Origin of the sequence: Vibrio sp. S457-15 (assembly GCF_000960545.1) — a bacterium.
GTDB classification, from domain to species: Bacteria; Pseudomonadota; Gammaproteobacteria; order Enterobacterales; family Vibrionaceae; genus Vibrio; species Vibrio parahaemolyticus.
The window spans coordinates 1-57,671 of the sequence record NZ_JYOQ01000045.1; the positions used below are offsets into that span (position 1 = coordinate 1).

The following is a 57,671-nucleotide window of genomic DNA, read 5'->3' on the forward strand; positions in this document are numbered from 1 at the left end:
GTTGCTGTTGCTGTTGCTGTTGCTGTTGCTGTTGCTGTTGCTGTTGCTGTTGCTGTTGCTGTTGCTGTTGCTGTTGCTGTTGCTGTTGCTGTTGCTGTTGCTGTTGCTGTTGCTGTTGCTGTTGCTGCTTCAGTTTCTCCTCCACAACCGACAGGTTTTTCTTAGCGGCTTCAAAATCAGGATTTTCTTTAAGCAGCTTTTTGTATTGCTCAGCAGCGTCTTCTAACTGACCATTTTGCGCTAACGAATTCGCTAGGTTATAGCGGCCGGCTTGTGATGGGTCATTCGAAAACGCTTTAATGGCCGCTTCGTAATCGCCAGTTTGGTAACTTGCCGCGCCTTGCCAACTTGGGTCAGTGAACAGGTTTTTGGCTTGTTCATATTCTCCCTGTTTATAGAGATTAGCCGCTTTCTGATCGGCATTTAAGAATGGGTTGGCTTGTGCACCTGGAGTCCAAGTCATTGGAAGCAGCGCAGCGACAAATACCCAAATTACACCACGGCGGAACAGGAAAACGGTAGGCAGTAGCAGTAGAGGCAATAGCCAAAATCCACCATTCAAACGAGAATCGGTTTTGACCTCTTGATTCTGTTTTGCTGCCAAGTTGCTCCCAGTATTATTCGTGTACGCTGCGATGCTATCCACGTCTCGGTTGTTGTGCTGAATAGGAACAAACATACCGCCCGTCTTGTTAGCTAGCGTTTGTAGGTTTTTCAGGTGTGTTTTGGCAACAACGGTCGAGCCTTGCGTGGTCTTAAGAAGCGAGCCGTCGGGTAGGGCAATCGGTGCGCCGTTTGCCGTGCCGATTGCAAGAACCGAGACTCGTATGTTTTTACCTTTAACCAAATCTAGGGAGCGGGCCAATTCTGAATCATCAAGATCATCGGCAAGAACAACAATGTCTCCTTGGTTTGCACCGGCTTGTGAAAATTGGCTTAACGACAATTCGATCGCAGCAGGGAGGTTCGAGCCTTGGAATGGCATCAGCTCTGGCGACAAGTTCTCGATGATACCTGCTAGCGTACTAGCATCCGTCGTTAGCGGACTCAAGCTGTAGGCATCGCCTGCATAAGCGATCAATCCAGTCGCCCCCTCTTTCCACTTCGGCAACAAGTCCAACGCTTTGTAACGTGTTTGAGTAAGGCGATTGGGTTTGATGTCGCTGGCGTACATCGAGCGAGACATATCTAGCACTAGCATGCGATTTTGGCTTAGCTCGAAGCTTGGACGTGTATTTGATTGCCAGCTCGGCCCAGCGAGCGCTACGCAGGCAATCGCCCAAGCCAAGCCCCAAATCGTAAAATAGGGTTTGGACTGGGTGGTCTGCCCAAGCATTTTGGCGAGGTGTGGGGCAATCAGCGCGGATTTTTTCGCTCTAAATTTTTGATTAATCAGGAGTACGAAGGGGATTGTTATAAGTCCCAGTAACCAATATGGGTTAAGGAAAGTAAACTCAGCCATGTTTTCTCCTTAGCAGGAACAACAACATAGAAAGTACTAAAGCTGCACTCAGTGGGTATGGGAACCATTCGGACTGAGGCCGCCAAGTTTGGGTATCGCTTGATACAGGTTCCAGTTTGTTGATTGTGTCGTAGATCTTTTCAAGTTGTTCGGCATCTCGCGCACGGAAGTACTGCCCGCCAGTCATTTCTGCAATCTTCGTGAGCGTTTGTTCATCAAGGTCGGCTGCGGTGTCGACCTTACGAGTAATAAAAAAGTCTTTCACCATCATTTCGCCAGCACCTACGCCGACGGTATAAATAGTGGCATTGTATTTCTTCGCAATCTCAGCCGCTTCGATTGGATCTAACACACCAGCGGTGTTACTGCCGTCACTGAGCAAAATCATCACGCGCTGGGGCGCATCGCTATCGACAAAGGTTTTTGTTCCTAAGCCGATACCATCGCCAATTGCGGTTCGTTGACCAACTAGGCCAATTACGGTTTGCTTGATTTGTTGGATAACGGTTTGTCGGTCAGCCGTCAGTGGCGTTTGTAAGTACGCGTGGTCACCAAATAGAACTACTCCAAGCCGATCACCTTTTCGCTTCGCGACAAAATCTGATAGCACTTTTTTCACGGCAGAGAGTCGGTCGATGTACTCGCCATCTAAGTTCATGTCCTCTTTTTGCATGGAACCTGAAAGGTCAACCACCAGCATTAAGTCTCGGTACTTAGGTTGAAACTCGACAGGTTCACCAAACCAAACTGGTCTCGCACAAGCGACGACCAATAATGTCCAAACGCCTACAGCTAACGATTTTTGTAGCCATTGTTTAGGTTTATGGCTGTTTTTGCTTTCTGGCAAATACGCCAGTTTGATTTCTGCTTGTCGAGTTTCTTCAGGAAGAAGCTTGTAAATCAGCAGAGGTAAGGGCAACAAAAAAAGTGCCCACCACCAGACAAATTCAATGTTTAACCATTGGGAAAGGTCTGTCATGAGTGTTTGCTCAGTCACGGGTGTTTGCCTTTTTCTTCGGTGGCAAAGCGTGAGTTATCCAAAAGGCACAATCGTCGATCAAATCTTGATGTTGCTCTTGAGGCGACTTTTGATATAACGCGGCTTGCCACTGTTGTTGTTTGTCTACGAATCGAGTCTCTTTGGTATGACTGTCGAGAAATTCATACCATGCCATTCCAGTTAACGGGGCGATGTCTTCACGTGGGAAGTAACTCAATGCGGCTTGACGCAGAATTTCCAGAGCAGAGGAAGGCGTATGAGGTGTGACGGATTGAGTCAAAAGCTTTAATGCCGTTTTTTTGGCAAGTAAGCGCTTTTTACGCCATTTTGCATACAAATATACACCTAAAACAAAAAGAACGATCGCCGCAAGCATTGCCCACCATCCCCACGCAAGTGGGAACCAATCCGGAGCGTTCGGCAAAATCAAAGGTTCAAGGTTTAGGCTTTGGTTGTTTGTTGTCATTATTATTACTGCTTTATTGAAAACTGCTTTGTAAGGCCTGTTAGCTTAATTGCTGAATCAAAGGCCAACCACTTGATAGTGTGTTAAATGGAATAGCCATCGAATGACACTGTTGTTTGATGGATTCTTGGTGTTGAGTAAAGTGTGTTTCGAGCGCTTTTCTTTGTCCTGTTGAGCCGAAGTTGAACCATTGGCTACGACGGCCATCAGAGGCTTTTGCTTGGCCACGAAAGTCGGTTTCTCCTCTTTCCAATGGGTCGTAAAACTGAATGGCTCTCACGCTGTTGTGTTGTTTAAGGCGACGCAGTTGCGTTAGCTCTCTTTCTTCTACATGTGCAAAGTCACTGAGTAGAATCAGTTCACTGCCTTTTGGCGTGAGTGTGTGGAGTGTTTCTAACACTTGCGAATATGGCATTGTGCGAGTCTCATGATTTGGATCTTGAGTCAACTGCGCGTTATGGGTATCAACGATAGCATTGAGAATCCGTAGCCCCTGTTTTTGCAAAGAGGAAGGGCGAAATTCTAAGCATTGGTGTCCATCATCAATCACTGCGCCAATACGATCTTTTTTGGCTAATGTGAGCCAAATAAGAACACTGGCGAAATGAGCGAGTTGTACTGACTTCAATACGTACTTTGAGCCAAAGTGAAGGCTTGAGCTGAGGTCGAGATACAAAATCACCGCTTGTTCTTTGTCTTCCGCAAACAATTTAGTGTGTGCTTTTCCGGTGCGCGCTGTGACTCGCCAGTCGATGCTGCGAATGTCATCTCCGGCTTGATACTGGCGCACTTCCATAAAGTCCATACCACGACCTTTTTGTCGGCTCGTATGGTTGCCGCTCATCTGCGACCAAATGCTTTGTGCCGGTGGCAACCAACGTACCGACTGCGTGCGATATTGAAGCAGTTCTTCCAGTGTTAATGTCACCCCATTCGCATGAGGCGGTAATGGATGGTTTGCAGACATGTCACTCACCCGCTTTATGCGCTGCCAACCAAGCTTAGCAACTTATCGATGACTTGATTTGCCGTTACGCCTTCTGCTTGAGCGTGGTAGCTGAGCAATAATCGGTGACGTAACACTGGGTACGCCATTGCTTGGACATCTTCAGGAGAGACAAAATCACGACCTGCTAACCAAGCATGAGCACGAGCGCATCGGTCAAGGGCGATGGTTGCACGCGGACTGACACCCATTGCTAGCCATTTATCCAACTCACTGTCGTATTCGCTTGCTCGGCGTGTTGCCATCACCAAACGCACAATGTATTGCTCAATGGCTTCTGCCATGTGGATGTCGAGCACTTCTTGGCGTGCGGTGAAGATGTCTTGCTGACTCAAGCTAGGGCGCTCAATAGAGCATTCACCTTTTGCTTCACCACGATTGATCCGCAAGATCGCTAATTCATGTTCTGCATCTGGGTAATCCACTTCTAAGTGAAGCAAAAAGCGATCGAGCTGAGCTTCTGGAAGAGGGTAAGTACCTTCTTGTTCTATCGGGTTTTGCGTCGCCATGACCAAGAACAGCTCAGGCAGCGCGTAGGTGTGGCGACCTGCGGTGACTTGCTTTTCTGCCATCGCTTCAAGCATTGCGGCTTGCACTTTGGCTGGCGCACGGTTGATTTCATCCGCAAGAATGAGTGAATTGAAAATCGGCCCAGATTGGAATGTGAACTCGCCCGTTTCTGGGCGGAAAATATCCGTACCGGTTAAATCGGCAGGCAGCAAATCTGGGGTGAACTGAATGCGATGGAAGTCGCCTTCTACGCAATCAGACAGTGATTTTACGGCGCGAGTTTTAGCAAGTCCCGGAGGACCCTCAACCAAAATATGCCCGTCAGCAAGAAGGGCGATCAACAGTTGTTTAACCAGATCATGCTGGCCAATGATCTGAGACTCTAAATAGTGCTGAAGAGTTTCGAAGTTTGATTTATGCATGCTTTGGACTCTCGATATCCATTTGATTTTCGTTTTGAGTATTGGTCATTGCCAATCAGGAAAAAGTTCCTGTTCGCTCGCGAAATTTATCTTTTCAATATTGGGGCAAAGAAAAGGATTGCAAGCGAAGAAAAACGCTGAAAGTGCTTGAATGACAGGGTGTTACATTTATTTTGCATAAGATAGTGAGAAATACCTCTAGTTTTTTTCGCTCAGGTCGATATAGGTTCCATGCTGTGTATGTCACAGAGATATGCACCTGATAGCCACTATCTAGGATGCCAATAACAAGTGATTCTTTTAAAAGGTCCGAATATGTTGAAACTTCATTCTCTGAGTATCAAACAAAAGGTTGTACTTGGTATTACTTTTGCTGTTCTTGCATCAACCATTATCGTTGGTGTGATGGCTCAACGCCATGCGAGAGACGTGTTAAGTCACCGCCTGATTGATATTGAGTTGCCAGCCATGCTGCAACAAATTAATACTGAAATTGACCGCGAAGTTGTGCAAATGCAGCAAGCGGCGAAGCAACTAGCAACAAACGAATTTGTTGTCGAAGCGCTAAAAAATACTGATCACCCACAGTTTTCTGAAACGCAGCTTGTTCAGCAGCTAAACAACATCAAATCTCAGTATGGATTGAATGACGCATCGGTCGCAAACCGTAAAACAGCGTACTACTGGAACCAAAATGGTTTCTTGCGTCAGCTAAACCATTCGCAAGACGCGTGGTTCTTTGGTTTCACCTCTTCGGGTCGCGAAACATCAGTGAGTGTTTTCCAAGAAGCTAATGGTGAAGTGAAAATGTTCACTAACTACCAAGACTTAAACGGTATCTCGATGTCGGGTCTATCTAAGTCGATGGATGACATGGTGTCACTTCTAAACAGCTTCCAAATTGAGGACACAGGTTACGTGTTCTTAACGAATGAAAAAGGTGACATTCAAATTCATCGTCAACAAGGCAAAAACAAAACGTCGATTGCGCAGCTTTTTGGCAGCAACGCGGATCAACTGCTGAGCAAAAACAGCTTCAACCTAATTAATGTCGAGTTTGAAGGTAAGGACAATTTCATCGCGAGTTTGTATGTGCCATCAATGAACTGGTTTGTTGTTGGCGTCGTGCCTGTTGACGAAGTGTTTGCTGACCTCAATGCAACTGGCCAAAAAATGATGATCACAACCATTGTAGTGGCGTTGGTGTTCATTTTGATGGGCGTATTGCTTGCAAACAGTATCACTAAGCCAATTCGTTTGATTGCAGATCGCTTTACCGATCTTGGTCAAGGCGAAGGTGATTTATCACAGCGTATTGAAATTCGTGGCAATGATGAAATCGCGCAACTTTCTAAAGGTTTCAACGGATTTATTGAGAAAATCCACGCAACCATGAAAGAGGTATCTTTGACGAGCGGTGCACTGAGTCAAGCGGCAGACAGCGTGTCGAGCAAAGCAACGTCAACGTACGACAATAGCCAAGAGCAACGTGACCAGACGATTCAAGTAGTTGCAGCGATCAACCAAATGGGTGCGACGATCAGTGAAATTGCGTCTAACGCAGCGACGGCAGCCGATACTGCAAACCAAGCGTCTGATAATACTCAGACGGGTCGTGAAGTTGTGATGAAAGCGAAAGAAGTGATTAGCCGTCTTGCTGACGATGTGGAAACGACAAACATCGTTGTGACACAGCTTGCTTCTACAACGAAAGATATCGGCTCTATCCTTGGTGTAATCCGCGATATCTCTGAGCAAACAAACTTGTTGGCACTGAACGCAGCGATTGAAGCGGCACGCGCAGGTGAGCAAGGTCGAGGCTTTGCGGTAGTTGCAGATGAAGTTCGTAACCTAGCGTCGCGCACTGCCGATTCAACGGAAGAGATTCAACGTATGATCAACCAGCTTCAAAGTGATGCTCAGGACGCAGTAAGCGCGATGGAAGCTGGCAAAGCGGTTACATTTGAGGGTGTGGCTTCGACGGATGAAGCAGTAGAAGTGCTGGTGAATATCTCTGAACGCATTACGGATATCTCCGATCGAAACACGCAAGTTGCGACGGCAACGGAAGAGCAATCTACCGTGGTTCATACGATCAATCAGAATATTGAAGAAATCAACGCGATCAACGAGATGACAACTGCAACGGCGGAAGAGTTGGCTGGCGCAAGCCGCGATCTTCAAGAGCTTTCATCTCGCCTAGATAAGATGGTTGGTAGCTTCAAACTCTAGAGTTGGATAGAATAGACGAAGTTGAACAGTTTAATGACTATATTTAGGTAAGTACTATGAACGACTTCGAAAAAGAACTAGCGCAGATTTCTCAAGAAGCTGCAGAGGAGCCAGAAGTAAAGCTACCTTCGCTAGAAGAGCAAAAAGCCATTGCGGCTGAGCTTAAAAAGCTAGAAGCAGAAGGCAAGTTAACGCCAGAAATTTTGGAGCAATACTTCGGCAAGTTTAATCAGAAAAATTCTGTTCCGGTTCATTAATAAAAAGGGAGTGCTTACTCCCTTTTTTCATTCGTGAAATTCATCATTCCTTCAATTTACTAAGTCACAAGCACGACTTCTACTCATCATTTTCTAATCGGATAGCTTTTCTCTACCATTTCTCCCTACATCATGTTGTTACTTAAAAATTATTGACACTTCAATAGTTTACTAATTAGTACTAGGGATTTTCATACTTGACAATGCTCCCGCTCTATCTACTCTATTGCATATTTCAATCTAAACTACTAAAGGAATGCGAGCAGGATGGAGCATCAAACTACAAGGAATGTCATCTTAATTACGGAGGGCAGTCTACAGTCATCTCTCTTAAAGGATGTTTTGGAAACGAAGCTCGGTATTAACGTTCTACTGATCACTCCCGAAAATCTTGCTAGCCCATTTGTTAGAAATCGACCTATATCAGCGATTGTCCTAGATTACAGCGTTATCACAGATGAAGTGTTTGCTCGTTATATGGAATTTAAAACCCCCAATTTAACTGGAACGCTTGAAATCCTCATCAACTGTGACAAATCTATCTCAACGGATGAGCTCTTTGTCTGGCGTTCACTTGCCGGCATTTTCTATACCTCAGACGATATACAAACCTTACAAACGGGCATTGACAAGGTGCTCCAAGGCGATATGTGGTTCAGTCGTAAATTCGCACAACAGTACATTACTCATCTGCGTCGTCATAGCAGGCCAATTAATAAAAACGTTCCGGCAATATTGACCAAGCGGGAACAACAGATCATTATGTTTTTATCTATGGGGGCCTCGAATCAACAAATAGCTGAGCAGTTATTTGTAAGCGAAAATACGGTTAAAACGCATCTTCACAATATTTTTAAAAAGATTGATGTAAAAAACAGAGTGCAAGCGCTGATTTGGGCGAAAGAAAATATATCAGAACAATCTATAGTAGTTGTTTGATTTTATAAAAATCGATGTCTGACTAATTTAGTGCATACTCATATTTAGTCAAAAATAGATCATGTTAAAAGTGTTTCTTTTATGAGAAACGCTTTTTTTGTTTCTATTTTTAATAAATTAATAATTCAAAAAAGTAGCAAATAACTTTACTCTGTTGTCTAGCACTTAGATATGAACTTGAGTGCTGACGATTAACTACGAATTTAATAATGTTAAGTTAATGAAAGTATGAGAAACATTATGGAACAGTACACGGAAAAGCCTGAAATCCTAATGCTCACTCAACAAAGTTTACAGAGTGAAAACTTTAAGGAAATGCTTTCTAGAAATACAGGAACAAAGATAACGATCATCGATGCTAAAAACCCTAGCTACCATGAACTCATCCCTGAACGTTATTTTTTATTGGTTGATTTCTCAGTTGATACGCCATCTGACACTTTAGTTTACTTGAAGGATAGCCGCAAAGTTCTAGGTACAATCATGCTTAATCTGGGTTACGACTTAGATACTGAAGAACTTGCATCTTGGCCTCATGTAAAAGGTATATTTGGCCCAGGGGATTCAATGGAGAAAGTGTGCCAAGGATTAAGTGCCATTATTAAAGGAGATAATTGGCTATCAAGAAAATTGCTGGATCAATTGGTAAATTATTACAAAGGAAAAGAATCGAATAACGTTGTAGAGCCTGCGATTGAAGTAGAACTGACACGGCGTGAAATACAAGTTCTGAAAATGTTGAAAGAAGGCGGATCAAATATGGAAATAGCTGATTCACTATTTATCAGCGAACATACGATTAAATCGCATCTATACAATATTTTTAGAAAGTTAGAAGTAAAAAATAGGACGCAAGCTACAAGTTGGGCGAAAAGAAACCTCTAGTACTAGGAATAACTACATGTAATAAAAAGAAAAAAATAGATAAAGTACTAAGTTTTATTTTTATAATAATAAGGTCAGTCAAAAATATCATCCCATATTCAAACTTATTCCTATCGGATTGGCTATTAGACTTCTCATGTCTGGAACGAATCTCATCAGACGTGGAATAAAAGGTCTATTCAATAAATAAGCCAAGAGGGAATAAAAATGAGCACAAGTGACAATGACACGTATCTAGGCGATGCAGGCGCAAACAACAATATCGCTGATTTCGATGGCGGTGATGATCTGTTTATCGGTTATGGCGGTAACGATTCATTTGTTGGTGGCGGCGGTGATGACTATATCATTGGCGGCGCGGGCAATGATCGTCTAACGGGTGGTGCTGGTGACGACGTCCTGAGAGCTGGTACGGGAAATGATTATCTTGGCGGAGGTACGGGAAATGATTTGCTACTAGGTCTTCTCGGCGACAATAAACTGAACGGCGGTGTCGGGGAAGATATCCTTGTCGCAGGTTCAGGTGATAACGTTTTAGTTGGTGGCAGTGACAGCGACAAATTTGTGTTCACTGACAAGTTTGGTGGTCATGGTGAAGCGAAGGTAGTGGATTTCACTATCGGTGAAGACTCGCTTCACATCATTAGTGACACTGTGACAGAGTTCGGCGATTTAACTTTCAGCTACGATGCGGCTGGCAATGCAGTATTTACTGACGGCGCAGATTTAACCGTTAAGCTGATTGGTGTTACTGAAACAGATATTAACACCTACGGTGCCGATTTATTTGTTATTTAAAATCTAGTTTAAGGCGCTAGTCATCTAGCGCCTACATCATTCGATTAAAGTGGAAGTAATCGTGCAGAAAACAGTTTTCAAAGAAGTCAGACAAAAACTATGCACGCTTGCAGGTTTGCTGATCGGTTTTAGTCTCTTCATTAATTTACTCGTACTTGCTATCCCACTTTATATGTTGCAAGTGTACAACCGAGTCATCTCATCTTATTCGACTGACACCTTGTTGCTTCTTACCATCATCGTGTTGGCGGCTTTGTTTACTATGTCCATTATCGATATTGCTCGCGCACAAATGAGTAAATCGTTCGGATTTTGGATGGACGCGAAACTTTCACTGTTCATGCTTAAACGAAGCATTCAGTATCAATCGCATACTGGAAAGAGTTACACCTCTCAGGTTCTTAGAGATATTCAAACCATAAAAAGCTTTTTGAGCAGCCAAGCCCCTTATCCCTTGTTAGACGCTCCTTGGACACCGCTGTTTATTTTGTTCGTCTATCTACTCCATCCTTTGCTTGGGCATATTGCGTTATTTGGTTCTGTCGTTCTGTTTAGCTTAGGTTTGATCAACGAGTTGATGACGAGAAAGACGATGCAAGAAAGTGAAGTTAGGGCCATTTCTCATATTAGTAGTGCAGAGTTAGCGACACAAAACGCCAACTCTATTTTAGCCATGGGGATGATGAACGCATTTTTAGAGCAGTGGCAATCGCGAGTACAAAGTGTCAGCGTGCTTGAAGAGCGAGTTGCAGGAAAATCGATTTATATGGCTAACTTTTCTAAGTTTGTTCGTGGCTCTTTGCAAATATTTTTACTCGGCGGTGGTGCATGGTTGGTTATTCAGCATGAAATCACGGCGGGTGCGATGATCGCGAGCTCTATTCTGATGAGCAGGGCATTATCGCCGATGGAGCAAGCGATAGGAACATGGCGCAGCGCGATGTCTGCGCGAACGGCTTATAAACGGTTAAAGGAGATTGATGCGATTGTTCGTCAAGACGAATCTGACATGCCGTTACCTAAACCGAAAGGCCATTATGAGTTAACTGGGCTCACTTATCGTCATCCGGGTGCGACTGAGCCAGTGCTGTCTTCTATCACATTATCAATCCCGCCGGGTGTATCCGTCGGAGTAATTGGCCCTTCTGGCACTGGCAAATCGACATTTGCTCGCTTATTGCTTGGTAACATTCGGCCTTTAGCTGGAAAGGTGACTTTAGATGGCATGGAAGTGTCGATTTGGGCATCTGAAGATCGAGGTGTTCACGTTGGCTATTTGGCCCAAGAGGTGGAGCTATTTCCAGGAACCATTCGTGAGAACATCGCGCGTTTTAAAGAAGAAGATCCAGCGAAGGTGATCAAAGCTGCACAATTAGCGGGTTGTCACGAATTAATCCTCAAAAAGAAAAAAGGTTACGACTTCGTGATTGGCGAAAATGGTCGTGGACTGTCGGGTGGTGAACGACAAAGGATTGCGCTAGCACGAGCTGTTTATGGTGATCCTTCTATCGTCGTCTTTGATGAAGCAAACGCCAATCTAGACGGAGAAGGAGAGGCTGCGTATCAGCGTCTTATCGCTTATCTAAAATCTCAGGGCTCGACCATTGTGGTCATCGCCCATAATCCAAGCACATTGAGGCAAATGGATCGATTGCTGTATTTAGCTGATGGCCGCGCCAAACTTTATGGTGCTCGAGATGAAGTGTTGAAGCGTTTAATGGGTGAGGACAGAACGGATATTCCAAGGGTGAAAAATGAGCAATCAGCAGCCAGTCGTTAACGAACTTCCTGCGGAGAAAGTGTACCGTTTCAGTTCAGATGCTAACTTGAGTTTCAAAAAGCCAATTTTGCTCGGAGTTGCAACGTTAAGCTTTTTCCTAGGCGGTTTAGGATATTGGGCGGCTACCGCAAAGTTAGAGAGTGCTGCTATCGCTTATGGAGATTTGTCTGTTCTAACCAAGCGGCAAGAGATACAGCATTTAGAAGGCGGTATCATTGAAAAACTATATGTTCAAGAGGGCGATTTGGTAAAGAAAGGCCAGCCGCTTGTTCAATTATCGCAACGTCAGCCAATGGCCAAGTTAGATGCAGTTAGTGGTCAGTACATTCACACGCTGGCGAAGGAAAACCGGCTGAGTGCCGAATTGGATGAATTAGCGGATATCTCGTGGTCTGGTGATCTAGAAGCGATTCCTCGTGTAAACATCGTTAAAGAAGCACAGTTAGTGCAAAACAAAATCTTTACTGCCAGAAAGCGTTTTTTTGAGAGCAAGCTTAGTATTATTGAACAAAGTATTTCTGGTGCGAGCTTAGAGCTCGAAAATCTTAAGCAAACCAAAGTCATCGAAAGAGAGCGCCTCAACTTTATTGAAGAAGAAATTGCAAGTAACCAAGCTTTGGTCCAGAAGGGGTTTTCTGGCAAATCCACTTTGTTGCAACTCAAACGGCTTGCCGCAGAGGTTCGCAGTACTCTAAGTCAGCTTGATCGGCAATCTTTAACCGTTGGGAAAAGGTTAGACGAGAACCAAGCCAAGATAGAAGAGTTAAAGCTCGAAAGATTGAATGAAATCGTCGAAGAGTTGCGGAATACCAAAAAAGAAGTCGTTGCTATTCGTGAAGAGTATCGATCTGCTCAAGATGTGGTGGCTAGAACTTCAATCAATGCGCCAATCTCAGGCCGCGTAGTGAACATGCAAGTGTTCACTGAAAAGGGGGTTATTGGTTCAGGACAAACGTTGTTAGAGTTAGTGCCTCAAGATGATAAGTTGCTTGTTGAAGCAAGAGTCAATCCGCAAGACATTGACTTGATCAATCCTGGACAACAAGCACATGTGCGATTAACCGCTCTGAATGCACGAACATTGGCTCCTCTCGATGGCACGGTGCTGACTGTTTCTGCGGATAAATTGTCACAAGAAAACCAAGATGACTATTACCTAGCGCGAATCTCAATTTCTCAAGATGATGTTGCCAAGTACCGTTTGACATCCGGAATGAACGCCGAAGTCCTCATTTTGTCTGAGCCTCGAACACCGCTGAGTTATTTGATTAAGCCACTGACAGAAAGCATGAACCGAGCATTTCGAGAAGAATAGGTATTCTGTCTTCGAAGAAGCGTATTCACGCCAATTACATGCCTCGTTGGATATAGATCTCGTGGGGCATTTTTCTTTTTCAAATAGCGTATTTGAATCGGATATATGTTGCTAAGATTGAACCAATCTACCGATGGTTTTCGAGTGACAGTTTTAATTATCAACACTCTGATGTTTTGATTTGTCAGTTTGTTTTTATCGGTATTTTTGAGGGGCTTAACAATCCAAATCGAAAACGAATGATATTTTCTTGGTTATTTGTAGGAATTGTCCTGCTTTGTAGGTTTTGTATTACTTAAGATCTGTAATTTTCTTTCCTATATATCAATTTTTGCGATCGAGAATGGTTAAGTTTCGCTATAAATTATAATGCGTCGAATCATTCCTAATGTTTTTTGAAAATAATGCCTATTAAATGGTGTGGATTACGGTTTGCTTCTTGCTTTTTTTGTTTTATCTTGTTGATTTTTAATGGTTAATTTCTATTGTGGCTTAGTTTGATAAAATGATGACTTATCTAGTAGTCATCATTGTTTTCATCTACAACGCTGTGTTACTAGTTTGAAGTTGTTGTCAGATAATTCTGATAACCGTCGTTTCATATAAATTTAAATATCATAATCAGTTACCTTTCACCTATCTACTAATTCATGTTTTAAATCTAACGATATAGCCAGATCCTATGGTTTTCGAACGTTGGATGTGCAATCATAAGATTATATATCTACCCATTTATGGTTATTAAATAAAAAATTGACCATATCGTGACATTTATTGATTAATTGTCGTCAAAAATTCGTCGCCTCAAAATTTTGACGATTTTGTGTTCATTTTACTCTCGGTAATTCATAAGAATTTTATATAAATTGGAAAGTACTGTGTCGATGGTTCAGCGTTGTTTTACCTTACTCTTAGTTGCCTTATTTACCTCTGCAAATGCTTTAGCTGCAGGAGAGGTGGAAATTTCATTTAGTCCTGCTTCTGGGAGTCATTATGAAAATGGTGAAGAAATTTCGTATTCGATTGAGGTAAAAAATACAACGGCGGACACAATTGCAGATGTCTCAGTGATAAACGCGGTTTGGGATGTCATGTCGGGCGACCAAAAAGCCTTTCAGAGCGTATCGATATCAGACACTCACAGTCTAGGTTCAATCGCTGGTAGTTACGCATCTAGCAATGCGAACTTAGAAGTGACTGGCGCGACATTGCTTCCATTTGGTCGAGTTACTTATCATGTTAGCGCGACAGTGTCTCATGAGAGTGCTGAAAACATCGTATTAGGTGGCGCACAAGTAAAAGCGATGATTGCTGGGGCTGAGAATACATTCGTTGATACAACCAGCGTCACGTTTGAACCTGCCGAATACAAATACACGCTAGATGCAGCGGTAACGCCAGCTGAATATCAAGTCGCAAACGTTTTGACGTACACGCTCACCGCAAAAAATACTGGCCTGTTTGCAGTAAAAGGCTTAGACATAACCCAACCTTTTCTGTCTCTTACTGGTGAGGTTCTAAGCGGTGCCAACGCTCCAGTTTTTAGTCATGTCGAGATCAGTGCTGTCGCTTCTTCTGGGAGTAATACGGGAACATTTTCGAAAGCAGATGATTTGTCGGTAGAGAATGCGGAGCTATCCGTGGGTGGTTACATCACTTACACCATCAAAGCGACCGTTGCGAATGATCTGGTTTCTGACATTACAACTAAGGCGTCGGCGTTAACGCGCGATGGCCCTGTAGAAAGCAATGTTCTTGTCACGCCTCCGGCAACGCCGAACGTTACGCTTACCCATACACTTTTGTCTTCGACACCTTATTTAATCAACGGTAAGCTCAATTTCGAAATCAAAGTCAGTAACAACGGTGGTGCGATTGCACATGGTTACCACGTTACGCAGAACATCAACACGTTACTTACCAACAATGGCTTGGCGAACGATCTCTCGTCTGCTTTTAACAACACCGATGTGACCGGAAATCCATTCTCAACGTGGACTGTAACGGTCAACAACATTGGCTCTAACTCCTTATCTGTCTATCAAGCAAGTGGAGTTCAAACTGATGTCGATTTTGACGATACGGTGTCGATCTACCCCGGTGAGTCAATCACTTACCTAGTTGAAGCTACACTGACGCCAATCACCATTGGTACGCTTCAAGGCTTTTCTGCTGCCGTCAAAGATGAATCAGGTTCATTAATTCAGAGCGCAAACGTCGCAGATACAGTCAATGCAGAAAAAGTGCTGAACGTTTCTGACTCCGATATTGCCATTGCTAAAACAACCATCGCATCAGAATATGTGCCCGGTGGAAACATAGAATATGAAATTACGGTAACCAACGGTTCGTCTAAGTACTTTGCCAATAACTTATTGATTCAAGACAACTTAACTTGTGTCATGACGGAGCAAGCAGGTGGCGCTGGCGATGCGCAAGCGTTTAAAGAATGGAAAGTTGAAGTCATTTCGGGTGAGGATTCGCTTGGCTCGGATCCGGGTTCGTATAGCTATGGCTCATGGAGCTCAAATCCAATTGCTTTGACGCCCGATCTTGCTCCAGGAAAAACCATTAAATACAGACTTACCGCAAAAACCAATGACGCTAGCATGGGCGTTATTTTGGATGACTCGACGAGCTGCGCCAACGACAACGTGACCGAAAGTGGTTCAGGGGTTCAAACTCCTGACGACAACTTGCGTGTTAGTAAAGATGTCGACAGTCGTTACTATTCATCGGGTCAAACACTCACTTACACCATCGTAGTGACTAACGATGGTGATGGCTTTGCAAACCAAGTTCAGGTCTTGGATGAACTCTCGGCGATCGCTACTCAAGATATCAATGGTAATACGATCAACGCCTATTCGGATTGGACCATTACTGCAAACGCATATAAAGCAGACGGTACAGCCGCGACGGCTTCCAACACTGGTATTGTTGGGGCAGTAAAGTATCCCGACAACCTGAATGTGATTGCGACGCTTGAGCCACATTCCTACATTGAATACACCATCGTGGCAGACACTCATCCTCTAGCGAATGGGCACATTCAAAACCAAGTGACGGTCGACGGTACTGTGTACGCCGACCGAGGTTCTGATCCGCGTGATTTCGCTATCGAGGTTAACAAGCGTGTTAAAACGAACACCGATACCAGTTTTGATACCAAGCAAACCTCGTATTCCAAGCTGGACAACGAAGTGACGTTTGAAATCAGTGTGAAAAATGCGAAAGAGAACGGCTATGCAACCAATGTGCAAGTCAAAGATGCGATATCAACCATCACGGCTGAAATTTTGGAGCCAGATGGCGTCACTAAGCCAGTTTTCAATGCTTGGACTATTCGTGCTGAAATCAAGTCTGACGATCCTTTGTTGAACGGCAATCCTGCTTACACCGATGTCGGCAGCTTCTCAGACAACCTTGATTTAGATACTAACGCTCAAATTCCACCGAATGTTGAGGTGGTGTACACAATTGTCGCTCAGATTGACCGTTCAAATCCGGATCAAATTCTGTACTCTCAATTCAGTAATACCGCGACGGTTAAAACGCCAGATTCTACTGTCCAGTCATTAGCATCAGACAGAGTTACGGTGTATCCAAAAGAACCTAAGATCATCGTGACTAAAACCACTCCGGATGACGAGTTTATCCCCGGTGATTGGGTCACATTTACGGTCTCCATTTTCAACTTTGGTGAAGGTTATGCGAACGAAGTTCATGTAACGGACGATATTGTGGGTCTGGATGCGTTTTCTGAATGGACGATAGACGCGACGATTGATTCAAACAACTCGCCATACAAAACAGGCAGTTACGCAGGGCCTAAATCGGGTTACCCAAACAATGGAAATATTGACTCGCGTATTGATATCGACCCTAAAGTGGGGGGTGAGAAAGGCTCGGTGGTTTACGTTATTCATGGTCGAGTGAAGAACGATTATGCCAAGCAAGAGATCTCCAATACGGCGCAAGCTTATGATCCTTTAACCAATTTGAACCAGTCGTCTTCTGCACAAATTGGTGATGGTTCGAGCGACAAGCTTAATGTATCGATCTTAAAAACTGCCGATAAAGTCCGCTTTGTTCCGGGTGAAGACGTGACCTACGAAATCCGTGTTCTCAACAATGGCTCGCACACTGAAACCGGGTTAAAAGTCGTTGATAAGTTGCAAGATATTTTGTCTGTATTAGCGAACGACAAAGACAATCGTTATCAAGATTATCCGGACCAAAGCCCGTTCGAATATTGGCAATTTGACTATGACGACGGTGCCGGTTTTCATTCTGTAACAACGGAGAACTTTGTGTATCCCGAAGGAGACGCTTCCAAAACAATGAGTTTGGAACCGGACGAAGTGCGTACGTTTAAAATTAAAGCGCGTGTAAAAGATAACGTCGTTGGTTCGCTAGATGAAGGGGGGAAATTCAACGATAAAATTGCAAATGATGCATACATCTATCGCGATCTTGGTGAAGTAACGGAAACTTCTCACATTTCACACCATGAAATGAAAAAGGCATACAACGGTGGGAATGTCACGCGCAAGCTATTGGTGAATGGAGTCGAATCTCGTTTTTACTCACCAGGTGATACGTTGACCTATTTAGTGACGGTATCGTCTCAAACAGGTTACGTGAACGACCATACTGTGAGTGAAAACATCACTGACGTGACGACACAATTGCTCGATGGGTCAACTGCAACTCCCTTCGCGTCTGGTTTTACCGTTGATGTATCGAAAAGTGATGCCCACGGCGGTGACGGCACAACCGATGGTACGCTAGATGGCACGGTAGCAAACAATCAAAACATCTCAACCGTTATTGATGTGGCGGGTGGGGACTCAGTCACATACCAAGTCGAGGGCGTCGTTCGTGAAGAGTCGGTAGGTAACATTACCATCGGCGGTATCACCGTTATTCCAAACAGCTACCATCTTTCATTCAGCAAAACCGTTGATGAAGTAAGCTATGAGCCGGGTCAGCCATTGGTCTATCGCCTAACGATTGAAAACGATGGTAAGGGGAACGCGTACAATATTCCTGTGGTGGATCGCTTATCCAACATCACTGTGGAACTTGTTGATGGAACAAGTGAAAAGGCGTTTGATTCGGGCTGGACTATCGAGCAGAACATCGTCAGTGGTAGCGATAAAGCCATTCTCGATCTTGATGGTTCAGTTGAAAATAATCGAGATATCGACACGCATGCCTCCATCCCTGCGGGCACTAAAATTGAGTACAAAGTGACGGCGACGGTAAACAACAATGCAGTCGGTGAAATCCTCAACTTGTTGACCGTTGACGGCGATACTGTCAGTGCGAAGACGAAAGCATCGGCAGAGAAATACGACTTCGAAAAACACATTACCCGCTTCTTAGATCAAGACGGTGTTACTTCATTGAGCGGCGGTTACACGCCAGGCGGCTACATTGAGTATGAAATATCGCTCGTTAACCTTAACAACGTGCACATGCAAAACATGCCGATTAAGGATGAACTTAGCGCAATCAAAACCCAATACTTAGATGGAACGATGGGTGCAGCGTTTGACTCTTGGACCATCACGACTCAAACCGATACCAGTGATATCAGTGAGCCGGGGTCGGTCACGGATAACCGCGATATTGACACCCAGTTTAACCTTGCAGCAAATAGTTTCGCTGTTGGCGGCACTTTCATCAAATATACGGTGAAAGCAAAGATCAGCGAGAAAGCGGTTGGCCAAATCTTAAACGTAGCGGTTATCGATAACAGTCATAACCTAGTCGCTGAGCCAGCCAACATGCTGCCTTCTGAGGTAAGCAAATCCCACAAAGCGTACACGGATTCGTCTTTATCGAGCGAAAAGCTGACGTACAATCACACGCCTAGTGGTGAAAGCATTGTGTACCGTCTGCGCCTTCAAAACAATGGTAAAGGACTGGAGTACAACAAATCACTGCAAGAGTTATTCTCTAGCATCAAAGTCCGAGTGGCACAAAATGCGGCTGGAGAATCAGACGCGCAGAGTTTACCTGCGTTTGCTGCGCACGGATGGGATGTGAGCGTGAAAACTTCTGGTGAAGCAACGACGGATATCGGCGGTTTTGTTGGTGGTGCAAATGCGGATATCGATATTCCAGTTCTATCCATTGCGCCGGGCGGTTGGATTGAGTTTGTGATGAAGTCACGTATTCGCCCAGACGCTTTGGATCAAATTGCTTCGACGCCGAAATACGACGGCACGAACTTTGCGACAGCTCGCGTGACACCGGAAGGCAGCAATCTAGCCGTTAACAAAGAGATCGTTTCGATTGCTGGTAAACCTTACGCTGCGGGAGATACCTATAAACCAGAAGATGAGGTGGTGTATAAGTTTACGGTGACCAACACCGAACCTGTATGGCGTGATGAGGCCGCGATTCAAGACATCATCTCTAATGTTCGTGTTGAAGTTATTGGTGACACAACGAAATCAGCATTTTCAGAATCTGAAATCAGCCACGTCTTTACCTCTGTTGGTACCAGTGGCACGCAAGACACCTACATCCAACCATACGATGCCACCGATGATCTGGATTTGGTGGTTGATATTGCGCCTGAAGAAGTGATCGAATTTACCGTAAAGGGGAAAGTTCGCGCAGATGCTGTCGGTGATATCGATGGAAACACCGCAAAAGCCGGCAACCAGAGTGACACAACGGAAACCATTCCTCCTGTCGCACCTGTTTTAGATTTCCAAAAACTGGTGCTGAACACGACCGCCGACAGCAGTACGTGTACGTTCCCATCTTCGACGGGCACTGATTGTCACTACAATCCGAATGGCCAGATCCAGTATCAAGTCTCAGTCACCAACGTAGGTGAAAGTACCACTAATGGTGCCACCATTGTGGATGAACTGGACAAGATTAACACGTCTGATGGCAAACCAGCTTTTACGGATTACAGCGTGGCGATTGTTAGTGCACCAACGTCAGACCGCTTCTCCATCAATGGTCAATATCAAGGCAATGTACCCTTAAACGCAGCATTCGATCTGATGCCAGGCGATACCGTTGTCTTTGAAATTGATGGCACGGTTGCGGCGGATGCAACGGGCGCAATAACTAACGTAGCAAAAGTTGCAGGCGTGGACAGTAATGCTGTCGTGCTTGATCCGGGAACTTCGAACCTGCTGGCGCAAAAGTCGACGGACACTCCGACGTACACGCCGGGCTCGGAAGTGCGCTATCAGATGCGAATTCGCAACGTAACCACCAATAATGAACTGGTGGATGTGCGCGATACCATTAGTAACTATTTGGTTGAGACCGCGGACGGCACTGAAAAAGTCGCACTGAAAGATTGGAGTGTAAGCGCGAGCGTTATCTCTGACGGTAACCCGGCGTACACCGACATCAACAACTTAAATCTCATTGCGGATAATACCGACATCGACACCACCATTCAGATGGGTGGCAAAGCGCCAGATGACACCTATACCGAGGTTCTCATTGAGGTGGTAGGGCACGTGCGTGACGACGCGGTTGGCGAGTTTACCAACCAGTTGCAAGGGAAGTTAAGCAGTGGCTCGCGCTATGTGACGTATAACTTACGCGAAAAAGTGATCGTTCCTGAACCGGGCAATTTGGCCGTCACGAAAATCACTACCGATCCAGCGGCTATCTACCATCCGGGCGACATTATTGGTTACGACATCGAGGTGAAAAACACTGGCAGCGGCTATGCAACTGACGTATTGATTGCGGATTTGTGGAAAACCATTCGTACTGAAAAAGCAGGTTCTGCCTTGCCTGTTCGTGCCTTTGAGGGTTGGTCTGATGTCAGCGTTAGCGTAGATGGAACGGATCCGAGCTTAACTCAAGCTGTGTCGGGCTCAGAAGTAACGGGCGATAACGGTTATCAAGTTCGTTACAACATTCACCCTGCTCATAGCGTCAAGCTGCATGTAGAAGGCGTGGTCAAAGCCGATCTGGTTGGTGATATCACAAACGTGGTCGAAGTCAGTGACGCGACGAGTAAACAAGCCGCGCAAGCGACGTATGTTGCAGCTGCCGCCGATTTGAATGTGACAAAAATCGTCGATAAAACTCAGTATGAGTCTGGCGATACGCTGACGTATACGATTCAAATTGAAAACACCACGGCAAACTGGGCGAACGATGTCCAAGTTAAAGACTTCGTAAACAAAATTACGGCGGCCAGTGTGACTGGTGCAGACGTGATTGCGTTTGAGTCTGGGACTATTTACATGAATGCCGAGTCTCTGAACGGAGCCACTAAGTTCCCCGCAGCCAATGACGAGTTCATTGATGGCAGTATTGATATTGCGCCTAATGATGTGGTGACCATCACCGTAGAAGGTGAGCTTAACTCGCAAGTCGTTGGTGAGGTGACCAATACCGTTGATGTTACCTACAACGGCACCACAAAAACGGCAGAAGCGACCAGCACGGCCAAGATCCCCGATCTAACGTTTGTGAAAACGCCGATGGTGGAGCATTACAGCCCAAACAAAGCGTCGGGTTACATTCTTAAAATTGTCAATGAAGGCAACAACTACGCGAACGATATCAATTTGAAAGATGCCATTGGCGCGTTAACTGTCGATACGATTGATGGTTCAACCAACCAAGCATTTTTGCAATGGGCCGTTCAATATGTAGCGGGCAGTGCATTAACTACGGTCGATGCGAACTCTCTGGTGGTGGATAAAGATATTGACTACAACATCGACCTAGCACCAAATGACAGCATTACGTTGTACGTGATTGGTTTAGTGAATGCACAAGCAACTGGTGACATCGTTAACCAAGCCACACTCAACTACAACGGCAAAGATATTCTCGCAACTGCAACGCTAAAACCTTATCCGGGCGATGTCGTTATCGAAAAGTCCGCTGACGAACGATATTACCAGCCGGGAGAGTTCTCGACATTCCGAGTCAAGGTCACGAACAATGGTTCTGGTTTTGCTGCGGATGTCAAAGTGGAGGATTTGATTTCTTCATTAGAGGTTGAAACGTCTGGTGGCGCAATGGAAGCGGCATTCAACGATTGGACTATCGTGACCAGCAAAGGTGACCTTCGCACCAATATCGAGACCTTACCGGGACCAAATTCGGACATCGCGACCAATCTCGATATTGCTCCAGGAGATACGGTTGAATTTGCTATTACAGGCACAGTGAACAGCCGAGCGGTTGCCAACATTATTAACACAGCAACGGCTGAGTTTGCAGGTGCAACGACAGAAGCAACCGCAATCTTAGAAACGCTGCCTGAAGAAGTGTGGATTGAGAAAACAGCCGAATCTCCAATGTATATTCCGGGAGAAGATGCGGTATTCCACGTTCGCGTTTACAACGGCACTGATGGTTTCGATAACGACATCGCGTTAGAAGATATTTTGTCGGGCATTAAAGTCACCAACATCTATGGCGTGAGTGATCGTGCTTTCGAGAGTTGGACGATTGAAACGACGAACAGCGACAGCCGCACCACCATTACCCCGATGCCTGTCGATAATCAGGATATCCGTTCGATGATCGATATAGCACCGCATGACATTGTGGAGTTCACGATCACCGCGAAGACTAACCCGTTAGCCGCGAGTGATATCACCAACACGGCAACGGCGGATCTCAACGGTACGCAGCAGCATTCAAGTGCCACTGTTCAGCCTCAATCTCAGGGGATCTCGATTGAGAAAACCGCAGACACCCAATATTACGTTCCGGGTGCAGAAGCGACGTTCCGCGTCAAAGTGAAGAATGAAGGCACAGTCCCAGCGACAGATGTGGCTGTAAAAGACGCCATTAGCAATCTTGAAGTCGTGCGTCTTGATGGTACATCGGTAAAAGCATTCGACTCTTGGCGCATTGAGGTGAATAAAGCGAATGCGGAAACCGAGATCACCAACATGCCGGGCGTGAATTCCGACATCGATTCAACGCTAACGATCGCTGCGAATGATGAAGTGGAGTTTGTGATTACAGGCCTTGTGAACCAATACGCTACTGGCGAAATTGAGAATACCGCCAGCGCCACATTCCGTGGTGAAACGCAAGATTCAACAGCGACACTGCTGGCGATGCCGGAGTCGGTCAAACTTGAAAAAACCGTTGACGATGAGTTCTACCGTCCGGGAGAGAGTGTTACTTACCACGTGGTGTTAACGAATGAATCGGGTTCATTTACTGAAGAGATGGTACTGAAAGATCTGATCTCAGAACTCAAGGTCAACACCATCAACGACACTCAAGCTGAAGCATTTACCAGTTGGCGTATGACCAGTTCATACAACGATGAACGAACCATCGTTCTGCCGCAAATTCAGGGCGACAATCTGGATGTAAACAGTCGCGTGATTCTTGCGCCAAATGACACATTAGACATTGAGATTACCGGTGTGGTCAATGCAGACGCGATGGGCGAAATCACCAACCATGCTTACGCATACGACAAATCGGAAAGCGATGTTTTGGCAGAAGATGTCGCCATTATCAAACCGCAACCGATCATCTTATCGGTGACCAAAGTGGCCGATAAAGCCGAATACACCAATGATGACGATGAAATCACGTTCACGATGACGGCGACCAACCGTGGCTCTGGTGATGCAGAGAGCGTGAACTTGTTGGATGAAATCGACAAATTGATTGGTAGCAACGGTAATGCGTTGTTCACGACATGGAAAGCGACTATTACAGAGCTGAAATCTGGCGTTGTGGTCTCTGTGGATTCGGATAACAACGTCAATTCCAACCATACCTTGAAAGCGTACCAAGGCAACGAGTTTGAAATCGTCGTGACAGGTGAGATCAATCAAGGCATTGATGACAACTTTACCAACGTTTTCACGGCGGCGGCATCGACGGGCGAAACGGCATCTGCGAATGTCACGATCAAAGTGAAAAAGCAGGCTTACAACGAAGGCATGCTGAAAGTCACTAAAGTGGCAAGCAAATCGGAAGCCAGTGTCGGTGAAGTCGTTGAATATGAAGTGGTGATCACCAACGAAAACGACAACCCATTCTCAGGAGTGCGTCTGGTCGACCGTTATCCTGGTGGCTTTGCTTACATTCCTGATTCTACCGAGATGGTAAATAGCGGCCCTGATGGCGTATTTGATACCTCCGACGATATTCAAATCACGGTCGAGCCGACCAAGACAAACCAGCTGTTCTTCGATGTTGGTGACATGAATATCTATGGTAAAGGCGATTCTCAAACTGCGGATGCTGTGCGCATTCGTTACCTAATGCGCGTCAGTGTCGGTGCTACCTTTGGTGTCTACACCAACACTGCATGGGCAGAAGCGCCACCAGCTGAAAGCTTCTCGGCACAGAACACCAGCACTAACTACGTGGTGAAATCGAACCTAGCGAGCGCAACCGTCGAAGTGATGCCAGACAAAGTATTCGATACCGCTTCTATCATCGGTAAGGTGTTCGAAGACCACAATGGTGATGGTTTCCAAGCAGATGCAACCGCGGACGATGTTCTCATCGACATTGACCTTGCGCTAGGTGATTACGTTCCGAACTCGACCTTCATTATCCAAGATGGCGTAGAAACTCAGCTCAAAGATGTGACGGGTAAACAGCAAGGTCAACCTGTAGTGATGTCGAGAATGGATAAAGGCTACGAAGTGGATGAGCTATATGGCTTGTCTCGTAACCGAACGCTTAAGCAGATCAACCAAGTGGCGTTCCAATTCAAAACACGCACTCGCCAAGGCTTCTCATTCAAGGTGACCACCGATAACGGCACGCACATCGAGTTCGACCAACAAGGCAATGCGATTACCAAGCATAAAGGTGATAAGCAAAAAGGCCTGTCGGCAGAGAACATCGATGTAGAGAGAAACCTTTATCGCGACGGGGATGAGTACCTTTGGGAGATCGTCGTTGAGAACAAAGGGCTTTATGAAGACGGTATTCCGGGTGTTCGACTGCTTACCGTCGAAGGCATCATTATCGAGACCGACCAATATGGTCGATACCATGTTCCAGATCAGTGGGTGTTGAATAAGAAAGGGAAGCAGTTCTTGGTCAAAGTCGACACAGACTCGCTACCAACGGGTATGAAAGTGATCAGTGAAAACCCGAAAGTACAACGAATCACACCAAACAAACTGACGAAATTTAACTTCAGTATTCAAAGCAGTGGGGATGATTAACCGTTCGTAACTTACACGTTGGCTGGGCTTGTTCCCAGCCATTGACTGCAACGGTTAAGCAAGAAAATTATGATTAGATTTAGACAATCAAAACTGACGATATGTATCGCGGCGGCGTTGCCGATCCTATCGTACGCAAAAGACACCAGCCAGTTAGAAAAGCTGGGCAGTGACTCACTGGGTATTGAAGTTAACACGCATGAACAAACCGACAATTCTCGTATTTATCTGGAACAAGGTGCGATTTGGGTTAGCCGTGACATCATGCGCTTTGACCCAGTGTTGGATCTGAGCATCAGCAGCAATGTGGAAGTCAGAAACGGCAAACCTCTGCAAGAGATGAGTTTTGCTATCACCACCAACTTCAGCTACTACGTGGATCATTACCAATTAGAAGTGTATCGCGGTGGCGATCGTGGTTTGGTGTCTCCGCTGGCGGTGGTGGAAGGTCAGCAATTTGCCAACGATTTCAACATCGTTTGGGATGGCAAGACCGATCAAGACTACCAATTTGAATCCAACACGCAGCTTCTGTTTCGCTTAAAAGCGTTTGATAAAGACGGCAACATGGACGTGACAAGCGTCGGTGTGCTCGATCTTGTTGAACCCGATTCTGAAGTCGACATCGACAAGAATGATGGTGAAGAAGATCAAAGCCGTAAGCTTGGCAAAGCTCAGTTGATGCGCCACAACATTCCTACCTCGGCTGGTCTGGCAAGGTTTATGGGTACGGGACTAAAAGGTGTCGACAAAGTGGTGATTGGTGAAGATGAATTTGACGTAGAAGAGGGCGAGCTTTACGCCGAACAATACTTGCCAGCCGACGCCTATCTATTCCCAACTCGTGTGGTATTTGATAGCGGTGAAGAGCGACGTTACCAACTGTACGTGCGTATTCCGGATGAATATTGGGTACAAGCGGGTTTGGCGGACTTCTACATTGGTAAAAACAAAGTCACAGGTAATTCGGCAGCATTGGCGGTTGATGACCAATATCAAGATGATATCTACAACCAAGGTCGCTTAGCGTATTTTGGCCAAGGTAAGTTTGGTGACAAACTTCGAATCACCACCCACTTTGATACCAAAGAGAGTGACGTGCGAGACATGTTTAAGCACCCGTTTGCCTCTGATTCATCCAGCGTATTCGACATTCTCGAAGACGACGATGAAATGTATTACGGCAACTACGGTGACAGCTCGAACATCTACAAAGTGGTCAACACCAAAGGCAAAGTGTATCTCAACGTTGAATACGACAAATCCAACGTTTTGTGGGGGAACTACAACACAGGTATAACTGGTACTGACAACAACGATTACAACCGCAGCCTATATGGTTTCAAAGGTGACTATCGCACACGTTCTACCACCAAGTTCGGTGAAGATCGTCTTAACATCGTTGGCTTTGCCGCCGAATCGGACTCGCTGTTTGCGCACGATGAATTTTTAGGTACTGGCGGTTCGCTGTACTTCTTACGCCATGGCGAAGTTGTACCGGGCAGCGACAAAGTGATGGTTAAGGTGGTCGACCCAAACAGCGGCATCACCTTGCAAGAACTGCCGTTGCAGTCGGGACGTGACTATGAAGTCGACCCATACCAAGGCCGAATTATTCTAACCAAACCACTAAACAACATCATTTCTGACAACTTTGGCTCGGTCATTAACGACTCCCCAGCTGACGGTTATGACAACTATCTTGCTGTCGATTATGAATACGTGCCTCAAGGCAGTGAAGCGCTTGGTGCAATGACCGCTGGTGGACGCGTCAAAGGTTGGGTAAACGACTACATCGGTGTAGGTGCAAACTATCAAACCGAAGAAAAAGATAACCAAGACTATGAAGCGTACGGCACAGACTTAACGCTACGAGCATCAGAAGGCACCTATTTGAAAGCCGAGTTCGGCCACAGTAAAGGTCGTCAAACCGATTCTAACTATGTCTCTTTCGATGGTGGTTTAACCTTTACGCCTATTGGTGGCAGTGCGGATGATCGTGAAGGTGACTCTTATCAAGTGAAAGGGGTGATGAACCTCTACGATATCGCCCCGAGCGTGTTTTCTGCTGTGGGTAACGATGTTAAAGCTTGGTACAAATCTAAAGATGCAGGTTACAGCTACGCAAGTCAAGATGACGATTTAGAACAAGAATCTTATGGTACGGAAATCCGTCTTCAAGCAACGGATCTTGTTGCGGTGAAAACTCGATTTACCTCGATGGAAGAGCGTGAGTCCGACGGCACACTAAGAACGGATTCTCAACAGGCAGAACTGGAAACTCAGGTCAAAGTGACCAAACACATCAAGATTTCCGCAGCAGGTAAACAGGTCGAAGAGCTAAACAACGAAGACGAAAAAGGCAAAGGCACCTTAGCGGGCCTGCGTGCCGATTACATTTGGGATAGCGACAACAATGTTTACATCAAAGGGCAAAAAACCGTTGGAAAAACAGATGAGTACGATGAGAACGACAGCGTCACTATTGGTGGTGAAACGCGTATTTTAGAAGACTTCGTCGTTGGCGCAGAATACACCACGGGCGATCGTGGCGATGCGGCTGAAGCCAGCGTGACTTATGATGTGACGGAAGACTACAGCACTTACTTAACCTATGTCGATGACAGCTACGAAGGCAAAAACAACGTGATTGTCGGCCAACGTGCAGATCTGACCTCTACGGTCGATTTCTACCAAGAAAACCAATTTGTTGATGAGAACAACGGCAAAGGTCGCATCGATTCATTCGGCTTTGGCTACGACATGAATGACGACATCGACATGGGTATCGGCTATCAGAAAGGCGAAATCGAGGATGATCAAAACATCACCACCGAGCGCCAAGCGGTGAGTGTAAGCACCTCGATTGATGTCGATGATGTGTTGTTCAAGAACAAAGTGGAATATCGTGTCGATAAGACAGATGACTCTGCTGACCCAGACAAAAAACGCATTGACCAATGGGTGACGACCAACCGTTACACCCATCATCTGACGGAAGAGTACACCTTATTCGGTAAGTTCAATTACTCACGCTCAGAAAGCAAATCGAGCGACAAAATGTTGGCTCGTTTTATTGAGTCGACCGCTGGATTGGCGTATCGCCCAATTTACAACGATCGTTTGAATTTGTTGTCGCGCTACACCTACTTAGTGGACTTCGACCAACTTAATCGCGATGTGGATTACAAAGATGAAGAAAGCCATATCATTGAAGTGGAAGGCATCTATTCACTTGATGCCAACTGGGATTTAGGCGCGAAATACGCATTCAAAAACAAGCATGAACTTTTCACTCGTCAATCGGGTGAAGACATTCCGGTTGACAGCAAAATCTCATTGTACGGCTTAAGTGCTTCTTACCGAGTGATGAAAGAGTGGGACGTGACAGGCGAGTACCATTGGAAGACCGATTCGACCTACGATGAGTTAGAGCGAGGTGCGCTGATTTCAGTGAACAAACATCTTGGCGACAACTTCAAAGTCGGCGTCGGCTATAACTTCTCAGGCTTTGACAGCAACCTTGCGAATGATGATGACTACGACGCATCAGGCGTGTTCATTAACCTAGTTGGTAAGTTATAAGAGGGTCACATGAAAACGACGATTCGCTTGTTGAGCGGCATTATGATTGGTGCATTGTTAGCAGGTTGCGCTACCGAGACTTACGTGAGCCAAGAAAACCGAGAGAAATTCTCCGATGTGAATGTCTCTAAATTTCTTATTAGTGAGTGCTTAGCGCCGCAGCGAGAAATTCATATTGCCGTTGCAGAGCACTTTGATTTCGACAAATTCAATATCCGTGAAGCAGATGCGACAAGTCTGGATGCGTTTATTCGCGATATTCAAGGTTTAAGCGGACGCATTACCATTGTCGGTCACACTGATTACAAAGGTTCAAACGAGTACAACGACGCGCTTTCTCTACGCCGAGCACAATCCGTTGCGGCGTACCTCAAGCAGCAGCTTGATCCCACTTTTTATGATTGGGAGATCAAGCACTTTGGCGAGACTCAACCGCTTACGCTCGATACTTCAGATCAAGCGCGTGCCGAAAACCGCCGAGCGTACGTCATGTTTGAGGAGGCGCAAAAATACGATGAGATGCCATTCTGCGAACCTCCAAAGCCAGAGCGTAAGGTTTATATGACCATGACGCCACACTTCGACTTTGATCAGTCAGAGTTGAAAGCTGAAGATCTCACTCAGCTCGATGATTTCATTGAACAGTTACAAGGGTTAGAAGGCAGCATTTTGGTTGCAGGGCACACCGATCAAGTCGGCTCGCTTTCTTACAATGAAAAATTGGCAGAGCGACGAGCTCAAACTGTGGCCGAATATCTCAAGACCAAACTTGATGCGTCGCGGCTTGTTTGGGAGGTCAAAGCGTTTGGTGAACTGCAACCGGTCATAAATCAAACGACTTCGGAAGCAAACGCACTGAATCGACGTGCCTTTATCGTATTTAAAGAGAGTGAACACGGACAACTGACAGAATAATTTGTTATGGTTACCCATTACTATGCGAAAGATAATAAGTCTGTAACAAGGGAGCTGGGTAATGGAGAAAGTGCAGTTGGTCGTCGATTTTCTTCTCACGCACAAAATGCTGTTTACCACATTAATTTTGTTTTTTATGTGGTTGGTACGTCGTTCAATTTTGTCGATGATTCGCGGTGATCATGCCTTTTTAACCGAAGATCAACGCAGTTGGATGTCGAGAACCAAAAACGGTACGTTTGCGTTCACATTGCTGATCCTGTTTATCCTCTGGCAATCAGAAATCAGTGAGTTTGCGCTCAGTGTTACAGCGATTGCGGTCGCTATTGTGGTGGCATCGAAAGAGATCATTTTGTGTTTTACAGGCTCGATTCAACGTGCAAGTTCGCGCTCGTTTCGAGTGGGTGATTGGATTGAAGTGGGGAAGTTGTGTGGCGAGGTGATCGAACACAACATGATGGCGACGGTGATTCAAGAGATCGATTTGCATCACGGGCAATACCATTACACGGGTAAAACCGCGACGTTGCCGAATAGTATGTTTTTCACCTATCCGGTTAAAAACCTCAACTTCATGAAGCGTTATGTTTACCATAATTTCACGATTGTGGTGAAAGACTTCGTCAACCTGTATCCGCTACTGACACCGTTAACGGACAAAATTGATGAGCATTGCAGTTACTTTAGTGATGTGGCTCATCGTTACAATGCCATGATCGAGAAGCATGCCGGTGTCGATCTGCCGGGTGCAGAGCCGCACATCCACATTTCAAGTCATATTAATGGTGAGCAGATTGTGCATGTGATGATCTTCTGCCCGACAGATAAGGCGAACCATTTAGAACATTTGATTCGTCAGGACTTTATGGAGCTTTACGAGCAGCGTTTTCCTGCTTCGAATGATGAATCGAACGACGCTGCCTTCAACTAACTCGCATTAAAAAGAAACCCGCTGCTTCGGAGTAAACTCCCAAAGAGCGGGTTTCTTTTTTCGCTTATCTTTACGCCAAGCTATCGGAACTTGCTTTTGAGCATCAGGAACAAGAAGTAGGTACTACCGATAATCGCGACTAACGTACCTGCTGCAATTTGGCTCGGGTAAATGGCGATTTGCCCTAACCAATCCGCCCAAACCATAAGCGTTGCACCAATTAAACTGCCAACGAATAATTGTTCTTTGACCTTTCTTGCTCCTAGCATCATCGCCATGTGTGGTGCGACCAAACCAACAAAGGAAACAGGGCCGACCGTCGCCGTTGAAAAGGCACACAGCAGAGCAACGATAACAAGCAAAATCGTGTTCGCAGATGATGGATTCAGCCCGCGCGCGTTAGAAAACGCTCGACCAATAGAAATCAGTGTTAGCCAACGTGACAACGCTAATACAATCGCTAAAAGCACCAACACGGAGATAAGTAACACCAATGCACTTGTGCTGGTGACGCGATACGTTGAGCCCGTGAGCCAGAGCAAAATTTTGTAACTTTCCCCAGAGCCTTGCGCCAACGCAAACTGCACGAGAGCTTGTAATAGGGCGCTAAGGGCAATACCCGAGAGTACAAAATTAGAAGGGTTAAAGTGGCTGCGTTTCCCGATAATGAGCAGCAGCATCAATACGGTCAGACTGCCTAGAAAAGCGACACCCCAGTTAAATGCGGCGAGTACAGAGCCAACCATCACACCAGTGATGATAATGGCAAAGGTTGCGCCGGATGACACACCGAGAATGTCTGGGCTCGCGAGTGGGTTGTAAACGATGCGCTGCAAAATGATCCCAGCAACGGAAAGGGCAACGCCTACTGAAATCGCACTGATCATGCGTGGCCACCGCAGTTGCCATTGGAACTCGCCAGGAATCGAAAACTCAATACCACTGATACCGTGCGTAACAAATGAGTACGCCAGAATGCCGATGATCCCCATTACTGCAATGCCCCAAACTGCTGCGTTCGATAGAGCCGTTTTTCCTTGGCTCATCGACAAGTTCAGCTGATCCGTAGCTGTCAGTTTCTTGCGAGTAAACCAGATCAACGCAGGTGCACCAATGGCCGCCGCCGCCACACCGCTTGGGATGGTTTCTTCTAACAACAAACTGAGATAAATCGCCGCAGAATCGGTGATAAGCAGCAACGCAGCGCCAAGCAACATGCTGCTGATGAGTTCATCGCGTGGCGTTCTCGCTCCCATTGCGCGGGCGATGTTTGGTGTTAACAAGCCGATAAAACTGATGATACCAACCGCAGTGATTGAGGCTGATACTAGCCAAATACCCATCACCATTAACGCCCCAAACGCGGGTAATACCGCTAAGCCTCGGGCTGCTGCGCCTTCTTGTCCCAGTTTCATTAAGGTCAGAATGCGGGGTGCGATGATCAATATGACGATTGCGATAGTAGAACGTGGCAGCAACCATTCAAACCAATCCCAACTGTATTGTGAAAGGTCGCCCGCTCCCCACATAAAGATGTTTTGAGCAAACTGTGCATTGAGAATAATTAGAGCTGTCGCGATGGAGCCAAGCAAAATGTTGATGACCATGCCGGAGACCACTAAAGGCAACCCCGTCATATTACGCACACCAGCGATCGAAATGATCAAACCAAACGCCACCAAAGCACCTGCCATGGCAGCGAAAGCGGAATAGTCAGCCACCCAGTCAACAAACCAAATATTAACGATGACCAGCGCAAGCCAAGCACCGGAAGAGGTGCCTAAGGTCAGCGGTGAGGTGAGGTTGTTTTGCGTTAACTGTTGCATCAAACTGCCAGTCAGCCCGAGCATTGCACCAACCAATAACGTGATGCTCAATCGAGATAACTGAGACTGCATAAAGAAAACATCACGAAATTCGTTGGCGCTTTCTGGTTGAGCGAACAACTGCCATTGTTCACTCAACGACAAGCTCGTATCAATTTGTAAGCTCAATAGGCTAAGCAACGCAATCAGCGCGACATAGCCAATGTACGGTTTCGTTCTCATTGTTTTGGTGCCAGTTCAATTAAGCTGTCGGTAATGGCTTCTGCCATGTATTGCAAAGACATCGCGCCGCCGTAGGCCCACACCGCTCTTACCGAATTTACGCGCTGTTTTTTCACGAATGGCATCGCTTGCCAAAGTGGTGAGCTGTTCAACTTGCTCTCTTGCGGGAAAGGCTGCACGTAAAGTACGTAGCTTTGTTCAAGGTTTTGTAAGCGGTTGATGCGATCTTGTTTGATGCCCCAAGCGCGCGCAGAGACGTTGATTGGGTTGGTTAGCCCAAGCTGCTCAACTACATAGTCAGTGGTCGAATTTTCCGTCGATAGCAGAACAGAATTGGGTGTCGAGAAGCGCATCACCAACACCTCTAATGGGGCAGAATAATGCTGACGAATTTTGTCACGCAGTTGTTTGAATGAGTCATTGAGTTTTGCCAGTTTTTGTTCCGCTAACTCTTGTTTATCAAACAGCGCACCTAACGTACGAAAATGCTTGATTGCGGTTTGAGCCGCGGTTTCGTCTTGCGAAAAATTCGGCAAATACACCACTGGCGCGATTTGTCTGAGCAGGGGAATCAAATCTTGCTGGGGAGAAGCCGCTAGGATCACATCGGGTTTCAAGCTCGCGATCTTTTCTAAATTGGGTTCGGCGCGAGTGCCGATATCCTCAATGGATTCTGGGGCGTAAGGATTCACTACCCACTGGCGGTAACCCGGCAAGTTAGGCGCCGCAATGGGCTCGATGTCCAACGCGAGCACTTGCTCCAAAATGTCCCAGTTGAGAACCACGACGCGTTGCGGCACTTGCTCAAAAGTCACCGCGCCGTACGCATCATGAACGGTAATGTCTGCGTTCGCTCGTGCAATCATCACTGTGAAAAGTAGAGTCGTGCAGCTTAGTTGTTTGAGAAATCTAACCATCATGCACATACCACCGCCACCTTCTGGCTAGCAAGTGTGTCCGCGGGCGTTGGATGATCAATGAGCTTAATTGGTGATTCGTAAAGTGCAGACAAACGCGCTTCATCAAGCAGCATTTCGGCGTTGCCTTCAAAGGCAATTTGACCTTTTTTGAGCGCAACTATGTGGGTTGCGTAGCGCAATGCTAAGTTCAAATCGTGAAGGATCACGATAATGCCTACGTTCTCGGTTCGATTCAGCTCTGCCAGTAGCGCCATCAGTTGAAATTGATGGTGAACATCGAGCGCGGAGGTCGGTTCATCTAGGATCAAAATCGGTGATTGTTGAGCCAACAGCATCGACACCCAAGCGCGTTGGCGCTCACCGCCCGATAAATCGTCCGCTAATGCTTGAGCAAACGGAGCAACGCCAGTGCGAGCCATGGCTTCAGCGATAATCTGTTTGTCTTCAGGTTTCCAACGACCAAGTGCGCCACGCCACGGAAAGCGGCCTAAGCGCACTAGCTCTTCTACCGTTAAACCAGCCGAGGAGGGCAGCTTTTGTGGCAAATAGGCTATCTGCTTTGCCAGCTCTTTGGTTTTGAGTGATGAAAGGGAAGTGTCGTTTAATGCTACCGTGCCTTTATCTGGTGACATTTGACCAGAAAGCAGGTTCACCAGTGTCGATTTGCCTGAACCGTTATGGCCCAAAACGACAGTCAGTTCATTCGTTGGGATGTTAAGTTGGTCGATGCCGAGGATCTGACGTCCACCTCGAACGATCTCAATATTAGACAGTTGAAACATGGATGGCTCTCAGGAGAAAACTCCCCTCAAGAAAGGGGAGTAGAAAGTTCAATTACCAGCGGTAGTTTGCGTTTAGCATGACAGAGCGAGACTGGCCGTAGTAACACCAGTAATCGCAACCTGATACAAATTCTTTATCCAGAATGTTGTTCACGTTTAGCTGTGCTTGCCACTGTGAAGTGATGTCGTAAGTGACTGACGCATCCCAAAGAGTCACTGAAGGAACGGTTAGGTTCGAGCTCTTAGGGTTATCTTTAGACTCGCCCACATAACGGACACCAGTACCGATGTTTAGACCTGGAATTAGGCTGTACGCGCTGTAGTCTACCCATGCCGAAGCTTGGTGTTCAGGAATAAGCGCGGCTTGTTTTTTGCCTTTGCCAAAGCTTTCGTCTGTTTTCGCTTTGGTATAGGTGTAGCTTGCCATCAGTTTTAGATCGTCGGTTAGCTGCGCCGTGCTTTCAAGCTCAATACCTTGAGAAGTCACTTCACCCGTTTGTGTCGCGATCCATGTTGATGGGTTGGTCACCAACGCGTTCTTTTGCGTAATGTCGAACCATGCTAGGTTGATAAAGCCATCCATAAAGCTTGGCTCATACTTCACACCCACTTCTACTTGCTCGCCTTCTAGCGGTTTGTAAAGCTCATTGGTTGCCGCATCAATGGTGCTGATCACTTCAAACGATTGAGAGTAGTTTGCGTAAGGTGACAAACCATTGTTTGCAAGGAACATCACACCCGCGCTGAGAGACAACTGACCATCATCACGAGATTCGTTTTGATCAACGCCTGCGCCTTTGCCAGAGTTTTCTGTTTTCACCCAGTCGTAACGAGCACCCACGTTACCAATCCATTGTTCATGCAGTTTCAATTGGTATTGCGAGTAGACACTTGCTTGAGATTTCTCAATCTCACGTTTCACGTTCTTTGAAGGATCAAGTGGATTGAAGTTACCGTAAACTGGGTTCCACGGGTTGATGGTGCCAAACGCGTAGTTGTCCTGTTCGTCGCCATCGGTTTTGTGGAATTGCAGATCCATACCGACGAGCACTGTGTGTTCTGCGTTATCTGTCATCCAGTTGCCGACAGCATTGTTATCGAACGTGATGCTCTGGTTTTTGCCGTCACGAAATACGATGCCTTGCGTTAATTCTTCTTTCGCCGGATCGTTGTTTGAGAATGCGTAAGAGCTGCGCAAGTACAACTCATTCGAACCGTAGTTGAGGTTTTGTGAGAATGACCACGTGTCATTGATGTCGTGCTCTAGCAAGTAACCTAGAGAGAACTGTGTGCGTTCGTATTTATCGTAGTTTGGCTGACCAAGGTTAGTCGAAGGATCGATTTTGCCAAAGTTAGAAACAATCAGAGTGCCTGCCGCTGGGAAAAATGGGTTGGTTGGCACACCGTCATCACGAAGGTAAGTGGCCAAAACGGTCAGCATTGTGCGGTCAGAAATGTCGAACTCGACGCTTGGCGCTAGATAAAAACGCTCGTTGTTGGTGCCGTCCAGTTCGCCATCTTGGCTTGTCATCAGGCCAACCAAACGGTAGCGGATTGTGCCATCGTCGTTTGCTTCATCAGCAATGTCAAAACCCACAGACTGGTGTTGGTTGTTGCCTACTTCCACTTTTACTTCGCCTTGAGGCGTAAACGTTGGTTTTTTCTGTACTGCATTCACGATACCGCCTGGTGCCGATTCACCAAACAGAATAGCTGATGGGCCTTTAACCACTTCCACACTTTCTAGGCTGTAAGGTTCGACTAACCATGTGTAGTAACCGTCGCGGAATAGGCGGTTGCCGTTTAGGTAAGTCGCAGCATCAAAACCGCGAACTTTGAACCAATCGGTGTCGTTGTCGGCGCCATAAGGCTGAGCGGTTACGCCAGATGTGTAGCGTAATGCTTCGTCCAATTTTTGCGGTGCACGAACGCGAAGTTCGTCTTCAGAGATAATAGAAACGCTGCGTGGTGTTTCTGCCGCTGGTGTTTCTACTTTTAACGCTTGTGCTGTGACGGTGATGGTTTCCATCGCGGTAACGTCATCTTGTGCGTTCGCTGAAAGCGCAACCACTGCTACTGTAGGCGCAATCGCACAAACCATTGCTTTACGGATCGCAACGGTCAGTAAGTTATTTTTCGTCATAAATACATTCCCGACAATTATATTTAACAAGAAGCTTAATTGTAATTATTATCATTTGAACTTTTGTTTCGGTATTTTACTGACTTTCGTATCAAAAGATAGTAAAACGTCCGCAAATTTATTCGCGGTAACCAAAGTAGTTGTTATGTTTAATTGGTTTGAAAAACTGACCCAACCCTTTCCCCAGATGGAAACCGAAAAGCCACCGAAGACGCTTTTTGGCTTCTGTCGCTTTTACACTCGTGGCTTTGAAGCCCCTTTACTTGTCATGGCGATATTCAGTGCATTGATTGCGGTGACGGAAGTGACGCTCTTACGTTACATGGGCGAATTGGTGGATATTCTTGCCAACCAAGACCGTGCAACATTCTGGGCGGATCAAGGCGATCGCATGATGATGATGGTGTTGCTTGTTGTCGTTGTGATGCCGTGTTTAGGCTTTGTGCACTCGATGGTGATGCACCAAACGTTATTGGGTAATTACCCGATGTCTATCCGTTGGTTGATTCATCGCTACTTACTGAAACAAGCGGTTGGCTTTTTCCAACGAGACTTTGCAGGCCGAGTCGCGACCAAAGTGATGCAAAGCGCGTTAGCGGTACGAGAAACAGTGATGAAGCTGGTGGATGTACTGGTTTACATCAGCGTTTATTTTCTGTCGATGATTTGGATGATGGGCGAGGCAGATGGCTTGTTGATGCTGCCGATTGTGGTCTGGTTAGGCATTTATGTTCTGATCCAGTTCTACTTTATCCCACGAATGAAGCAGGTTGCGACGGATCAAGCGGACGCTCGCTCGGTTATGACCGGACGCATTGTGGATTCTTACACCAACATTTCTACCGTTAAATTGTTCGCGCACTCGCAACGAGAGTTGGAATACGCAGAAAGCAGCATGAAGCAGTTTTTGGTGACGGTTTACCGCCAAATGCGCATGGTCACTTGTTTGCTGTTCAGTGTCGATGCCATCAACTATTTATTGCTTCTGTCTATCAGCGCTATCTCCGTTTACCTCTGGTTAGACGAGGCCGTGACGCTTGGTGCCATTGCGATTGCCATCAGTATTGCGTTGCGTGTGCAAGGTATGTCGAAGTGGATCATGTGGGAAGTTAGCGCGCTGTTTGAAAACATTGGCACGGTAGTAGACGGCATCAATACGATTTCAAACGACGTTGAAGTGAAAGACGTGCCAAATGCTAAGCCTCTACAAATCTCGCAAGGTGAGATCTGTTTCGACAACGTAGGTTTTAACTACAGTGACGAAAAGGCGGTATTTGAGAACTTGAACCTGACCATCAAACCGGGCGAAAAAGTCGGCATTGTCGGTCGTTCAGGGGCGGGTAAATCCACGTTGGTTAACTTGTTGCTGCGTTTCTACGACGTAAATACCGGTAAAATTTGTATTGATGGGCAGGACATTTCTCAAGTCGAACAAGAGTCGCTGCGTCAACATATCGGTATGATCACGCAGGACACTTCTTTGCTGCATCGCTCAATTAAAGAGAACATTCTTTACGGTGATCCAAGCGCTTCAATGGAGGCTGTGATTAACGCCGCTGAAAAAGCACACGCGCATGACTTCATCCAAACGTTAAAAGATGAACAAGGCAATGCCGGCTACGATGTTGAAGTGGGTGAGCGCGGCGTGAAGTTGTCTGGCGGTCAGCGTCAACGAGTGGCGATTGCTCGCGTGCTGTTGAAAAACGCGCCAATTTTGATCATGGACGAAGCTACGTCTGCACTTGATTCAGAAGTGGAGTCGGCAATTCAAGAAAACCTTGAAGTTCTGATGGAAGGAAAAACAGTGATCGCGATTGCTCACCGTCTATCAACGATTGCCGCGATGGATCGTTTGATTGTAATGGATGACGGCAAAATTATTGAGCAAGGCTCACACCACGAGCTGCTGCAATTGGGTGGCGTTTACGCTCAGTTGTGGAAGCATCAAACCGGCGGTTTTTTGTCTGAGTAAGATGCTGCCAAACAGCTGCATCTAAATGAGACTAAATGAAAGGGGAGCAAATGCTCCTCTTTTTTGTGTCTGTCGTTTATACCGTGTGGGTGGCGTCAATGGGTAACGTTAACTTGTGATTATTCATTGAGTTAGACCAACTTAGTGATGGTTATGTTTATAACTGACTGTCGTTATTGAATTTTTTACGCTTTTTTTACGCGAACTCCGAATGGGCTTTTGCTAAAGTTTCTGCATCGAATTTTGGTTGATGTTCTTTATGTTTGCTCATTGGCGAGATAACACATTTCTCTTTTCTGCCATCGTGATTGTTGGCGCGGTTGTGGCCTCATGGCTGTTAGACCAACTGTTTGGCTCTACGGCTGCCGTCCTGCTGATTTTGCAGTTAGCAGTCGTGGTGGTGGCGTTTCAATGCAACTCGCGATTCGCTTATGCGGCGGCGGTGATCGAAGCGCTGAGCTTCAACTTCTTTTTCACGACGCCTCGTTATTCTTTGCAGATGTTTCGTCCGGAAGACATTTTTAATCTAGTCGTATTTATGGTGGTGGCATTTATCACCAGCACCTTCGCGGATCTTTATCGTCGGCAGCAGGGCGAGTTAAAACAAACCAAGCTGCAAAACAGCATCCTGCTATCGGTGTCCCATGACCTACGCACGCCGCTGGCAACCATTATTGGAACACTGACCACACTCAACGAGTACATGCCCAAGCTCAATGACTTAGAGCGCAAAGAATTGCTCGACAGTGCGACTTCAGAAAGCCACCGCTTGCATCAATATATAGAGAACCTCTTACAGGCGACTAAGCTCCAACACGGCACATTAAAAATTACCAAAAAAGATGAGCCTATTGCGAATATTGTGCGGGATGCGGTTTCTCGTTTGCCGAGTTACACCGAGAAAGTATCCATTAATATGGATGATGCCGTTGGCTATTTGTCAGTAAGTCGTTCGCTCATCGAACAAGCGATTTTTAATGTGCTGGATAATGCCATGCGATTTTCGCCAGAGAATGAATCTGTTGAGGTTTCTCTTTCTAAGCAGGGTTCGTCGTGCGTGATTGATGTTCGGGACATGGGGATTGGCATCAAAGCTGAAGATGCGGAAAAAATATTCAGCCTTTTCTATTCCGGTGCGAACAACAAATCGGCCGATTCAGGCACCGGAATGGGACTCGCGGTTGCCAAAGGCATCATCACCGCACACCAAGGAGAGATTCAATCTATGCCAGTATCAGAAGGGACGCTGATCCGCATTCGACTTCCACTCAATCAAGGAGCAGAGCAGGCGTGAGTTACAAAGTTTTAGTCGTGGACGATGAGCCTCGCATTCATACCTTTATTCGAATTTCGCTGTCTGCTGAAGGGTTTGATTACATTGGCGCGAGTACCATTGCAGAAGCCAAAGCGTGTTTCGAAGCGTATTCGCCGCACGTAATTCTGCTAGATTTAGGCTTGCCCGACGGCGATGGGACGGAGTTTCTCACTGCGCTTCGTCAGACATATAAAACGCCAGTGCTAGTGCTGACAGCTCGCGATCAAGAAGAGGAAAAAATCCGCCTTTTAGAAGCGGGCGCGAATGATTACTTGAGCAAGCCTTTTGGCGTAAAAGAGCTCATCGCGCGCATCAAAGTGCTGGTTCGAGATTTGGTGGATGAGCAATCCATCGCTGATGAGCTGGTGGCTGGCCGAGTCAAAATCATCAAAAGCACTCACCAATTTTGGTTGGATCAGAGGGAAATTCCACTCACCAAGAAAGAGTTTTCTTTCATTGAACAATTGATTCTCAAGCCGGGAAAACTCATTGAGCAAACTCATTTGCTAGCGGTGATTTGGGGAAAAAGTCATGTCGAAGATACTCACTACTTACGCGTGCTAGTGAGTCAACTACGCAAAAAACTGAACGATAGTGCTGACGAACAGCGGCTATTAAAAACCGAGCCGGGGCTGGGTTATCGTTTAGTGCTTGAGACGTCCAAGCTCCACTAAATTCCAAATTTAATCAACGTTAATGCCAAGGTTTAGTGCTGGTTATCAGCACTCGAACAGGATTCGTGTTGCCTATTTTCCGCGACGGAAAATCAGTCTAGCCCTTAACGCATTAGCATTTTCTATACATAAAACACAGTTAGGTATTGATATGGCTCACTTTACAGTAATTGGTTTAGGGCGATTTGGCGTTGCCGCTAGCTTAGAACTTATTCATCTTGGACACACGGTAACGGGGGTGGATAGCGACCCGAAAATCGTCGAAAAATACGTCGAAGAGTTAACGCAAGCGGTCATATGTGACGCAACAGACGAAGGCGCACTCAGAGAGTTAGCGTTAGCGAACAGTGATGTGGTGTTGGTGGCGATTGGCGAAGACATGCAAGCCAGTTTGTTGTGTACTCTGGCGCTGAAAAATCTGGGTGTGAAATCCATTTGGGTCAAAGCGAGCACCAAAGCACACCACACCATCGTATCTAAGCTGGGTGTACAACGCATTATTCATCCGGAAGAGGAGATGGGCGTAAGAGTCGCGCAGGCACTCAACTATCCGATGGTGAACAACTATTTGGAAATGGGGCATGGTTTGTATGTGGTGGAAATCCACGTTAAATCCAATCTGCACGATACGCCGCTTTCTAAGTTGATCAGCCGAGGCAGTTACAACATTCAGCCTATCTTGGTGAAGCGCGAAGAAGCCGTCTACACCAATATCAATGATGAGTTTGTGCTTAATGAGTTCGACACGCTGTTGCTTTGTGGTAGTCGCGCTGAGCTGAAATACGTCGCTCCGAGGTTGGTGTAACATGGTTTTGTGGCATCCCTCTATTATCCCAATCGAGCGAAAACCTAAAGCGGGTAAAAAATTGTTGGGCGCACCGCCATTGATACTTAGCCTCAGTTTTGCGTGCTTGATCATGCTCGGCACAGTTTTACTCAAACTGCCGATTGCCACCACAGAGCCCATCACTTGGATTCAAAGCCTGTTTACTGCGACATCGGCCATTACGGTGACGGGATTAGTTGTGGTAGACACGGGTACGGCGTTTACGCCTTTTGGGCAAGTGGTTATCGCTTTCCTGATTCAATGTGGTGGCCTAGGTTTAATGACGTTTGCCATCGTGACTTTGCTGGCTCTGGGCGGAAAAATAGGCTTTTTGGAGCGAGTCGTCGCGAGAGAGGCGTTCAACCAAACTGACTCGTCGACACTCATTGCCACTGCTAAATCTGTATTGATGTTCGCTCTGCTCGTTGAACTTATTGGTTTCACTATTTTGAGCGTTTATTGGAGTGAAGAGCTGGGCTGGAAAACCAGTTTGTTCCATGGTTTCTTCTACACCATCAGTGCGTTTAACAATGCAGGTTTTGCGTTGAGTGCCGATAGCTTAATGCCTTACGTGGACGACCCGGTCGTTAACTTCATCATTACCAGTTTGTTCATTATTGGTGGTTTAGGCTTCTCGGTTTGGATTGACTTAAAACGCAATCGCCGTTGGCACCGACTCACCGTTTACAGTCGAATGATGATCCTAGGCACGATGATCATTAACGTGGTGGCACTTATCGCGATTTACCTGATTGAATATGACAACCCCAACACGCTTGCACCGTTGAGCGAAGCAGGGAAATGGTGGGCATCGTGGTTTCAAGCGATGACGCCAAGAACGGCAGGGTTCAACACTTTAGCTATCGATCAGTTGGAAGATGCCACAACGGCGATCATTCTGGTGTTGATGTTTATCGGCGGTGGATCACTGAGCACTGCAAGTGGTATTAAAGTTGTGACATTTATGGTGTTAGTCTTGGCAACTTACAGCTATTTGCGTCGTGATGAAGCAACCTATGCCTTTCAACGCGAGATTCCCAAAGAGACCATCAGCAAGGCATTGGCGCTGACTCTGATCTCGGTGGGTGTGACTTGGTTTGCCATCTTCACGCTGTTACTGACAGAGAAAGCGTCTATGTTAGACATTATGTTCGAAGCGGTCTCGGCGCTAGGTACGGTTGGGTTATCGCGAGGCTTAACGGGCAGTTTGTCTGAACCGGGTGAGTTAGTGATCATCTTCATGATGTTTATGGGACGATTAGGCCCCCTTACTTTGGCGTACTTCTTAGCCAGTCCTAGAAAGAAAAAAGCGCGTTACGCGAGCACTAAACTGGCAATAGGATGATGAAACCGATGCGGCGGCAAAGCATGTGGATGGCATGCTTTGCTGCTTGCTTGTGCTTAGCATTATTACTAAGTTGTTCATCGAAAGTTATATAAAAAGAGGAACAAATGAGCTCTATGAGTAAGTGGTAATTTCTGTAATAACCATAAGTTATGTATGCCTTTTGTTTGTCGTGAAGGTCAATAATCTCATTGGATCGAGCGATGTATAGTCGCTAAATTAAGTTGGCAACTTTTCCGTGCTGTTATTGGCATTTAGTACCCATTGTTTGACCTTAATACGAAAAACGACATTACCCATCAACAATGTTTGCCTGAGTTTCGGCTGTTGTATTAACGGCTGCATTTTCTGCAGTTGAAGATAACTACTTTACAAAAGAACTCTCCATGCAAACTCGCCGCGAACTCTTCTTTGCCCCTTTTCAGCGTCTGGCTGTAATCGCAGAGCAATGGCGAGCTGGGTCTAAATCTTACTTAACAGACTTAGCTTCAATCGCGTTACTGCTTCTCCCACTGACATTATCTAACGCGCTGGCTATTCTACTTGGTCACGCATTTCGAGTGGCGGGCTTGGGGGATGTTTCCTTACTGCTTTTCCACCTTTCCGACATTTTGATCAACCTATATCCCACGGCATTTTGCGTGGTTGCTGCATATTATTTGTCGCACAAAGCCAATGTATCGAGCGTGGTGCTTATCATTTATTCGCTGATCATGTTCTATTTGGTGTCGATAGAAAATGAAAGCTTATCCGCGACGTATACGTTGCCCAATAACTCTCTGTTGGCGCTGATCAGCGCCATGATGTCGTATTTGTACTGCAAACATTTGAGAATTCAATTGCTTGAACCCCAAGCAGTGGACTTTACTTCTCGGCTGTTTAAAGACGTTTTGCACTTTTTTGTATTTGTTCTTGTCGCGGTAAGCCTGTCTCACGTTACTGCGGCGATCATGGTGTGGTTTAGTGGCGCAGTGCGCAGTATCGGCGTCGATCCTTTAACGCTTGAAGGCGGTTTAATCTATCAAACCGTTTTGGGGTTGCTAGGGGCGACGGGCATCAATGCTCACAACATGTTGTTTGCCATCAAGCAGCAGATATACGCTGCGACCGAAGCCAACATGGCTGCTTGGCAAGCTGGCGAAGCGTCGCTTAACGTTATCAGCCAAGGTTTTTACGACGCCTTTTTGTCTATGGGCGGCTCGGGAAACAGCGTCTGTTTGCTTCTATGTATCCTGATTTTTGCCAGAGAGCGCAACCACATCATGTTGGCGTTGGCGGCTGCGCCATTGGTGATGTTCAACATTAATGAAGTGTTGCTGTTTGGTTTGCCGATCATCTTTAACCCTATTCTCATCATCCCATTTGTGCTGGTGCCTTTGGTGAGCTTCGTGATCACTTATGCGAGCATTGCGTCGGGTATGATTGATCCTGTCGAGAAGATCGTGAATTGGATGACGCCGCCGTTAATCAGTGGATATGTCGCAATGGGAAATCATATTCAAGGCACAATACTTCAACTGATAGTGATCGCGGCAGGGGTATTGATCTATCGACCTTTTTATCTTGCTTATGCTGGTAAACACGCGAGTCAATTCGGGCTGAACAATGCTTTGAATGGTATTGAACAATCGCTGTTTAAGTCTCTGCTTAATAGCGTGAAAGATTCAAACATATACATTATCAACAAATCATCAGCTCAGAAGCGTTTGACTTCAATTCTGCGAGAAGGGGAGCTGGTGATGTTTTATCAAAAGCTACAATCGACTCATGATGAGAAAGTGTTCTCCTATGAAGCGCTGATTCGTTATATCGACAAAGAGGGAAAACTGTGCCCTCCAACGTTCATCAGTGACTTCCAAATGCTTGATGCCATGCCGCTACTTGATAAGTTGGTCATCGAAAAAGTGCTGTCGGACATGAAAACAATGTCGTTATCGCCGTCACGTCGAGTTGCGATCAATATTTCGGTTTCGACGATCGAACAAGCGGATTTTGTTCAGCACTTACAAGGGCGACTTGAGCACTATGGCGTGTCCCCAGATTGGTTAGAAATCGAGATAACCGAAGAGGCGGTGCTAAACGATAAAGTGTCGTTGACCAATACGATGATCGCGCTGCAAGCGTGTGGTATTCGCATCGCAATGGATGATTTCGGAACGGGTTATGCTTCGTTTCCGCATTTGCTCAAATATCCGTTTGATAAGATCAAGCTTGACCGTTCATTACTGCTTGATGCCACAGGCGAAAAGGGGCGCGAGTTATACCGAATCGTGGCTAAACTCGGGCACATTGCCAACTGCGAAGTCGTAGCCGAGGGCGTAGAAACTCAAGCCGAATATGAGTTCGTCGCGCAATGTGGCGTCGACAAAGTACAAGGTTTTTATCTGGCCAAACCGATGCCGATACAAGACTTATCGGATGAGAGAGCATGACCGGATTCGCCTAGTAAAAAGGGAAGCACGCGCTTCCCTTTAGGCACACTCAAATTGAATTCAAAGATTATTTGAACTCAAATTTACCCTGCATGATCGCCCAGTGACCAGGGAATGAGCAGAAGAATGAGTAATCACCGCCAGCCGTCATTTTTTCCGTGCTGAATGTAATGCTGGTGCTTTCACCGCCACCAACGACTTTCGTGTGAGCGTAAACGCGCTCGTCGTCTGGCTTCACGTAACTGTTATCTGCGCCAGCAGACATGCCGTCAGTGCCTACCGCTTGGATGTTGGCTGTATCTGCGATGACAACGTTGTGACCCATAGATTGCGCTGGCATTTTACCAGTGTGGTTGAGCGTTAGCGTTACTTCTTTACAAGTTGCTGGAACACTCAATGTTTTGGTCGAAAACTGCATCATATCGTTAGCATCAATAGAAACCTCACACTCGGCACTGGCTTGTGCGCCGAAGCTCAATCCTGCCAGTGCCAAGGTTGCTGCTAATATACGTAAAGACATATAACACTCTCCATTTTGTTGTTTTGGGCTGACTTGGACTTTTTTGTCCAATAGTTCTCATTATCAGCCAGTTTTGACCCGAAAAACGTGCTTCAAACGGTATATTGACGATTTGTTGCAAACTTGTACTGGTTCGTTCCACTGATTGATCACTGAACTACCTGATTTTCTTTCGTGGCGTGAACTGGCTCAATTCTCAATTCGTGTAGGTTGAGGGAGTCGATTCAATTAAGAGGGGGAATATGAGATGGGTAAGAAACTAAGAGAAAGCCCAACGTCGACGTTGAGCTTTGGAACGAATTCAGAGGAGGGTTAGCGAGTCTGTTTAAGCTCGGCTAATACTTCGTGCAGTGAAGGCACGATAGAGTGACCAAATTGTTTCACCTCATCGCAAGGTTCAACCAAGTCCGGAATTTGATAAGTGATCATGTTTGCCGCTACAGCGGCGCGAACACCGTTATTGGAATCTTCAAAGGCCAAACATTGGCTTGGCTCTACATCCAGACGGTTCGCTGCCAGCAAATAGATTTCTGGATCGGGTTTGCCGTGGCTCACTTCGCAGCCTGTCGTTAAGTTATCGAAGTATTTGCTCAACCCTGCTAATTCCAGTTTGATTTTTGCCACTTCTTTCGCAGTAGATGTCGCGACCGCGATAGGTAAACCTTGTGCTTTCAACCACTCCAGCAACTCAACAACGCCATCTTTTACAGGGATAGCTTGGTGTTTGACAACTGCGTTGTAACGAGTGCGCCATTCAAGATGCAGGCGGTCTAAATTCTCGCCGTAGGCTTTGCGGAAAATCGTCTCAATTCCTGCCGCATTGCGGCCAATGATCGATAGGTAAACATCTTCATAAAACGGAAGGTTTTGTACTTCACATGCTTCTTGGAAAATACGCATACAGACGCGTTCAGTATCAAGAAGTAAACCATCCATATCAAAAATAGCAGCTTGGTATTTCATTACATTACAGGCTTGTTGAGTGAGGGAACACATTCTGGCATAAGCCGACGTAATTTTCTCGGAAATTTACTTTTCTGTTTGTCGCAGTTGTATAAATCGGATGCGGTCTTATTCGATAGGGTGACTTTATGGCTCTAAAACAAAAGTGGTGGCAGTGCAGCGCATATCATTCTAATTAATCAATATTATTTTTATTGGTTTTATTTATGCTTTCGTAGTTAATTTATTATAAATATTAATTGTTTAAATGTTTTGGATTATTCCCGTAGAGTTTTAATAAAAACTATCTCTAATTAAAGCGTGAAACTTGTCGTAATTCATTACTTGGTTTTTAGGTTATTGAGTTGAATGGTTTTTTTATCACTACAATAGTGTTGTTTAAGATATGAATGTCTCGATAACTATTCCTTCAAGCTTAAAAAGTACAGAGCGTTTTAATGAAGTCCGAAGTGAGTGGTTTGTATTGGAGTTTAAGGATGAAGTTTAAAATCGGTTTAATATCCGCAGCTATTTTGTTATCTGGGTGCGCGACTCAAAAAATGGCTTTCCCGACACAAAACCAATTAACCATTACAGGCAATACGCTGGTGTACGACGGCATGATTACCGGAGATGCCGTGCTAGAAGCCATAAGAATGGTGAATGATAGTGACCAGAAAGTGACAACATTACGCATTACCAGTAGTGGTGGTGATATTGGCGTCGGGATCGAGTTTGGTCACTTCATAAAAAACAACGATATGGATGTGATCGTCAGCCAATTGTGTTTTTCTGCTTGCGCGAATTACATATTGCCTGCGGCGAAAAGTGTGGTGATTGGAAAAGATGCGCTTATTGGGTGGCATGGTGGCGCGAATCAGAGTGACGAGATGTGGGATCAATCGGTTCCTTCGCAATACGAAAAGCAGTTTTATCGCTATCTTACTCGTTTACGAATTAAAGAAGCGGAGTTCTACAATAAAGTAGGAGTGGATCCAAATATTACCGTTTATGGGCATACGAGAACGAATACATGCCAACGTTCAACGCTCGCGAATGGTTGGTATTACACTGAATCTGATATGCGGCAAATGGGAATTAAGAACCTGACTGTGCAAGGTGAATTAATGAACACTTTGAACTACAACAACAGCGAGATTAATTCTTGTTTGATGCCGCAAATATTTAATTAATTATCACCGCCACAAAAATCGCTCGAGTGAAAAAGAATACGCCTCGCTTAAATTGCGAGGCGTTTTTGTTTCAATTTGAATCAACTGTAAGCCCGTGCAACGCGACCTTCGCAATTCAAGGTGTATTGTTTGGCGTAAGCTGGGATGAAAACAGATTGGCCTTTATCTACTACACACGTTTCACCATTTGCGTGTGTAATCACGAGCGGGGAATCTAGCGGCAAAAGGATTTCTGCGGTTCTTACATCAAGTGTTCGTTGGTTGGCCTGCTTTACAATCGCGAATTTGAAATCGTCGACGGGAATTGGGTATTCCAACATGTCGTCGTTTTCGATTGGCGCAAGCAGTAGGGTGTCGAATGGCTTTTCTTCGAAGCGTGTGCATGCAACGAGTTCTTTTACGTCCATATACTTCGGTGTTAAACCTGCGCGTAGCACATTGTCTGAGTTCGCCATGATCTCAAGCCCCGTCCCTTTCAAGTACGCGTGTGGCGTTTCTGCATCCAAGAACATCGCTTCGCCTGGTTTCAGCGTGATGACGTTGAGTAGCAAGGGTGCAAACAAACCAATGTCGCCCGGGTATTGCGTTTCTAACTCCAAGATCAGGTTGAACAGAGGTAAGTCGGTGATGCTAGCTTGAGTCAATAGCACCGTCAACGCCATCTCTTTCTGTTCGCCTTCCAGTGACAATAGACCGGAGAAGAAGCTCGCCAAGCCTTTGGAAGTTTGATTGTCGATAAGGTCATCCACCAAACCTTGCAGCTCAGGAATCGCCAGCTCAGAGAAGAAGCTGATGATTTCACTTGTTGGGCGGAAGCCATTCATCGCTTTGTATTCGGTTAGCGCGTAAACCAATTCTGGTTTGTGGTTTGGATCTTTGTAGTTACGGTTTGCAGCGGTTAGGGGAATGCCTTGTTTTTCTTCCAGTGCAAAACCCAGTTCTGCTTGTTGCTTGTTTGGGTGCACCTGAATCGACAGCGCTTTCTCAGCAGCAAGCACTTTAAACAGGTATGGAAGTTCACCAAAACGGTTTGCGACTTCTTCACTCAGAAAAGCATTCATGTCTTGAGCAATCAGTGAAGAGAGTTTGGTCTCCTCGCCGTTTACCGTCACCATTGAGCAACCGTTTGGATGCGCGCCCATCCATACTTCTGCTTGTGGTTCGCCCGTTGGGTTTTCAATGCCAAACAGTTGGTTAACAGAAGTAGTACTGCCCCAAGCGTAGTTTTGAATCACGTTGTTCATCAGGAAAAACGTCGGATGCGCAGCTTGAGTTTGAATCGTTTGTGTATCGGACATCGTTAAATCAGACATAGAGTGTCACCATGAGAGAAAATCATGGCTTGGGCGACATTGCCCAAGCCATAGGAGCCATTTTGGGGAGGGGGGATTAAGCGGCTGCTTGCATCATTTTTGCTTTACGCACTTTCTTCAACGTTACACACGTTACTGCGGTAACCGTTGCGCCAGCTGCCATACAAATCAGAGCAAGTACTGGGTGGTTCATCGCGCCAAGTAGAGCGACAACTGGACCGCCGTGAGCAACGCTGTTGGTGATGCCGAATGAGAACGCCATTACTGCCGCCACCATTGAGCCAAGTACGTTTGCAGGAATCACTGACATTGGATCTTGCGCTGCGAACGGAATCGCACCTTCAGAGATACCAACCAGACCCATTGCACCTGCTGCTTTACCTGCTTCGGTTTCTGATTCTTCGAACAGGTCGAACTTACGACCAAGCGCCGTTGCCAGTGCCATGCCTAGAGGAGCAACAGGGATTGCACACGCCATCGCACCCATAAATTGAGTTTGACCGCTCGCAATCATGCCCACAGAGAATAGGAATGCGACCTTGTTGAATGGACCACCCATATCGAAGCCAGCCATACCACCAAGTACGATACCCAGTAGAACGACGTTACCTGTACTCATGCTAGTGAGTAGCGCAGTCAGACCGTCCATTAGGCTTGCGATTGGCGCGCCGATAACGAAGATGAATAGACCTGCGATGAATAGCGAACCTGTGATTGGCGCAATCATGATTGGCACCAAAGGTTGGATGAATTTGTGGTAGTTAATCGACGTAATCCACTTCACGAAGTAACCCACAAGCAGACCTGCGATGATGGCACCGATAAAGCCTGTACCAGCGTCTGCGCCGTAGAAAGAACCGTTGTTTGCAATCCAACCACCGATCAAGCCAGGAGCTAGAGCTGGACGGTCAGCAATCGCGTAAGCAATGTAACCGGCTAGGATTGGGATCATCAGCGTAAAGGCAACCACACCTACGTTTAGGATTTGGTTCCACATGCTGCCTTCAGGAATTGCCATGCCCGCTTCACTTGGTTGACCACCGACTGCAAGAGCAAGGGCAATCAACAGACCACCCGTTACGACGAATGGGATCATGTGTGATACGCCATTCATCAAGTAGCGATATAAGTCAGAACGAGCTTGAGAAGCTTTGTCGGCAACCGATGCTTGCGTATTGCCATTGGACTCAGCTTGGTACGTCGGTGCGTTTAACGCTTCATTAATCAGTCCTTGAGCATCGCGGATTGGGGCTTTTACGTTGGTTTTAACCACGCGTTTGCCCGCGAAGCGGTTCATGTCAACTTGCTTGTCACATGCCACGATGATGGCATCTGCACGCTCGATTTCTTCTGCGGTTGGGCTGTTTTTCACACCGATTGAACCGTTCGTTTCAACCTTGATTTCGTAACCCATTGCCGCTGCACCTTTCTCTAGCGCTTCTGCTGCTAGGTAGGTGTGGGCAACGCCAGCAGGACAACCAGTAACACCAATGATGAAACCTTGGTTTGCTGGAGCATCTGTCACTGGTTGCGGTTCTTCTTTAGCAAGAAGGAGTGCCAGTGCGTCGTGGCTGTTTGTTGCGCCTAAGAACGCATCGATGAAACCATCTTCAATCAGTTTTGAAGACAGTTCTGCAAGTACTTCGATGTGGTGGTTATCGCCACCGTCTGGAGAGGCGATCATGAAGAACAGCTTTGAAGGTAAACCGTCTTCCGCGCCGTACTCGATACCTGATTTGCTTACGCCGATCACAACCGCCGGTTCAATCACCGCGGCGCTTTTCGCGTGTGGAATTGCCACGCCATCTTCAAATCCGGTATTTCCTAATTCTTCACGTGCTTTTATATCTGCAAGAAATTGTGTTTGGTCAGAAATACGACCTTGGGCATGAAGAACGGCAACCAGTTCTTTAAATACGTCTTCTTTTGAAGACGCTTTAAGATCAAGCTTAATTAAGTCTTCATTTATTAGTTTGGTGATCATTGTCGAACCCCTATAAATATAATTTTTATTTCAGGGGTATTTTTAAATTACTGAGAAAAAGACTGTAGTGAAGAAAAAATGCATTTACTGGAGGATTGTAACCGACTAACTATAGTGTGATTTAGATCGTTCACTGGACAAATCTAGCTGCATATCTGTGACATGATGGATAAGAAGCTAAACGATAAGTAAAATGTGGCGTTGCTCCCATTTAAAAAGGGATTGAGTGTTATTGATAGAGCTTTTGTTACTGGAAATTTGATGCGTTAACTGGATTTTTGTAATATTAAAATGGAAGTGTGATTTTGCTCAATAGCACAAAAATCCAGTCCGGTGTATATCTATAGTAAATAGCATCATTGATGCATATATAGAGTGTGAGACAATGATTTTTCATGATTTAATTTCAGCGGTATTAAATGAAAGAGAGCCATTTCATAATATTTGGTTTGCAGGAGATTTTCATACGCCGCCTGAATTTAGCTATCAAGTTAATTTCCCTCGCCTAGAGTTAGTTCTGGATGGGGAATATATTAATGAAATGGAAAGTCATGATCGAAAAGTAACGCACATCGTTGCTAAAAAAGGCGACGCGATATTTATTCCACCTAACTGTTGGAATAAACCAGACTGGGATACCGATTGCTCAGTGTTAAGTATTTTGTTTGGGCGTCGACAACTTGGGTTAAGTTTGGTGAGCAAACGCAAAGGTGAGGCAAACTTTTACGATATTCAAAAGCATAGCATCCAAACACGCTCAGGATTTGCGATAGATAACATCTTAGAAGCGTTGAGCTCACTGGCTCGTGAGAATACTAAAAAACCAATGGATGAGCTTTTACTGCAAGCATTACTGCAATACGCGAAGACGATGTTGGATGCACCAGTCGAGCAGCAGTCACATAGCCGTGTGCAAGATCTCTATCAAGGGATTTGCATCTACATTCAAGAGAACTTCCATCGCCCAATCACGCGTGACAGCATTGCGTCGAGATTCAGTATTTCCTCGAACCATTTGTCGCGCTTGTTCCGTCAGCAGGGGCACATGACCTTGGCAGACTACATTACTTGGGTACGCGTGGATCGTGCGAAGTTTATGCTCAAGAAATACAACTTCAAACTCAATGACGTGTCAGTGCGCTGTGGATTTAAAGACGTGAACTATTTCTGCCGAGTATTTAAGAACCGCACAGGCAGAACGCCGACGGAATATCGTGGTTCGATTTAAGCCTTCAGTCAGAGTGCGTAAATCATAGAAAAGTTTAGGCGAGCAGCCTCGACATGGCGTACATCAGCAGCGCTTGTAAGTCGACGCTGCTTTTTGTTAGTAGTAGGCGTTCCGCCATTTGATCGGTAAGCAGATTTCGTGTGAGATTAGTGGCCGCAATGATCTGTTCTCGGGTCGGCTTTTCTGGCATCACCAGTGCTATAGCCAGATGAACATCACCCATCTTTGAAGCCCAATCCATCGATTTTTCATTTGCAATAACGGCAATAGAAATATGGTCAACACCTGAAAACATCACATGCGGTAGAGCGATCCCCGGAGTCACGCAAGTTGATGAACGTTCTTCGCGTTTAATAAAAGCAAGAATCAGTTCGTCGGGATGAATGGGGTGGATCAGCTGAGCTAATCCTTTAAGGCATTCAAACTTGGTGAGCTCGGTATGCGCTTTGGCGTAGTGCCATTTGATTTCACAAGGTGGGCAAATTTGCGGTAAACGCTCGGCCAGTTGGCTAGAAAACTCATAGTTGATATGAGATCCCACCACCGTAAAGTGTTCAGCAATCATGTCTTTGATGACGAAGCAGGCCAGCTCTGCGTCAATGCCAATCGCTGTGATTTGACACAAATCTCCTTGTTGTAGACCTGCTTGCAAAATCGCCACGGACTTGGTGAGTTCCGCAACACGATTTTGCGTTACATTAATGATATGTAAGGTACTTTTGAACTTCTTTGCCACTCGATTGAGTGGCTGAGCAAGGTGCGCACTGGCATTTGCATTATCGACGAAAAAGGTGATTTGGTATTCGTTCATCTGCAAATTTAGTCGCGGCAGTGGACGAGGAATACTTTGTCGACGTTCAGCAAAACCTCTTCAATGGGGATTTGAATTTTGCGCGTCCCTTCGAATCGGCCAGGTTGTTCTATCTCAATATCCGACACAATCAAAACCCGATCCGCTTGAGCGATATCGTGCGGAGTGAGCTGATTTTCTATCCCCATCGCACCTTGCGTTTCTACTTTAATTTGCACGTTATGTTTTGGCGCAGCTTTCATTAGTGCATCTGCCGCCATATAAGTATGAGCGATGCCTGTAGGGCATGCTGTCACCGCTACGATTTTCATGTTCTATCCATTTTATTTTTTGTGGATATTAGCACAGCCACCGCAGATTGAATTGATTTGATCTGGATTAACGCAAGAGCTCTATCACAGTTTGAATCTCATGTTACATTAATCCAGTTAATGCACTTTTAGTCCTATATATCAAAGGGTAGGCACTGGTTAATCTATGCCCAAATAAAATGAGTAGGAACGCATACGAGCCAGGGGATCCTGTATCTCAAACTCACTTGGGTATATATTCGAGCGTGAATATTGGAAGGTAAAACAATGGACATCACAAACCTAATTGAGCTGGAAACGATATGTTTAGATCTAAAAGCTCAAACCAAAGATGAAGCGCTCAAAGAGCTGGTCGAAATGCTAGAGGCCGCCGGCAAGCTCAATAGTCAAAGCCAGTTCTTGGCAGATATCTGGAAACGAGAAGAGATCGGTAACACAGGATTTGATGATGGTATTGCGATCCCTCATGCCAAAAGTGATGCTGTAGCGAAACCGGCTGTCGCGGTGGGGATCAGCCGCAGTGGGATTGATTATGGCGCCGAAGATGGCGAGCTGTCCGATGTGTTTTTCATGCTGGCGTCTCCAGATGGTGATGACCATCATCACATTGAAGTATTGGCACAAATTTCCACCAAAATTATCGAAGACGGCTTTGTTGAAAAGCTCAAACAGGCTCAATCGCGAGAAGAAGCGCTTGAGATGCTGACTGATATTCAAACCCAATCCAATGAATTTCTCCCAACTTCTTTAGAATTTGCATCAGAACCTCTGAGCCCTTGGGCGCAAAAACTTGGCCGCATTAAAGAGCACCTGCTGTTTGGCACATCCCACATGATCCCGTTTATCGTTGCGGGCGGTGTGTTGTTGTCGTTGTCGGTGATGATCTCTGGTCACGGTGGCGTACCACAAGAGGGCATTTTGGCCGATATTGCCCAAATGGGGATTGCTGGCCTGACATTGTTTACTGCCGTTCTTGGCGGTTACATTGCTTATTCCATTGCCGACAAGCCGGGCCTTGCGCCGGGTATGATTGGATCTTGGATTGCGGTCAGTCATTACAATACGGGTTTTTTAGGTGCAATTGTGGTCGGCTTTTTTGCTGGCTTTGTCGTTTGGCTATTAAAGAAAATTCAGCTACCAGACAGCATGAGTTCGCTTGGCTCGATTTTTATTTATCCGCTAGTCGGTACGTTTGTTACTTGCGGCGCGGTGATGTGGGTGATAGGCGCTCCGATTGCCAGCGCAATGACCACCATGAACGAGGTGCTGACGGGCATGGCGGGCTCAGGCAAAGTGATGCTCGGAACTGTGCTTGGGGCCATGACCGCGTTTGATATGGGCGGCCCAATTAACAAAGTGGCGACGTTGTTTGCTCAAACCCAAGTGAACACGCAACCATGGTTGATGGGCGGGGTCGGTATTGCGATTTGTACGCCGCCATTGGGTATGGCACTAGCCACGTTTTTGGCGCCGAGTAAATTCAAGCGAGATGAACGCGAAGCAGGGAAAGCCGCAGGTATTATGGGGATGATCGGTATTAGTGAAGGTGCGATTCCTTTTGCCGCTGGCGACCCTGCACGAGTGCTACCCGCTATTGTGGCGGGTGGCATCGTCGGTAACGTGATTGGCTTTATGTTCCACGTAATGAACCATGCACCGTGGGGCGGTTGGATTGTTCTCCCTGTTGTGGATGGAAAAGTTGGTTATATCATCGGTACGATTGCTGGCTCTGTTACCACCGCGTTGATCGTGATTGCACTAAAGAAAACCGTGACCGAAGATGAGAGTTATACAGGTCATTCTCAAGTATATGGCTCCGTTCAAGGCGAAGGTGAGGCGGATGTTTTGGCGGTCACATCTTGTCCATCAGGAGTGGCACATACGTTCTTAGCGGCGAAGTCATTGGAAAAAGCAGCTTGTGCACTCGGCATTAAGATTAAAGTCGAAACCCAAGGGGCGAATGGCGTCATCAACCGAATTACCGAGAAAGACATCGAGAAAGCGAAGTTTGTGATCTTTGCTCATGATGTCGCGATCAAAGAACCGGAACGTTTTCGAAAAATAAAAGTGTTGGATGTGACGACCAAGGATGCCATGTTGAACGCTACGGCTTTGTTGCAAGCACGTAGAGTGTCTTAGCATTTTACTTCTGAGAAATTTTTCCTTAATAACCCTGCTGGCTGCTTCGGTTTTTACTCCAACATCGTGCTCCACTTTTATTTGTGCCGCGAGTGAAGGATAAATTACGAGTAATGTTTTCAATTCTTTAGTAGCATGTTACAAAACATTTCAGTCAGGTGAACTAAGGGTAAGGGAAGCGTGCAATGGAAAAACAACGAGTAGCATTTATTGGTTTGGGTGTCATGGGCTACCCAATGGCGGGCTATCTGAGCAAAGCGGGGTATGAAACCAAAGTATACAACCGCACCAAAGCCAAAGCTGATAAATGGGCTGCAGAATACAATGGCATTGCGTGCGAGACACCGCGAGAAGCGGCAGAAGGTTGCGATATCGTATTTACTTGTGTTGGTAATGATAACGACGTACGCAGCGTGGTGTATGGTGAAGAAGGCTTGTTAGTTGGTCTCAAAGCGGGCGCGGTTTTGGTTGATCACACAACAACCTCGGCAGAACTTGCTGTGGAACTGGCGGATGCGTGTAAAAAAGTGGGCAATCACTTTATCGATGCGCCAGTCTCGGGCGGTCAAGCGGGCGCAGAAAATGGCGTGTTGACCATCATGTGCGGTGGTGAACCGAGTGTATTTGACCATGTTGCGCCTGTGATGGATGTGTACGCGAAACAAATCACTCTGCTGGGCGAAAATGGTCAGGGACAGCGTTGTAAAATGGTAAACCAAATCTGTATTGGTGGTATTTTGCAGGGCTTGAGTGAAGCACTTTTGCTTGCGCAAAAATCTGGCTTAGACATTGAACAGGTTGTCGAGACGCTGAAACACGGCGCTGCTGGTTCATGGCAAATGGAAAACCGTGCCACGACCATGGCGCAAGACAAGTTTGATTTTGGCTTCGCGATTGATTGGATGCGCAAAGACCTTGGCTTTTGTTTGGAAGAAGCTGAGCGTGTTGGGCTCGAGCTTCCATTGACTAAGATGGTCGACGAGCAGTACGCAGGCCTTCAACGAGAAGGGCTTGGCCGTATGGATACGTCAGTACTAATTAAGGCTGTAGCCAAAAATCAGTAGTAGATGAAGAACTCTTTGGTATCGAAGAGTTTGAAAAAGTCTAAATTGATCATATCGAATTTCTCTTAACTGGGAGGCGCAACGTGCGCCTCCCTTTTTATTTACTATGGAATATTTGCTGTGGGTTATTTCGCTAAACCTAACGCCAGTTCTAAGCCTTTGCCGTAGGCTTCGTCCGCTTGGTAAGCGTGGTTGACGTGACGTTCTTTAATGAAATCTGGCACACCATCCATCGCTCGTGCGGTGTTATCAAACAGCGCTTGGCGTTGCTCTTCGTTCATTAGTCGGAACAGGTCACCTGCTTGGCTAAAGTAATCCTCATCAACACGATGGTCGTAATGGTCAGCATGGCCGCTAATTCGCAATGGTGGCTCTGAATAATCAGGCTGCTCTGCCCACTCTTGTTTGTAGTTTGGCTCGTAACCCAGTGTTGAACCGAAGTTACCGTCAACTCGCATTGCGCCGTCACGATGGTAGCTGTGTACTGGACAACGAGGGGCGTTGACTGGAATTTGGTGATGGTTTACACCTAGGCGGTAACGCTGTGCATCTCCGTATGCAAACAAACGGCCTTGCAGCATTTTGTCTGGCGAGAAACCAATTCCAGGAACGATAGCTGCCGGGTTAAACGCGGATTGCTCAACTTCTGCATAGAAGTTTTCTGGGTTACGGTTCAGCTCAAACTCACCTACAGGGATAAGTGGATAATCTTTTTGAGACCATACTCTTGTTAGGTCGAATGGGTTAAAGTTAACTTCGTCGGCATCTAATTCTGGCATGATCTGTACGTACATTTTCCATTTCGGGAAATCCTGACGTTCAATCGACTCATACAAATCGCGGTGATGGCTTTCACGATCTCTGCCCGCCAGCAGTTGTGCTTCCTCATCGCTGATGTTCTTAATACCTTGCTGAGTTTTGAAGTGGAACTTCACCCAGTAGCGTTCATTTTCAGTGTTGATAAAGCTGAATGTATGGCTACCGAAGCCGTGCATGTGACGGTAAGACGCAGGAATACCGCGGTCAC

General features: G+C 46.1%; 37 protein-coding genes (1 of these 37 running past the window's edge). 21 read left to right on the plus strand and 16 right to left on the minus strand.

Features of this window, described 5'->3' with window-relative positions:
• The 5 genes from UF05_RS06070 to UF05_RS06090 all read right to left on the minus strand — a co-directional run.
• The coding region (locus UF05_RS06070; RefSeq protein WP_048852242.1) for a vWA domain-containing protein at positions 1 to 1,462 on the minus strand (1,462 nt) is incomplete at its 3' end.
• A complete protein-coding gene (locus tag UF05_RS06075) occupies positions 1,455 to 2,459 on the minus strand; it encodes a vWA domain-containing protein (protein WP_045545889.1) in 1,005 nt (334 codons plus the stop codon). The genes UF05_RS06075 and UF05_RS06070, both read right to left, overlap by 8 nt.
• Complete coding sequence (locus UF05_RS06080) at positions 2,452 to 2,928, minus strand: DUF4381 domain-containing protein (protein WP_005462967.1); 477 nt, start codon at positions 2,926 to 2,928, stop codon at positions 2,452 to 2,454. Before UF05_RS06080 ends, UF05_RS06075 begins: the two co-directional genes overlap by 8 nt.
• Before the next feature lie 40 nt (positions 2,929 to 2,968).
• A complete protein-coding gene (locus UF05_RS06085) occupies positions 2,969 to 3,895 on the minus strand; it encodes a DUF58 domain-containing protein (protein ID WP_005485246.1) in 927 nt (308 codons plus the stop codon).
• Between the two features lie 14 nt (positions 3,896 to 3,909).
• Entirely contained in the window at positions 3,910 to 4,866 is a 957-nt protein-coding gene (locus UF05_RS06090; RefSeq protein WP_005499739.1) for an AAA family ATPase, read from the minus strand.
• 315 nt (positions 4,867 to 5,181) lie between these two features.
• On the opposite strand from UF05_RS06090, the gene UF05_RS06095 reads away from it, so the two are divergent.
• From UF05_RS06095 to UF05_RS06145, 11 genes are all read left to right on the plus strand, one after another.
• Entirely contained in the window at positions 5,182 to 7,098 is a 1,917-nt protein-coding gene (locus UF05_RS06095; RefSeq protein WP_045545888.1) for a methyl-accepting chemotaxis protein, read from the plus strand.
• Between the two features lie 56 nt (positions 7,099 to 7,154).
• Positions 7,155 to 7,355, plus strand: coding sequence for a chromosome segregation ATPase (locus UF05_RS06100; protein ID WP_005462979.1), 201 nt, complete (start codon positions 7,155 to 7,157; stop codon positions 7,353 to 7,355).
• Positions 7,356 to 7,622: 267 nt separating this feature from the next.
• Positions 7,623 to 8,294: a LuxR C-terminal-related transcriptional regulator gene (locus UF05_RS06105; protein WP_045545887.1), complete on the plus strand. Its 672-nt coding sequence runs from the start codon at positions 7,623 to 7,625 to the stop codon at positions 8,292 to 8,294.
• Between the two features lie 228 nt (positions 8,295 to 8,522).
• The gene (cpsQ, locus tag UF05_RS06110; RefSeq protein WP_031792346.1) at positions 8,523 to 9,179 is read left to right on the plus strand and encodes a cyclic-di-GMP-binding transcriptional regulator CpsQ; all 657 of its coding nucleotides are present in this window, start codon (positions 8,523 to 8,525) and stop codon (positions 9,177 to 9,179) included.
• A gap of 207 nt (positions 9,180 to 9,386) precedes the next feature.
• Positions 9,387 to 9,977: a calcium-binding protein gene (locus tag UF05_RS06115; RefSeq protein WP_005462984.1), complete on the plus strand. Its 591-nt coding sequence runs from the start codon at positions 9,387 to 9,389 to the stop codon at positions 9,975 to 9,977.
• 61 nt (positions 9,978 to 10,038) lie between these two features.
• Entirely contained in the window at positions 10,039 to 11,757 is a 1,719-nt protein-coding gene (locus UF05_RS06120) for a type I secretion system permease/ATPase (RefSeq protein WP_045545897.1), read from the plus strand.
• Positions 11,732 to 13,072: an HlyD family type I secretion periplasmic adaptor subunit gene (locus tag UF05_RS06125; RefSeq protein WP_005462986.1), complete on the plus strand. Its 1,341-nt coding sequence runs from the start codon at positions 11,732 to 11,734 to the stop codon at positions 13,070 to 13,072. Before UF05_RS06120 ends, UF05_RS06125 begins: the two co-directional genes overlap by 26 nt.
• An 884-nt stretch (positions 13,073 to 13,956) precedes the next feature.
• Positions 13,957 to 25,251: a DUF11 domain-containing protein gene (locus UF05_RS06130; protein WP_197065572.1), complete on the plus strand. Its 11,295-nt coding sequence runs from the start codon at positions 13,957 to 13,959 to the stop codon at positions 25,249 to 25,251.
• Positions 25,252 to 25,320: 69 nt separating this feature from the next.
• A complete protein-coding gene (locus UF05_RS06135) occupies positions 25,321 to 28,836 on the plus strand; it encodes a hypothetical protein (protein WP_045545886.1) in 3,516 nt (1,171 codons plus the stop codon).
• Positions 28,837 to 28,845: 9 nt separating this feature from the next.
• Positions 28,846 to 29,751: an OmpA family protein gene (locus UF05_RS06140; RefSeq protein ID WP_029839968.1), complete on the plus strand. Its 906-nt coding sequence runs from the start codon at positions 28,846 to 28,848 to the stop codon at positions 29,749 to 29,751.
• 61 nt (positions 29,752 to 29,812) lie between these two features.
• Positions 29,813 to 30,682 (plus strand): mechanosensitive ion channel family protein, encoded by an 870-nt coding sequence (locus tag UF05_RS06145; RefSeq protein ID WP_005463003.1) that lies wholly within the window; start codon positions 29,813 to 29,815, stop codon positions 30,680 to 30,682.
• An 80-nt stretch (positions 30,683 to 30,762) separates the two neighbouring features.
• On the opposite strand, the gene fhuB is transcribed toward UF05_RS06145, so the two are convergent.
• Genes fhuB through UF05_RS06165 form a run of 4 tightly spaced genes read right to left on the minus strand, consistent with a single transcriptional unit; the run spans position 30,763 to position 36,575 of the window.
• Positions 30,763 to 32,730, minus strand: coding sequence for a Fe(3+)-hydroxamate ABC transporter permease FhuB (gene fhuB, locus UF05_RS06150; protein WP_045545885.1), 1,968 nt, complete (start codon positions 32,728 to 32,730; stop codon positions 30,763 to 30,765).
• Positions 32,727 to 33,656: an iron-siderophore ABC transporter substrate-binding protein gene (locus tag UF05_RS06155; RefSeq protein ID WP_079881911.1), complete on the minus strand. Its 930-nt coding sequence runs from the start codon at positions 33,654 to 33,656 to the stop codon at positions 32,727 to 32,729. The genes fhuB and UF05_RS06155 overlap by 4 nt, the downstream gene beginning before the upstream one ends.
• A complete protein-coding gene (locus UF05_RS06160) occupies positions 33,647 to 34,432 on the minus strand; it encodes an ABC transporter ATP-binding protein (protein WP_005478119.1) in 786 nt (261 codons plus the stop codon). Before UF05_RS06160 ends, UF05_RS06155 begins: the two co-directional genes overlap by 10 nt.
• Positions 34,433 to 34,484: 52 nt before the next feature.
• A complete protein-coding gene (locus UF05_RS06165; protein WP_045545884.1) occupies positions 34,485 to 36,575 on the minus strand; it encodes a TonB-dependent siderophore receptor in 2,091 nt (696 codons plus the stop codon).
• Between the two features lie 145 nt (positions 36,576 to 36,720).
• Here UF05_RS06165 and UF05_RS06170 point away from each other — a divergent pair, with 145 nt between their 5' ends.
• From UF05_RS06170 to UF05_RS06195, 6 genes are all read left to right on the plus strand, one after another.
• The gene (locus UF05_RS06170; RefSeq protein WP_045545883.1) at positions 36,721 to 38,547 is read left to right on the plus strand and encodes an ABC transporter ATP-binding protein; all 1,827 of its coding nucleotides are present in this window, start codon (positions 36,721 to 36,723) and stop codon (positions 38,545 to 38,547) included.
• Between the two features lie 259 nt (positions 38,548 to 38,806).
• Positions 38,807 to 39,841, plus strand: coding sequence for a sensor histidine kinase (locus tag UF05_RS06175; RefSeq protein WP_025793809.1), 1,035 nt, complete (start codon positions 38,807 to 38,809; stop codon positions 39,839 to 39,841).
• Positions 39,838 to 40,536: a response regulator transcription factor gene (locus UF05_RS06180; RefSeq protein ID WP_025793811.1), complete on the plus strand. Its 699-nt coding sequence runs from the start codon at positions 39,838 to 39,840 to the stop codon at positions 40,534 to 40,536. The genes UF05_RS06175 and UF05_RS06180 overlap by 4 nt, the downstream gene beginning before the upstream one ends.
• 151 nt (positions 40,537 to 40,687) lie before the next feature.
• Positions 40,688 to 41,341, plus strand: a complete 654-nt coding sequence (locus UF05_RS06185) for a potassium channel family protein (protein ID WP_005375180.1) — start codon at positions 40,688 to 40,690, stop codon at positions 41,339 to 41,341.
• 1 nt (position 41,342) lies between these two features.
• Positions 41,343 to 42,707 carry a TrkH family potassium uptake protein gene (locus UF05_RS06190; protein ID WP_045545882.1) on the plus strand — a complete coding sequence of 455 codons (1,365 nt, stop codon included), beginning with the start codon at positions 41,343 to 41,345 and terminating at the stop codon, positions 42,705 to 42,707.
• A 386-nt stretch (positions 42,708 to 43,093) separates the two neighbouring features.
• On the plus strand, positions 43,094 to 45,139 hold the full coding sequence (locus tag UF05_RS06195; protein WP_045545881.1) for an EAL domain-containing protein: 2,046 nt from the start codon (positions 43,094 to 43,096) through the stop codon (positions 45,137 to 45,139).
• A gap of 67 nt (positions 45,140 to 45,206) precedes the next feature.
• Here the strand turns inward: UF05_RS06195 and azu are convergent, their stop codons facing one another.
• The gene (gene azu, locus UF05_RS06200) at positions 45,207 to 45,659 is read right to left on the minus strand and encodes an azurin (RefSeq protein ID WP_005463034.1); all 453 of its coding nucleotides are present in this window, start codon (positions 45,657 to 45,659) and stop codon (positions 45,207 to 45,209) included.
• A 312-nt stretch (positions 45,660 to 45,971) separates the two neighbouring features.
• Positions 45,972 to 46,622 carry an HAD family hydrolase gene (locus UF05_RS06205; RefSeq protein ID WP_025572982.1) on the minus strand — a complete coding sequence of 217 codons (651 nt, stop codon included), beginning with the start codon at positions 46,620 to 46,622 and terminating at the stop codon, positions 45,972 to 45,974.
• Between the two features lie 476 nt (positions 46,623 to 47,098).
• Between UF05_RS06205 and UF05_RS06210 the strand changes: the two genes are divergently transcribed.
• Positions 47,099 to 47,794 (plus strand): hypothetical protein, encoded by a 696-nt coding sequence (locus UF05_RS06210; RefSeq protein WP_045545880.1) that lies wholly within the window; start codon positions 47,099 to 47,101, stop codon positions 47,792 to 47,794.
• 80 nt (positions 47,795 to 47,874) lie between these two features.
• Here the strand turns inward: UF05_RS06210 and manA are convergent, their stop codons facing one another.
• Together manA and UF05_RS06220 are read right to left on the minus strand one after the other, a co-directional pair.
• Entirely contained in the window at positions 47,875 to 49,092 is a 1,218-nt protein-coding gene (manA, locus tag UF05_RS06215) for a mannose-6-phosphate isomerase, class I (protein WP_374011537.1), read from the minus strand.
• Between the two features lie 91 nt (positions 49,093 to 49,183).
• Positions 49,184 to 51,091, minus strand: coding sequence for a PTS fructose transporter subunit IIABC (locus UF05_RS06220; RefSeq protein WP_045545878.1), 1,908 nt, complete (start codon positions 51,089 to 51,091; stop codon positions 49,184 to 49,186).
• Between the two features lie 385 nt (positions 51,092 to 51,476).
• On the opposite strand from UF05_RS06220, the gene UF05_RS06225 reads away from it, so the two are divergent.
• Positions 51,477 to 52,319, plus strand: a complete 843-nt coding sequence (locus UF05_RS06225) for a helix-turn-helix transcriptional regulator (protein ID WP_006742228.1) — start codon at positions 51,477 to 51,479, stop codon at positions 52,317 to 52,319.
• A 34-nt stretch (positions 52,320 to 52,353) separates the two neighbouring features.
• Here the strand turns inward: UF05_RS06225 and UF05_RS06230 are convergent, their stop codons facing one another.
• Both UF05_RS06230 and UF05_RS06235 read right to left on the minus strand, forming a co-directional pair.
• A complete protein-coding gene (locus UF05_RS06230) occupies positions 52,354 to 53,130 on the minus strand; it encodes a PTS sugar transporter subunit IIA (protein WP_020838128.1) in 777 nt (258 codons plus the stop codon).
• Between the two features lie 8 nt (positions 53,131 to 53,138).
• Positions 53,139 to 53,441, minus strand: a complete 303-nt coding sequence (locus UF05_RS06235; protein ID WP_005463048.1) for a PTS fructose transporter subunit IIB — start codon at positions 53,439 to 53,441, stop codon at positions 53,139 to 53,141.
• Positions 53,442 to 53,708: 267 nt separating this feature from the next.
• On the opposite strand from UF05_RS06235, the gene UF05_RS06240 reads away from it, so the two are divergent.
• Together UF05_RS06240 and UF05_RS06245 are read left to right on the plus strand one after the other, a co-directional pair.
• Positions 53,709 to 55,580, plus strand: coding sequence for a fructose-specific PTS transporter subunit EIIC (locus UF05_RS06240; protein WP_045545877.1), 1,872 nt, complete (start codon positions 53,709 to 53,711; stop codon positions 55,578 to 55,580).
• A gap of 185 nt (positions 55,581 to 55,765) precedes the next feature.
• Positions 55,766 to 56,644, plus strand: coding sequence for an NAD(P)-dependent oxidoreductase (locus UF05_RS06245; RefSeq protein WP_005463052.1), 879 nt, complete (start codon positions 55,766 to 55,768; stop codon positions 56,642 to 56,644).
• A gap of 125 nt (positions 56,645 to 56,769) precedes the next feature.
• On the opposite strand, the gene UF05_RS06250 is transcribed toward UF05_RS06245, so the two are convergent.
• Positions 56,770 to 57,671: the 3' portion of a catalase gene (locus UF05_RS06250; protein ID WP_045545876.1), read on the minus strand. The gene runs 538 nt beyond the window's last position; the window shows 902 of its 1,440 coding nt (coding positions 539-1,440); its start codon lies off the right edge, out of view — the gene reads right to left on this strand; it ends in the stop codon at positions 56,770 to 56,772.

Bases quoted from the DNA above. Each gene is read 5' to 3' on its own strand.
- UF05_RS06095 (WP_045545888.1), top strand. From the start codon at position 5,182: ATGTTGAAACTTCATTCTCTGAGTATCAAACAAAAGGTTGTACTTGGT.
- UF05_RS06100 (WP_005462979.1), top strand. From the start codon at position 7,155: ATGAACGACTTCGAAAAAGAACTAGCGCAGATTTCTCAAGAAGCTGCA.
- UF05_RS06130 (WP_197065572.1), top strand. From the start codon at position 13,957: ATGGTTCAGCGTTGTTTTACCTTACTCTTAGTTGCCTTATTTACCTCT.
- UF05_RS06235 (WP_005463048.1), bottom strand. From the start codon at position 53,441: ATGAAAATCGTAGCGGTGACAGCATGCCCTACAGGCATCGCTCATACT.
- UF05_RS06140 (WP_029839968.1), top strand. From the start codon at position 28,846: ATGAAAACGACGATTCGCTTGTTGAGCGGCATTATGATTGGTGCATTG.
- fhuB (WP_045545885.1), bottom strand. From the start codon at position 32,730: ATGAGAACGAAACCGTACATTGGCTATGTCGCGCTGATTGCGTTGCTT.
- UF05_RS06085 (WP_005485246.1), bottom strand. From the start codon at position 3,895: ATGTCTGCAAACCATCCATTACCGCCTCATGCGAATGGGGTGACATTA.
- UF05_RS06185 (WP_005375180.1), top strand. From the start codon at position 40,688: ATGGCTCACTTTACAGTAATTGGTTTAGGGCGATTTGGCGTTGCCGCT.
- UF05_RS06230 (WP_020838128.1), bottom strand. From the start codon at position 53,130: ATGAACGAATACCAAATCACCTTTTTCGTCGATAATGCAAATGCCAGT.
- UF05_RS06145 (WP_005463003.1), top strand. From the start codon at position 29,813: ATGGAGAAAGTGCAGTTGGTCGTCGATTTTCTTCTCACGCACAAAATG.
- UF05_RS06170 (WP_045545883.1), top strand. From the start codon at position 36,721: ATGTTTAATTGGTTTGAAAAACTGACCCAACCCTTTCCCCAGATGGAA.
- UF05_RS06135 (WP_045545886.1), top strand. From the start codon at position 25,321: ATGATTAGATTTAGACAATCAAAACTGACGATATGTATCGCGGCGGCG.
- UF05_RS06220 (WP_045545878.1), bottom strand. From the start codon at position 51,091: ATGATCACCAAACTAATAAATGAAGACTTAATTAAGCTTGATCTTAAA.
- UF05_RS06175 (WP_025793809.1), top strand. From the start codon at position 38,807: ATGTTTGCTCATTGGCGAGATAACACATTTCTCTTTTCTGCCATCGTG.
- UF05_RS06210 (WP_045545880.1), top strand. From the start codon at position 47,099: ATGAAGTTTAAAATCGGTTTAATATCCGCAGCTATTTTGTTATCTGGG.
- UF05_RS06155 (WP_079881911.1), bottom strand. From the start codon at position 33,656: ATGTGCATGATGGTTAGATTTCTCAAACAACTAAGCTGCACGACTCTA.
- UF05_RS06125 (WP_005462986.1), top strand. From the start codon at position 11,732: ATGAGCAATCAGCAGCCAGTCGTTAACGAACTTCCTGCGGAGAAAGTG.
- UF05_RS06080 (WP_005462967.1), bottom strand. From the start codon at position 2,928: ATGACAACAAACAACCAAAGCCTAAACCTTGAACCTTTGATTTTGCCG.
- UF05_RS06090 (WP_005499739.1), bottom strand. From the start codon at position 4,866: ATGCATAAATCAAACTTCGAAACTCTTCAGCACTATTTAGAGTCTCAG.
- UF05_RS06240 (WP_045545877.1), top strand. From the start codon at position 53,709: ATGGACATCACAAACCTAATTGAGCTGGAAACGATATGTTTAGATCTA.
- manA (WP_374011537.1), bottom strand. From the start codon at position 49,092: ATGTCCGATACACAAACGATTCAAACTCAAGCTGCGCATCCGACGTTT.
- UF05_RS06245 (WP_005463052.1), top strand. From the start codon at position 55,766: ATGGAAAAACAACGAGTAGCATTTATTGGTTTGGGTGTCATGGGCTAC.
- UF05_RS06195 (WP_045545881.1), top strand. From the start codon at position 43,094: ATGCAAACTCGCCGCGAACTCTTCTTTGCCCCTTTTCAGCGTCTGGCT.
- azu (WP_005463034.1), bottom strand. From the start codon at position 45,659: ATGTCTTTACGTATATTAGCAGCAACCTTGGCACTGGCAGGATTGAGC.
- UF05_RS06165 (WP_045545884.1), bottom strand. From the start codon at position 36,575: ATGACGAAAAATAACTTACTGACCGTTGCGATCCGTAAAGCAATGGTT.
- UF05_RS06225 (WP_006742228.1), top strand. From the start codon at position 51,477: ATGATTTTTCATGATTTAATTTCAGCGGTATTAAATGAAAGAGAGCCA.
- cpsQ (WP_031792346.1), top strand. From the start codon at position 8,523: ATGAGAAACATTATGGAACAGTACACGGAAAAGCCTGAAATCCTAATG.
- UF05_RS06160 (WP_005478119.1), bottom strand. From the start codon at position 34,432: ATGTTTCAACTGTCTAATATTGAGATCGTTCGAGGTGGACGTCAGATC.
- UF05_RS06105 (WP_045545887.1), top strand. From the start codon at position 7,623: ATGGAGCATCAAACTACAAGGAATGTCATCTTAATTACGGAGGGCAGT.
- UF05_RS06190 (WP_045545882.1), top strand. From the start codon at position 41,343: ATGGTTTTGTGGCATCCCTCTATTATCCCAATCGAGCGAAAACCTAAA.
- UF05_RS06205 (WP_025572982.1), bottom strand. From the start codon at position 46,622: ATGAAATACCAAGCTGCTATTTTTGATATGGATGGTTTACTTCTTGAT.
- UF05_RS06115 (WP_005462984.1), top strand. From the start codon at position 9,387: ATGAGCACAAGTGACAATGACACGTATCTAGGCGATGCAGGCGCAAAC.